The sequence below is a fragment of the Veillonella sp. AS16 genome, from assembly GCF_000517785.1.
Taxonomy (GTDB): Bacteria; Bacillota; Negativicutes; order Veillonellales; family Veillonellaceae; genus Veillonella; species Veillonella denticariosi.
Window position 1 is genome coordinate 115,344 of record NZ_AZYX01000019.1, and the last position, 57,671, is coordinate 173,014.

A 57,671-nucleotide genomic window follows, 5' to 3' on the forward strand; every position below is an offset into this window, starting at 1 on the left:
TACACCCTCAACGGACGGGAATTCCCACATGGACCGCAACAGCCCACGGTTCGGACGCTTGTGCAGTAAATAGTAATCCTCATATTGCAAAATGCCTACGAACACGGGAACATCGACGACCTTAGTTTTCTTGATGCGCACCGGCAGTTTGTCCGTATCCCCCTGCTGATAAGCATCGCAAAGATTTGCAATTGGACATTCACCGCAGCGTGGCGTCTTGGGAATGCATACGGCGGATCCGAAATCCATCAAGGCCTGATTAAAGTCGCCCGGCCTGTCGTGAGGCAAGGTTTCCTCCACGATGGCGGTGATCGTCTTCCGGCCCCTCGTGCTCAGGATATCCTCAAATATACGATACAACCGTGCGTAAATGCGCAATACATTGCCGTCGACGGCCGCCTCCGGCTCATTATAAGCCATGGACAGGATAGCCCCCGCCGTGTAAGAGCCTACGCCCTTTAAGGATTCCATCGTCTTTCTGTCATGAGGCACGACGCCGCCGTAATTTTCAACGACGTCCTGCACGCCGAGCCGCAGGTTGCGAGCCCGACTGTAATACCCGAGCCCCTGCCAGGCATGAACGACTTCATCCTCGGATGCATTCGCCAGGTCCTGCAAGGTCGGAAACAGACGCATCCAGTTGTCATAATACGGCTTCATCGCTTCGATGCGCGTCTGCTGACTCATCACTTCGGACACCCAGATTTTATACGGATCTCCGCAATCGCGCCACGGCAATTCACGCTTATGCACGTCATACCACGCCAATAACTGTGGTACCCACTTGGGGTTCTTCACCTCTGTCATACTACCTCTACTCATTAATGTATAAATCAATTCTGGCCAGATGTTCGCTTTCCATAACGGATTCCACCGCGGTCAAATCCATCTTGTCCACCGTACTGTTATCACGGCCGAACACGATAGGCCCTTTCAACTTTTTATTCTCCAGCAGCAGCGGCAACCAACGCCGATCGCCGTCCCACATATGCGCGTACGGCACATCCTCCGGCTTGAACCAGTGCGGTTCCATCTCATCCGTTTCCTCTACAATGCCTGTGAAAGTACGCAGAAAATAAACATAACTCACATGGGTTAAACTTTCATCAAAGGGAAACTGAAAGTCGAAAAGAGCCACGCATTCAAGATCCTCCTCACGGGATGAAAGGCCGGATTCCTCAAACAATTCACGAACGGCACAGGCGCGGAAGCTTTCACCGGCATTGAGCTTGCCACCGAAACCGTTATATTTATCGGCACCGAAGCCGCGTTTTTTACGTCCCAACAATATGCGATTGTCCTCATCGATGGGAAACACCAATGTTGTAGGTCTCATATATCCTCCCCGGCAATGAACTGACACGCTGATTTCTAATAAATTAAATATTGCATCAACTAAATGACTTGACGTACAACTATTTCAAACGATCATCATACGGCCATTTGATGACATTATATTATTATATCATTATTTTATGTACGAATGGACTAGTTGTGGTATGATTAAAAGTATAGATTTTGTGATAAGAAAGGAGGCGCACCATGAACAGACCGCTCATTTTTGACATCGCATTGGGCCGCACAAAGCCCGTCAATATGCGCAACGAACAAGTTCGGTGTCCCTTCTGCGACAGATCGCAATTAACGGATATTCTCGATACATCCGGCCATATCATCTGGCTCATGAATAAATATCCCGTGTTGCACGATACATGGCCTACGGTCATCATCGAAACGGAAACGGATGACGGCGAATTTTCCACGTTGCCCCTCGACGAAGCGACCCGCATCATGCAGTTCGGCCTCGATAAATGGCGTGAAACGATACATACAAACGAATTCGCGTCCATTTTATTTTTCAAGAATCACGGTCCCATGTCGGGCGGATCCATCCGCCATCCGCACAGTCAGATAATCGGGCTCAAAAACTACGATTACTGCGAAGATATCCCCGTAGAGAGCATGAACGGCTGGTTACTGCATGAAGATCAGGATGTGCGCATCACCCTGTCGACACAGCCGATCATCGGGTTCTTCGAATATAATATACGCTTTAAACCGAATGCTCCGGCACGCTCCGTGGCGCTTCGATTACAACAGATTTTACGCTATCTGTTACATACCATTGCCAACTTTACGCAGTCCTATAATTATTTCTTTTACGACTTAAAGGACGGCTACAATTACATAAAGGTTGTGGCAAGATATGTAACGACACCGCTGTACATCGGCTATAAAATTCCGCAAACCTGCGACGATGACAAAGCTGCCAAGATCATACAGAACATCGCGCCTTATCTGCAAGGGAACAAAAAATAATTTCATTTTTTGAACATCAGATCATCATAAAAATATTATTTCGGTAACAGTTAAATCAAAATAATGCTTAATGCCAGTCGCCCAATAATTGAAACAGGGCTTACAGCTATACCGAATTCAGTAAATATAATTAATCAGAAATATATAATTTGAAAGGAACTATATGAAAGTATTTGCCATCGGCGACCTCCATCTATCGGGCACACCTCCTGCAAAGCCGATGGATATTTTTGGGCCTCACTGGGCAAACCATTGGAATCGCATAAAAGAGGATTGGAATGCCAACGTCAGCGATGAGGACATCGTCTTTCTCGTAGGCGACATTAGTTGGGCCTTAAGACTTGACGAAGCGGCTCATGATTTACGGGGAATCGCCTCCATGCGGGGGAAAAAATATATGATTCGCGGCAATCACGATTACTGGTGGGCCTCTGCCAACAAAATGAAACAACTCATGGGCGATGCCATTACCTTTATTCAGGGTCACGGCACAGCGGAAATCATCGACACCGAAGGCGGTCCTCAAATCATAGCATTCGGCGGCACGCGCGGCTATCTCTGCCCGGGGGATTCCCACTTTGTACCCGATACGGACCAATCCATTTATAGCCGCGAACTGATGCGAACCGAATCGGCATTACAAGAAATGGATACAGCCATACAACAGCTACCCGATTTGCCGGTAACCAGGATATTACTGATCCATTACCCGCCGTTTAACGACAGCAATGAACCGTCCGGCTTTACGGAGCTGATGGCTCGATATGACGTCGATATATGCATATTCGGTCATTTACACGACCAGATTTCATTTAAACGGATTCCAAAGGAATTCGGCACTACAAAGCTGAAGCTCGTATCGGCGGACTACATGGAATTTACATTACAACGAATCCTGTAATATAAAAGATACTGTAAAAGACAATCTATAAATATCAAATAATACTAAACAATATAAATACAACACAAGTACTAACATACCTATAATCCATCAAGGAGACACGATGAGTCGCATTCACAAGGAACATTTACAAGCCGGCTATATCTTCGGCGACACCGTCAATAAAGAGTACATCTACTTGCCGTCCGGCGAAGTCGGCACGGATCATCCTCTGGCAGTCCTGGAAACGCCTACAAAACGCGAGGACCTCACACTGGATGAAGCGGTGCACATGATTGATACACTTTCATTAAAGCGCTGCACGCACCCTAAATTGGGCAAGAAATCATTTTAATTACATAGCTACGTGAGCAAAATAATAAAATAGCGGATCGTTGACTACAATCTGCACTCCAGAAAATCAACATGATTTCTGAAAGTGCAGATCAGTATATTAAATCAACTATCCGCTATTTTTATTTCAAAATTCAATTGCTTAAATGCGCCAAATGTTATCCCAGGAATCCGCCATGCCCCATACGGATGCAGTCTTCCTTGGTAATTTCATCGTCCGCAACGAGGCGCGGCACAATTTCATCAAATGCCGTAGGCTTACTGAACAGTACGCCGCCCGGTACGCCGAGAATCGGAGTGCCGTCCGCACAGTATGCGATGCATACCATGGACCCCGGCAACACAGGCAGACCATAGGTAACAACGCGGTCCGCATAGCGTTTAATCGCTCCCGGCGTGAGATCATCAGGGTCGACGCTCATACCGCCGGTACAGAAAATAATATCTGCACCCGCCGCTTTCACCTTATCGATGGCCGCCACGATATCATCGGTATTATCCGGCACAATCTCATGGGCAATTTTGGTGACGCCATATTCGGCACAACGTTCCTCAATGATCGGGGTGAAAGCATCCTTAATACGCCCTTCAAACACTTCGGATCCGGTCGTAACGATGCCCATCGTCTTACGCACAAACGGTTTTACATGTAAAAGCGGTTCATCCTTTGCAATATCCCGTGCCGCCTCAACCTGTTTTTCGTCCAGAAGCAGCGGAATGCATCGCATTCCCGCCAGTTTCTCGCCTGCTTTCACCGGGGTATTATTAAATTTCGTAACAATCGTCAGCTCTCCGATACTGTTAATAGCATGCAGACGTTCCACGTCCACCTTGAAGAGACCGTCCGCGTCCGCAATCGCCTCGATTTTCCCCTGCGCCATAGGTCCCGCATGCATATAGTTGCCGCCGGCCATATCATAAAGAGCACGAGCCACATCCTCTTCATGCAAGAAGCCCTCGTCCTCCGGCTCCATCACAAATACGTGTTCCTTGCCGAGATCCAGGAGTTTAGGAATATCCTTCTCCGTAATCACATGGCCACGGCGGAACGGCGTGTCTTTCACCTCACCGATGACAATTCTCACAAGATCGTGTAATAATGCATGCCCTACAGCATCTTGCGTTCTAATGGACTTCATATGTTCTCCTCAATTCAAATTATTCTCAATCTAAAATAAGCAATACAAATTATAGTATATACATACAACTTAAAATATGCGAGCCGCTACGAGGCCTATCCAGCACAGGATAAGACCGCCTATGACCTGCAATCCACCATACCAAAGCGCCTGTACATAGGATTCCGCCATCATGAGCTGCAGCATTTCAAAGGCAAATGTAGAAAATGTGGTGAAAGCCCCGAGGCCGCCCACAACGAGAAAAAATCGCAGCCATTGCGGAATGTCGGGTCTCTGCATATACAGCCCCAAAATGAGCCCTATAATCAAACAGCCGACGAGGTTCACTACAATGGTACCGTACGGAAACGACTCGACCTTCGCCATTATCCATTCACCTACGGCCAGGCGAAATAGCGCCCCTAAGGCTCCGCCGAGGGCCACCGCTATATATTTTTCCATAATGCCTCCATCCATTTGCTTTCACAATTCGTGTAATTATCGGTAATACCCGATAATTATCAAGTTTTCCGTATTAGTAATAGCCTGATAGTCTCAGTATACTATATTTAGAGAGCATGGAAAAGAAAAGGAGTCGTCATGAAAGCCAGCCCCGTTAAACTGACCGACCTAAAAATCAACAATTACGAGGATCCGTTTTTACAGCATCAATATGTATGTTTGGGTCATAAAATCGCTATCATCCGCCTGTCCATGAACATGTCTCAAAAAGAGCTGGCTCATCTGGTAGGAATCAGCCGCAGTTACCTAAGCAAACTCGAATGCGGCATCGGCATATCCGGTGTCTCCGTGGAAATCCTCTTCAAAATCGCCCAGTCCCTACAGATCAATATCGGAAAGCTGATGCATCTGCGCATAAAGGACTACAAAACGTGCAATGCGCACCTGACGGCGCATTATAAGAGGATGGAATTTCTTAATCGGCATAAGGGATAGGGCCTCAGAAATCTCTTATAAAAAGCCCCACAGTTCATCAACCGCGGGGCTCTTTCTATACTTCATTGATTTTTTTATCCTGTACTTCCGCATTCGCTTTTTTGAAGATGAATGCATTTGTTATATGTTTACGCATGGCTTCTTCCGCGGCCAGTTCATCATGGCGCTCGATAGCATCCACGATCTGATCGTGTTCGTCATCGCAGTCATGGGTTCTCACGGCATTAAAAGAACTCAAATACATATCGCGGTTAACCCGCTCCCGAAAGCTTTCCAAATATTCCACAACGCGTTCGTTGCCGGAGCATTGCGCAATCATGGAGTGAAAACGGCTGTTCACGTCAACCCGTTCGGTCGCATCTTCAATGGCATGCATTTCTTTGCATAAAGCCTTCAATTCTCTAACCTGCGCCATTGTCGCATTGCGTGCACAAAGGCGCGCCCCAAGGCCTTCCATAACCTCCCGGCATTGGTAGAGCGCTATGATTTCCTCCGGCGTATCGGATTTTACCGTAACACCCTTCCACGGAACGATAACAACGAGATTATCCTTTGCCAATTTACGGAACGCCTCGCGTACCGGCGTCGCACTGACCCGTAGCTGCGCCGCAATTTTCACTTCATTCAGCTTTTCCTCAGGCATCAGTTCTCCCGTTAAAATAGCCGTTTTCAGTGTTAAATATACCTGCTCGCTCAGCGGCAATCGCTCGATGGCGTCCACGGACGATAATTTATATTTCCCTTTTGATTCACTCTTGCCCATAGTCATCCCCTCACGCGTCCCTCAGCTTTCACACTTTCAAAGAACGCATAAAATGAGTATAATAAAGTATAAGACAAATTACTCTATAAAATAATTTGTATATATAATCGTTGTATACACTATAATTATAAAACTCGCTTATAAGCCTGTCAATTTAACAATAGCCAAGAGATTTATCATTTTTGAAAGTAAGGAAGTTACACCATGAGCCGTTGTCTGGTTATCATCAACCCCGTATCTGGGGGCGGTGCGGCACGCCGTTACGCCCTCGATTTACAATGGAAATTGAGTACCTTATTCGATACGATCGAAGTCAAATTCACCACCGGTGAAGGCGATGCCACCAGATTTGCAAAGAACGCCTGCGATCGCGGCTTCGACGCCGTATTCTGCATGGGTGGGGACGGAACGGTAAACGAAACCGTAAACGGCATAGCCCAGGGGGGCTTCACCTGTACGTTCGGATTCATCCCCGTAGGAACGGTCAACGACATGTCCCGCGCATTGGGCATGCCGCAAAATCCGATGCTGGCTATACGCCGTCTCGACATCAACCAGACGCGCAGCATCGATATCGGCCGTTGTAATGATAAATATTTTTGCAATAACATCGCCGCCGGTGTCATTCCGAAGGTTATCGAAGAGGTAACGCCGAAGGAAAAACGCATTTTAGGCCCTCTCGCCTACTTCTTGCGAGCCGGTCAGGCGCTCTTCACTACGAAGGACTACACATACCGCATCCGGACGGAGGATGACGACTTTATCTGTAAGTCGCCGCTCGTCCTGGCGTTGCTCACAAATGTAGTGTCTAGCTTTGAACGGTTCATGCCGGAAGCATCCGTCGACGACGGCTATATGCGCATTATCATATTCAAGGAATACTTCATCCTGGATATTCTAAGCGTATTACCGCTCATCTTAAGCGGTGCCATCTATAATTCACGGTATACGACGACGTTGACCGTAAAAAAGGCGCACATCGAACTCTTATCGCAAGTCGATAATTTACCGACGAATATGGACGGCGATCAAGGTCCATACATGCCGGTAGATATCGAGGTATTACCGCAGGTGCTCAAGGTGTTCGCACCGATCAAGCACAAAAAGAAAAAACCGTTACTGGCGAATATTCCCCGTATTTAACATATCGTAAGGATTTTTGCTTATACTAAAATTGCATCATGCAATCTGAAACTGTAAATATAACATGCTTTCACCGGCATATCGGTGAGCCGACAGAGGGCCTCTTTATAGAGGTCCATTTGTATTTTATAACGCTTTACGAGTTCATCTCCGGATGTAACGCGGTCCGTCTTGTAATCCACGAGGACCCACGCGCCGTCCTCTTCAAAGGCGGTATCGATAATCCCTTGAAGGAACAGATTCTCGCCCTCTTCAAGGGTGTCGTACACGCGTTTTCCTTCAAAGAGCATGCTGAACGGCAATTCCCGTTCCACGCGCTTTGACGCGATTAAACGCTTGCCCAGATCCGATATGAAGAACCGATACAGTCCCGAATCGTTCAGTAAATTTCGTTCTTCCGCCGTGAAAGTTCCCTTCAATACCAATTCATCCAATCGTTTTGACAAGGATGCCTGCGTATAGGTATCAATCGGCAGCCACTGCATGGCCTCGTGCATAAGGGTCCCCCATTGAGCCCCGGTCAACACGTCCTCTTCAGACTGTAAAGCCTGAGGCTTTCTGCCGAATACGGAGTTCGCTAATACATCGTCATCTACCGTAACAGAAGGCTGTAAGGCCACAATGGTATCGGTCTTGGATACCGCCTCAACATCAGAATCTATATCACCACCGTCAGCGTCCGCTCTGTCAGGCGCGGGCTGAACGACATATGAAACGCCGGCATTCTCAGACGCCCTGTCGACAGGTTCGGATTGCGGCAGAGAATCGATATTGCCCGCTTCTTCCTCCCGTTCCTGAAAGCGTCGCTTCAACTCGCTGACGGATATTTTAGCGGTTCTGCGACAGGCATCTTCGTAAGGATAGGTATAGTTGAACCGATCGACGATGACTTGCGGCAATGCGACCTCATTGACCGCCGCCAATTCGCGCACCTTGCTGATTGTCGTTTCGTCCACATCTGCTTTGTAATCCAAATCGCCATACATCGCACCGTCATGTATTTCAACCTTGATACGACATTGTTTATCCTTTAAATCAAAGCATGTGGAACCTTCATATTCGATGCCTGCACGCAACAGATTTCCTCCGTCCAGATGGCGCGCTGTTCCCATGAGGACCCAATCCAAGTAGGAATTCGCCTGTGTAATGAGGTCCTTCGGCAATGTCTGCGTATCTGCGGCGGCACCGGCTTTCACCAGTTTTCCCGCAGCGGTCAGGCCCTTTTCGCTCAACAGGCCTTTAATAAAGCCCGTTATGAAGAGTTTATCCCTAGCCCGCGTCAACGCAACATAGAGAATACGCTGTTCCTCGGCCTTGAGGGCCGCCTCTTTGACGTCTTTCACATAAAACCACGGCATGGTAGGGTATGTGACGCGTATATCCGGATAATAACCTTTGAGCCCGATGCCGGCATTCTTATCGATGAGCAGCGGCGACGTCAAATCGCGTTTATTGAACCGCTTTTGCATGCCCGACAGAAACACGACAGGAAATTCGAGGCCCTTACTCTTGTGAATCGTCATGAGGCGCACCACATCGTCCGCTTCGGTAACCACGTTGGCCACAGCCATATCCTGATTACTGTCACGCAAGCTTTCAACAAAGCGCAAAAATCTGAACAGGCCTCGGAATCCGGACGATTCAAAGCCCTTCGCTCTATCGTACAACGCCAGCACGTTAGCGCGGCGCACCAAACCGTTCGGCATGGCGCCCACGTAATTTACATAGTCCTGGGATTCGTAAATATCCCACAACAGATCAGCCACGCCGTGACGGCGGGACAATGTACGCCACCGCTCCATATGGGCGATAAACGACAGTAGCCGCTCATCCTGCATCTGCTCCGCATAGGCCGGCATGAGGGCCCACAAAGTCCCCTCTCCGGAAAGACGAAGCGCCCCCAGTTCATTCGCATCGAGGCCGACCAGCCCCGAATGAAGGACGGCCGCCATCGGCAAGTCCTGTTCCGGATTGTCGATAACGGATAACAGTGCTAAAAGCAGCTGAATCTCCTGGGCCTCAAAGTATCCGTCCCGCTCGTTCACGACCGCAGGAATCCCCGCCTGCCGCATAGCCTCCACGGCGCGGGTGCCCCAACCGGCAAGGGAACGGCGCAACACGGCAAAGTCCCGCCACTCGATCTGCCGGAATGTGCCGTCCGGATTCTGAACGCACTTTTTGGAGGCGTGAATCTCCTTGATTTTTTGAATTATAAAATCAAGTTCCCGTTCGTTATTCTCCGGCTCATCCCGGTCCTCTTCCACGTCTTTCACATAGGCGCCGAGCATATCGGGGCCCACATCGAGCAGTTGCAGTTCCACGTCGCCGCCGACCCAGTTATCCGGCGCATCCTCCACAATACGGCCCGGAATGAGGGATTCCCTCTCCGTGTAATCCAGTTCGGCCGCCTCGGCGGTCATAATCTGATAAAACAGAAAATTCGTCACCGCCAGAATATTTTCATGGGACCGGAAATTCTTCGCCAAATCGATACGGCGCTCCACCGCATCAGTTCCGCCGTACGTATTGTACTTGTCCATAAACAGGGAACTGTCCGCCATGCGGAAACTGTAAATGGCCTGCTTAACGTCGCCCACATAAAACCGATTATCCTCTTTGGAAATCAAGTTGATAATCGTCTCCTGCACCCCGTTCGTATCCTGATATTCGTCGACCATGATTTCCTTGAAAGTATCCTGCAGTTCCTTCGCCACATCGGACGGTTGAGGATCATCCTCCGTTCCGGGCTCCACGAGGAGCGCCAGGCACAGATGCTCAAGGTCGTTAAAGTCCATGATTCCCTGTTCCTTCTTCGCCTCCACATAGGCTTCGTGGAAGGCGATTGTAAGCTCCACAAGTCCCTCAATGACGGGATACTGAGATCTGAACTGCTCCTGCAATGTCGTTTCCGATACAGTGAATATACCGGATTGCATACTTTTCAAATCATCTTTATTCTGATTGGCCAATATTTTGAATTCTTCAACCAAAGCAGGATCCAGGGATGCGGCCTCTTTCGAGCCCAGTCGCAACTGATCTTTTAAAAACGTATCCAGATGCACACAGGCGGAGCCCATCGCATCCCACGTATGGGCCGAAACGAGGGTCATAAGGCCGGCCAACTGATTATCATAATTTTTCTGCCACTTTTGAGGACCTGCAGGTTCTAAAAGGATCTGCTCCATCCGCTGCAACCGTTCCCTGATGCGTTCAATGGACTCCATCTGCTTTTCCCACATGGATTGGCCCCACAAGGTCTCTACAGGCGATACATCCATCGCTTCCCTGTACGGCTCCAAAGCGTGGCGCAGCCATCCGTCGGGATTGCTGAGGGACATGGCGTAATTATATAGCGCCATCACCTTCTCCGATAAGCCCGCATCGGATTTATCATCGCTGAAGAAGTCCGCCAGTTCATAAATATTATAACTGCCGTCCTCGTAAGCCGCTTTCAGCAGATCCTCCAGCACCTCCTGCTGCAGAAGAGCCATTTCCGCCTCGTTTCCGATGCGTGCGGTCGGATTGATGTCGAGTTTATAAAAGTACGAACGGATCACCCACTGACAGAAGGAATGAAGCGTTGAAATATGGGCGGACGGCAACAGATTGAGCTGCCGTTCCAACCGCGCCTGCAGCTTCGGATCATCTGTGGATTCCATGGCCTTTGCCAACGCCAAACCGATACGGGAGCTCATCTCCTGTGCCGCCACCTTCGTGAAGGTTACGACCATCAGTTCCTGTACGGATAACGGATTATCCATATCCTTGAGGCGCGTAATGATGCGTTCCACGAGAACCGCCGTCTTACCGGAGCCCGCTGCGGCCGCCACCAGCAAGGTCTGAGCCGACAGAGCCGAATCCTTCGGTGCGATAATCGCCGATTCCTGTTCTGGCGTCCACTTAACAGCCATGGTCTTCACCTCCTTCATTCAATGCTTCTTTCATAGAGTTCAGCGCATCCTCTTCCGCCAGTCTGGATAAATAATTGTATTGATTGCGACTCGAATCGAAGCGGCACACGTTCTGATACTCACAATAGGTACACGGCCGCACGCCGTTCAGCTGATACGGCTTGATAGGAAACAATCCGTCCCCTATCTGCTGTCCCGCCCGGGCCATCACGTGACGAGTATACCGGCACATAACATCGAAGTCGCCGGAGCTCTTCACCTTCGGCTTGTCGCCTTTATGAATCTGCTGATCCTTACCGATGCGAAGCGGCACGTAAGGTCCTTTACCGGAGCCATAATTAAGCACCTGATTGTCGATGTGCATCAACAATTCCACATCATCCGCGAAATAGCCGCTGTTCTGCAAGGTGCTGTTCTTCTTAGCCAGCTCCGATGCATCATCATAGGATATAGGCGCATCCGACGATGTCTGCGGATTCTTAACGTACGTATATACGACCGCAGCCGGAGACATCGCATCGCCATGCGTTCTGCCGTATGCGGATTCCAATGCCAGTAAATATGTCATCAGCTGCAGCTTGAGTCCGTAATACACATCCTGAGCGCTCACCTTGGCACCGCCCGACTTGTAGTCGATGACCATGCCGTACGTTTGACCGTCCGCGGTATATTCATCGATTCTGTCAATCTGTCCCACAAGACGGAGGTAGCGATCAGCGCCGAGAGGCACATTAATCGGATCCCAGCCGCCTCCGAAACCGAAATTCTGCTCCAGATACTTCGTATTGAAATCGCTGCGCTTCGACCATTCCACGAGACGTCCTACGGTCGATTCCAATGTGCGCTTCACACGGCGTTCGATAGCCTCCTGATACGCTGAGCTTTCATCATCACTGAACTGATTATCTCTCACGATTTCATCGGCAACGGTGCTGCACATCTCGCGCTGCATCGACTCATCCAAATCGCGCCACTGCTGATTATGTTCCAACAGATAATTGCCGAGACGCTCCAGATTGGCGTGCAGGAAGGTACCGATTTCAGGCGCCCCGAAGGCACGCATCTTGCGCGGTTCCAGGCGCAATCCGTACTGTGCATAGAAGCGGAACGGACATTGCTGGTATTTTTCAAGACGTGTCACGGAGCCGGACATGTAGCCCTTTGACAGGAACAGACCGTTTACTAAATCCTGCGTAATGACCGGCACATCGTTATTATCGCGAATACCGCGCGACACCTCGGCCAGACGAGGTCGATAGGCTGCACTTTGACGAGCCCAGTTATAAAGGCCCCACCACACGGGACTCACGGGTTCGCCGCTAAGAAGCGCCCCCCATCGTTCCGACATAAGGGACAGGCTCTGATTCGGCCGCCATAAGTAGCGTTCTTCCGTATCGGGCATGATGGTAAGCGGTACATCGACGGCTTCATCCACATAGCCGAGCGATTCCAGACGCTTAATCACGAGGGACGGTTCAAGCCCCGCACCGTCCTCACCGGATCCGGCATAGGACAATGTCAACGAATCTCCGCCTCTTGTCATCGCCAGGTAGAGCAGGAAATTTTCATTGAACGCCTTCGGCAGCGCTCCTTCTGCAAGGGTAATGCCGGCCTCTGCCAATTCCTGACGCTCCCGGTCCTTGATGAGTCCTTCATCGCCCATGCTTTGCGGGAATACACCCTGATTGAGGCCCATCACGAAAACCTTCGGCCACCACTGACTGTATCCGCGCTCGATGGTGGTGATTACCACATGGTCGAGAGACGGCGGAATCATGGAATAATTAACGTCACTCAATCCTTCTTCGAGGAGCAGCATCATCTCATCCAATGTGAGGATTTCATCCTTCATCACCGACGATACTTCGTCAATGAAGGAAATGACCGCATTATACATCTGCTCATGGCTCGCCTTGGACTCCTGATCTCCGCTCGCCTCGGCGGCTTTAGCCCACTCATAAAGGCGCTGCGGCACCTGCAGCACCTCCAGGATGCGATACAGCTCAGCGCCCCATTCGCCGCCCGTATGGCCCTCCGCATTCGATGCAAAATCAAACCACGGCGACAGGATGTCCATGATAACCTGACGGGACCTATTGACACGCGCTCTGCGAGGCGCATCAAAATAGGTTTCCTCATCGTCCCGCCCCCTTTGAAAGCCCTGTAAATACGGCCAGCTTTCAGATTCCCATTTATAATGATCGATACCGAATTCGAGAACGTAATTCTCCAATTCATCGACGGCCTCGCGCGTAAGGGGCATTAAATCCGTTTTCAATAAACGGAACATGCTGTCACGGCTGTAGCTATGACGGACGATACCGAATAAATCCGTCAACAGTTCCCCTAAGGGATGATTTTTCATTGGCCGCTGACGATCGATAAAATGCGGAATGCCATAACGGGTAAAAACCTTTTCCAATGTATCCCCATAGGTTTCCGATTCGCGCAGCATGACGCACACATCTCGGTACCGCGCGCTTTCAGAGGATTCCACATAATCCAATATACGCCGTGCCACCGCATCGGCTTCGCGCTCCCTATTATATCCTCTGATGAGAGGGATCCTCTCATTTATAGAGTTCGCCCTTGCAGGACTGGTAAAGAAATCGGACTCTAACGCCTGTACCACCCGGGGACCTCGCTTGCCATCAAAGCCTATCCATTCGATTCGGCTACCATATCGGGCGACCAGTGTGTCATAGATTTCAAGGGGACGGCTGAAGAGATGCTCTCCGCGACGTGCAACATTGAGCGCTTTTGGAGCCACCGGCAAATCGACGGTAATAACCGCTTCCTTCGCCAGATCAAACAGGGTATAAATCAGTTCATAATGAGTCGGCGTAAACCAATGGAAACCGTCGATAAAGACATGGCAATTCTCCATCAACGGAGAGTACGGCAACGCCTCCACGATTTCCATGATCGGGTCTATATCGCGCTCGCCGTGACGGCTGATTTCTGCTTCGTATGCCTCCATGCACAGAGCAAGTTCACGCAACTTCTTCTGCAACACACCGTTCTTTACGGATTCAGCGCCGCGTTCCAGATCATCCGGCCCGATGCGAAACGCACGAAACTCGGAGAATAACTGTTGCAGTACCGACGAGAACTCAGAACGTTTTGTCGCCTGTTCCAAAAGCCCTAATTCCTGCTGTTTACGCTTCATCACAAGGCGCAGCAACATGGCGCGACCGAACGCTGTCAGTCCTGATTGATTATTCCCTTTGGAACCGATAGACTGGTACACTTGGTATCCGAGACGTCCAAAGCCTACAACCCGCACCGTCGTAAAGCCTTTTTGCGGCATAAACTCCGCCAGCTCCCGTTCCACCCGATAGGTGGCCGGTTCGGGCACGAGCAGAATAATCGGATCCCCCGGGCATTCTTTCATCACTTGTGCAATACGCGCGTAGACGGCCTGCGTCTTGCCGGATCCGGCGCGTCCGTAATATATACTGATACTCATGAGACCTCCCTGGTGAAAGCTTTCACCATCTCAATAGTAAATCGTCAAATCGTAAGAGGAGATACAAATATCTCCACCATCTTTATATTATACTATTATATACTATCGGGCCGGTTTATCGTATATTGCGGGGTATTTATATCCGTCATCATACAGTCTTTATACCCGTCAAGTCGTTCTCAGTTTATAGTTGGTAATTTATTTTATGTTTTATTTACAATTAATATTTTTTTCGATATAATATACTTTAAAGTATTTATTTTGTGGTATTTGTAAATTAAAACTAGGAGTGACTTTACATGAACAAAAAACATTTAGCTGCAGCATTCGCAGTATTTGCAGCAACATCTATATCTTTTTCCGCATTTGCTGCATCTGTAGATGCAAACGCACGCGCTTATGAACGCGCTGCTCAACAGCAAGCTCAATCCGGCTATTCCGATACGGAAGCCCGTAGGCCTATGGTACAAACAGGTTATACTGCAACTCCTCCACAAGTTGCTAAGAAAAACGTGGCTGCCGATCCATATGCAGCAGGCGATATGACACAACAAAGACCTGTATCTAAAGATTTAGGCGACCCTATCTTCGTTGCACCTCAAACAACAGCTATCGGTCTACAAATCATGGATCCGATCCCTACTACACAACAACCTGTACATCAGGAAACAGTGGCATCCTTGAACTATAACAATAACGGCAACTCTTATGTGAACCGTTACAAAGCAAACCAGTTGAACGCATTCGACGTTCTATTGAACGGTAAATCCTATACATACAACTTGCCTGCTTACACAAACGGCTATCAGGTAAAAACAGCAAGCTCTTATAATCACACAGGCAACGGCGTTGCTAACGTGTTCTCCACAAACGTGATTACAGAGGCTGTTGTCAACAATCAATCCTTGCGCATCACTGTTAACATGACTCAACCTACAGCAGTTGCGGCAGGTAAATTGATGTCCATGCAAAAATCCGGTAATCTTTCCGCTGCTGAAATAGCAACATTATTCGCTTATAATGAAAGCTATGATGGAGTAAAACAAGCGGCTTATTACGATGTATTCAACAATGCAGGCCGCTTCATCGTTGTGAAATCCGGTGCTGTTACAGTTCCAAACGGCGCTCAACATCCGTATGCAACGGCTATGTTTGCATTGACTGACGATACAGTAGCGGCTGTTACCGTATCCGGCAATACATCCGATGCTTATGAATTGGTAAAAGGCACTGCATACGCTATCGCACAATCCGCAAAGGTTGCAAACAATAACGCCGCATCCAAGGCAAAACGCTAATCAGGTGTTCGCACAAAAATAAAAGCTAATACATAACAAAAAGGGCTGTACCCAAATGTAAAATTGATTACATTTTGAGTGCAGTCCTTCTTTTTTCAATTCATGGGATTAAATTTGCAACACGTTTTGTCCTATAACCCTTAGATTAATAAATGTTTGTTGAGAATTATTTATAACAAGAAACTTTATTATATACGTCTCCATTATCTATACAATCTGGTTAAATAAGTGACGCTCAAAGTTACAATTATAGTACCTATAATTTCATTTATGGTAATATTATGATTCAATACGATTACATCTAAAACTAATGTTGAAATCGGTCCTAATGCACTAATTATTGCAGTTTGTGTTGCACTAATAGCTTTTACTCCATAAGATAAAAGATAGGAAGGGATTATAGAACACATTAAAGCCAATAATACTAAATAAACCATTACACTATCTTCAAACCAAAAACTCGGTGTAACATCTTTCGAAAAAACCATAAAAATTAAAACTAATGCTATAGTGCTTATACACATATAGGCACTGGTAAAAGCAGTTGCTCCAATCATTTGAACGGCATACTTACTATAAATAATAAATATAGCCCAAAAGATTGCAGATAACAGAACTAGCCCTCCACCGACCAGAGTATCTCTGATATTTCCGATTACAATTGGATTAAACATAAACATTAGTCCAATTACTGTCGAAAAAATTAAACCGATCTGAACGATTGTAATTTTAGAACTCTCTTTAGATAGTAGAAAAACATATATTGGAAAAGTAAACAAGATAGCACGTTCCAAAGATGCAGATATGAATAACAGTCCGATAAAATCCGCTATCGATGATGACAAATAAATAAAGGAGCCGATTACACCGTAAATCATTACCTGTTTAATGCCTGTATTCTTCCAATCCACTTTTAACAGTGGAACTAAGAAAAAGGGTAATGAAATAATAGCCCTATACATTAATATCATAATAGGAGTAATTTCATGTAGGTAAAGAAGTTTCGCAAAAATGGATTTCGTTGATAAAAAAATAGTTGCTAAAAATATTGCTAATAAACCTATATTTTTTACTGACGAACTCATTCTACATACCTCTTTCCAGAATTTCTAATATTTTAACACTCCCTCTTACCGAGCTGCAGAAACACCTTCAAAGCCGTTTGTGACATCAAGCGATACCCCAACTCATTGGGATGTACTTCGCCCGCAAATATGATCTGCCCATTACGGTCCGCTTCATTCAAAGTGCTGTAAAAATCGATGGTCTTATGATGGTGTTTTGCCGCATAGTCTTTTAACCGGTCGTTAACGGCTACGACTTCACGGTTGATGCCGTCCATATCACTATCTATCTGTGTTTCCAAGCCGATGATAACTCGTCCTTTTTCAGCGGCCTGTTCGATAGCTTTCACAAGAATACGAAATACATAGTCCGCATCACGTCCCTGCAGAATATCGTTGGTACCGCACATGAGGAAGATATAGCGATTTCGGTCGTAAGAGACGGCACTCGACCAGGCCTCCACACGATTGAACAGTCCCTGTACGGACAGTCCGTCTACGCCGTAATTGGTAAATTGCGTATGCGACATTGCCTCTGCGCACAATTCAACCCAACCGAGCCCGTACGGTACATCATAACCGCGCGTAATGCTGTCACCAAAGCAGACTATATGCATAACGAACCTCCTTCGCTACAGATGGTTTCTATTATTTCTATCACTTCGATATCAATAGTTTATACGATTTCGACACAAACAATTTCTGTTACTTTAATACAAATACTTTCCATCAAATCGGTTCTGTCAATTGCTCATCGGTATAAACACCTGAGCTTTCACCGATTAAGACGTACAAAGAACAAGGCACATGCTCCGATAGCAGGAGCGATAGCGATGGACATCAAGGACAGTTGGTAGCTGCCCGTCATGACGAGGACATTGCCTAAGAGAAGTGGCGCCAGGAGCGCACCGATTTGATTGAACAGATTCACGAAGCCCGCCGTAGTGCCGCGCAAGTGCGGCGCTGCCGACTGTACCACGAGGGCATTCGTCAAAGCGCTGTGCATAAAAGCACCGATTCCCAAGATCGGCCCCGTTACAAAGAGCATATCCGGATTATTCGTGCTGGCAAATAAAATCAGCGCAGGTGCAAACAGGAACATCACAAAAGCCGCCAGGTGATTCTTCTTAATCGGTAAAATATCCGATAAAATACCGATAGTCGGCTTTGCAATAAGAGCCGCCGTACCGAAAGCACTCATAACCTGCCCTGCATAGATAGCCGTTACGCCCAGCTGCTTAACCATGTACAAGTTCGCCCACTGAGTTACGCCCCAGGTCGTTCCCGTCGCGAAGAAGCCGGCGATAGCAAGGCAGCGAATATTTCGATTGGAAATAATATGCTTCAAATTTTCCTTTAAGGATGTTTGACCCATACCGAGTTTAGCCGCTGCTGCAGATGCTTCTGATTCGCGCTGAACCATGATCTCCGCACTCGGTTTACGGACCGTGAAATAACACAAAAGCCATACCGCTAACGGCAATGCGGCTGTCACGAGAAACGCGGTCTGCCAGCCGTAATGAGTCGCCACATACGGCGCATATAGGTTAACGGTTGTAATGCCGAAAGAGGTACAGCTCATAAAGAATCCTACCGCCACGCCTCGTTGATTCGGGCCGAAGTGATCGCCGATAGCACTCAGACAGGATGCCTGTACGGGACCAGACATAACGCCTAATAAAAACCGCAATACCCATGCATAGGTATAATCCGTAATGGTGCTCATCAAGGCTGTTACCGCAGCCATACCGATTAAGCTGCATAAAATAGTTCGGCGATAGCCGATCTTATCCGCCAGAATACCGCCGGGCAATACCGTGAGCGCATAACCGAAGTAAAATGCCGCAATATGCTGAGATCCCATCTTTGCCGTAAAATTGAGCGCATCATTGACGATGGGCATAACCGATGCCCAGGATAAACGCATGACAAAACTCAATAAAAACGTGAGCCATACGCTGACTAAAATTAAAATCTGTGACCGTGAAAACCTGATTCCCCCCATGGGACCTCCTCTATACAATAATCAAATTAATACATCGATAGCATACCATAGAGGATAAAGATTTTCTATAAAAACTATTCCCTCCGGCGCTAATTCTCATTTACTTTCACCTATGCTATACTGAAAGCAATATATTGATCAACATAATTTCATAATCATCTTATGCAAATCATTGCAGTTGTGAACACCTTCAAAACTGGTCGGCTCTTATGAGTAACCTTAAAAAATATTCAGTAGATATAATCAGATCTGACAAAACACTTCAATCTAAAGTATTAAAAATGCGTAAGCAATATAACGATACTGTCGCGGTAATTAACTATCTTGCTAACTTAAAATCTGAGAGTATTGCTGATATTGGACAAATTACAACTATTAGCAAACAACGTATTAAAGGACCTGTTCACACAACAGATATATTAACAAATGTTATTATCCCTGATGATTTACTAAAAAGGGCCTATTTTTTCTTAATAATTCCAACGTTCTCTACTCTAATAGAATTATCGGCTAGATGATACCCCCTAATAGGAGGTATCGGCGGCTTAGGCTTATAAGATAAAAAATAAAACCCTCCAGGTCACAACCTACAGGGTTTTAAAAATAATTATATAATTCTGAAAACATTATACTCTACTGTTTTCCGCTTTAAAATTATTATGGCGGAGAGGGTGGGATTCGAACCCACGGCCCCTTGCGGAGTCACTGGTTTTCAAGACCAGCTCCTTAAACCACTCGGACACCTCTCCATAATTTAGTATTATATCAGATAAACCATTGTTATCGCAACATAAGGACCTCTCGAATCTCGGGAGGTCCTTTTTCACTGCTGTTAACGACGATATCTCCATAATGAAATTAGAATAAATCTTTTTTCCACATGCCGATGATGGCAATGATGGAACACACCACGGAAATGCCTACCACTTCATAGAATCCGTTCGGATCGTCCTGGAACGGCAATGCCACATTCGTCCCCCACAGGCTGAATATAATCGTCGGCACCGCCAAGGTAATCGTAAGGGCCGCCAACATTTTCATCACCATATTGAGGTTATTTGAGATGATGGATGTGAAAGCGTTCATCATGTTCATCAGGATATTAGAGTACATCTCAACCATCTCGATGGCCTGTTTATTCTCGATAATAACGTCTTCCAGGAGGTCTTCGTCCTCTTCGTACATCTTGAGCAGATGTTTATAAGTCGTATGGCCGCGTAAACGCAACAGCCTCTCCATAACGGTACCGTTCGTACGCAAGGCGGACGTAAAGTATGTCATGGATTTCTGTAATTCCAACAACTGGAAAAAGTCCTTATTCTTCGTCGTATGACGCAACTGAACTTCGATATCGTCGGTACGGCGGTTGATCTGTTGCAAGTAACGCAGGAACAGCGTTGCCGTACGGTACAGGATCTGGAACAGGAACCGCGTCTTTTTATACGTATAAAACGTAGACAGTTGATTTGAAATGAACGGATACAATACCTCGGACTCTTCAAGGCATACGGTAATGAAGAAATCAGGCGTCAAAAAGATGCCGAGCGGCACCGTATCGTACATATCGTTACCACGAATCGCCGGAATGTTGATAACGACGAAAATATAATTATCCTCCAACTCCACGTGAGAACGTTCTTCCATATCGAGAGCGGTCTTTAATACATCCGTCGGAATTTCCGTCAAAATATTGATGAGGGATAACTCATCGGGGTCAGGGTTCACCAAATTTACCCAAGAACCTTTTGTGGCATCTGACACAGTGTAATCGGCAACTAATTCTTCTTCAATATGTTTGTACACCGTAATCATGCTATCCCTCCTTCCAACGAACGTACAATAATAATCATCTCTAAAATTATATACTATTTAAGGATGCTATTCAATTCAAGATGCTTAATTTTCTCCGTGAAAGTAAAAGAGACCGTCCAACGGACAGCCTCTTTCACCGGATTTATATGTCTATGAGAATACCATATATCTAGGAGAATGCCGATACCATGTATCGGCCGGTCTATGTTACCCCTGATGTTCCGATAATTACAACAACCCCAGAAGCAGATTGACCGCTTTCACAAAGGAAAGTCTATCTTAACCTTTACGGTTTAAGATTCGGATGGAGTTTAAGATACAGAGGATGGATACCCCTGTGTCGCCGAATACGGCCCACCACATGGACGCATAGCCCATGAGGCCCATCGCCATGATGATGATCTTGACGGCAATGGCGAATACTACATTTTGCCATGCCACACTCAATGTCGCCTTGGAAAGGTCGATAACATGAGCGATAGCTTTCAAAGAAGGACGCATGAATACGACATCGGCCGCTTCAATGGCCGCATCGGCACCACTGCCCATCGCACCGCCCACATCGGCACCGGCCAATACAGGGGCATCATTGATACCGTCCCCGACGAACATGGTCGGGCCATATTCGGAACGAACACCCTGCACGGCGGATAATTTATCTTGCGGCAACAATTGAGCACGCACGGCGCTCACGCCGGTCTGTTTCGCAATATAATCGGCACTGGCTTGCGCATCACCGGTCAACATGATGGTCTTGATATTCTGACGGTTAAGATCTTTAATCGCCTCCGCAGAATCAGGTCGAGGTTCATCGGCAATGATGATACGACCGATATACACATTACCTTCCGCAACAAGCACCTCTGTACCGTATTCCGCAGCATCGGTAGGATAGCCCTGCACCTCATAGCGTTCCATGAGTCGACGGTTGCCGACGAGAACCTGTTGACCGTTGGTCATGCCTACCATGCCTTCTCCGGCCAATTCCTGAACAAAGTCGGAAGCCTCGACCGTAACCCCCCGGTTCTTCGCTTCAGCGACGATACTCGTTGCAATCGGATGCGTGGATACAGCTTCAATAGCGGCAGCCATAGATAACAAATGAACCTCGCTCACATGTGAACCGACGGTTTCCACCGTATTAACCTTGAACTCACCGGATGTAATCGTGCCGGTTTTATCGAGTGCCACAGCTTTCACATTCGCAAGGGCCTCGATAACACGACCGCCCTTAAGCAAGATGCCGTGTTTCGACGCATTGCCGATCCCCGAAAAGAACGCCAACGGAACGCTGAGCACCAATGCGCATGGGCAGGAAATTACGAGGAATGTAAGGGCCGTATAAATCCATTTATTCCAGTCCCCCGTGATAAGAGACGGAATGATGGCGACGGCGATGGCCAACGCTACAACAATCGGTGTGTATACGCGGGCAAAGCGCGTGATGAAACGGTCGATTTTCGGCTTCGAGGATGCTGCATTTTCGACGGCATCCAAAATCTTAGTCACCATCGATTCTTCAAGAACCTTATCGACACGCATCGTAATGCGGCCGGATTCATTGATACAACCGGACATGAGTTGTGTACCCGCTACGGCACGTACGGGAACGGGTTCACCTGTTACAGGCGCCGTATTGACACGGGTCTCGCCTTCAAGGACGGTACCGTCCAACGGAATTAAATCGCCGGGACGTACTTCGACGGTCCAGCCCACCTCAACTTTTTCAGGGGCCATCACGACGATTTCGCCACCGCAGCATGTATCGACAACGCGTACCTCCTGAGGACGCATATCGACAGCATTCATAATCTCCGTACGGCTGCGGTCCGTCGCTTTATGTTCAAAGAACTCGCCGATACGGTAGAACAGGATAACGCCTACCGCTTCAGGCAATGCATCGATGGCGATGGCACCCAATGTCGCGATGGACATGAGGAAGTTTTCGTCGAATACTTCACCCTTCAGGATGTTACGGCCTGCGATACGCAACACAGGGAACGCAAGAATCACATACGCGATGTAATAAATCGGCTTTTCGATACTTTCAGGCATACCGATAGCAGGGTAAAACGCGGTCAACGCTTCATAGGCCATGAATAATAAGCCCGCCACGATAACGGCAATCGTAACGGCATCGCTACCGTGATCATGACTATGCCCGTGATCGTCCATAACCGCCTTGGATTTACGTTCGTAATCAGCCACGGTCACACCCTCTTCAATGGCATCGCAAATGTCCTGAATATCCTGTTTTAAAGCCTCCCGATCGGACCAAGAGCCGGTCAATTTCAATTGATGCGTAGCAATGGCGAAATTTGCCGTTTCGATACCGTCCATCTTGCGAATGCGGTCCTCAATCTTCGCTGCGCAATTAGCACAATTCAGATCCTGCAACAATAATGTTTCTTCCATGATGTCTCCTTATCGATATGTGAAAGCATATCTATCTTTACTTCGCCACAATATAACGAAAAAATAAACATATGAATGTCTGTTCATATGTTTATTCTAATAAAATATATTGTATCTGTCAAGAAGAATTATCAATAATAATATACACCAGAATTTCTGAAATCGACAAGCCCGATTACTCATATAAATTAAGCTCTTTAATGTCCTTAAAAGAAATGTCAGCGCCTTCAACAGATAATCTATGAGCCGACCGGTCTACAACCTCGACAGTGCCTACCGCCTCCGTATAACGATGACCTGTATAGTACAGCACTCGCACAAAATCCCCTTCCGCAAGCGACTGAATTGTGCGATTCAACTCCTCCAATTGATCTTCCGACAACTCTACACGGGCCTCTTTCGGCCGCGCTGCGGCGTCCAGCAATGCTTCAAAGCCCTTGAGTGCCGCAAAGGGCATAAACTGCTTAGCCCGCTGTAAACGGGACATACGTTGCTTCATGAATTTATACCTCTCCCCTGTTCTACTCTCCGTTATGGCCACCTATCAACGTGTTTCTGAAGCGCATGGTACCTTCGCTCTGCAGGCTCGATGCACGCAAAATGGCATTTTTGCCGAACTGCTCCTTAATAGATAACATCGCCTCCTGCACCTGTCGTTCCTTATTCTCCGTATTGATTGTGAAAGTACTGAACAGGTCCCCTTCCTGCGGTATGGCGGAGCGATTGGCCAAATCCTCGAAACTCACCCCTATACGGCGGATAAGCTCATCTTTATGACAATGCTGCTCATATAATTTGATGACCGCCGCCGTTAAAATCTGAAGTGAATCCGTATACCGCTTCAATTTCCTAGAGCCCCCGGTGGAACGAACCGCATCATCGGCGTAACCGATGTGAACGTGAATATGATCGGTCACACCTTTGATTTGTAACAGTTCTAATACTAAGGACTCCACCATCTCACGCATAGGCACATAAGCCTCTTCATAGGTATAATTCCGCAGTAGGATCTGGCTGCGCGACACTGAGTGCTTTACGGGGCGATATGCATGAATATCGGCAATCGTACACGGTTCACGCCCCCACGCATGGTCGATAATCAGCTCCGCATTAACGCCGAACTCTTTATACAACTTTGCCTCCGGAATCAATGTAACACCATGCAAATCAAAGGCACCGTACTTGTGTAACCGGTTCGCTATACCCCTGCCGATCTGCCATATATCGGTAAGAGGCTGATGATACCAAATCCGCTCTTTAAAGAGACTTTCATCAAGATACCCGATAAAATCAGGCGCATGTTTCGCGAGGATATCGAGGGCAATCTTGGCGAGGAACAGATTCGTACCGATGCCGACGGTGGCGTAAATACGAGTCGCCGCCAACACCGCATCGAGGAACATCTGCGCCAGCTGCCGCGGCGTCTTCTTATATAGCGGTAAATACGACGTTATGTCGATAAAGTACTCGTCGATTGAATACACATGCACATCCTCGGGCGCCACATACCGTAATAATGTACCGTAAATCTCGGCGGACACCTCCATATACCGTTTCATGTGCGGCTTGACCGTCAAATACTCGATATGGGGCGGAATCTGAAAGAGCCGACTGCGATTCTTGACACCCATCTGTTTTAAAGCCGGCGAAATCGCCAGCGTAATGGCGCCCTTTCCGCGCGAACCATCGGCCACCACAAGAGGCGTTGTAAACGGATTGAGCCCTAAATCGGCGCACTCAACAGACGCATAGAAACACTTCAGATCGATACACATATATACCCGATCCGTATCGGCCGAGCCCATACAAACACCTCCCTACCGCTAACCCTATACCTTTTACAAACCTTACCGTCGCAGTGATTACTATGATTAGTATAACAAAAACATACAATTATTTCAAACGTATGTTTGTTATTATAGGAGCATTATTGGTATCAGAATATTTTTTAGTATCAACAGCGCAACAATATAAAAAGAGCCCCTAACACCGGATATATCATCCGGCACTAGAGACTCTTATATGTTCAAATTCTATGAAATTTTGAGACTTTCACATGATGCATATCAGAATAATTCCGATAGCAATCCTAAAGAAAACAGAATCAATACATTTTATAGCAACTTATGCTCAACTAAAAACTCATGGGCCACATCGGTCGGCAATCGATGTTCTGTTTCAACGGCATAGTTCATTTTAGCCATATCCTGATCGGTGATGGTCCCGGTCAACGATTCCAAAATCGCTCTTAATTCAGGATGCGCCGCCAAGGCTTCCGTGCGCACCACATTACCGCACATGTACGAAGGATAGAGATGCTTATCATCCTGTAAGACGGTAATAGGGGCTCTGCTCAATTGTCCGTCCGTCGTAAATATAGGCATGGCATCGACTTCGCCGCGTTCAATCGCCTCGTATTTGAGTCCGATATCTATGTCTTTAGTGTTTTTGAACCTCATGCCATATACGCGTTGCAATCCTTCATAGCCGTCGGCGCGACCGAAGAAATCATATTCGCCGCCCAGCGTAAGTCGTGGCGCTATGCGCGCTAAGTCGGAATATGTTTTCAGATTGTATGTGCTTGCAAGTTCATTTCGCACCGCCAATCCATAGGTATTGTTGAATCCGTACATACCCACCCATTCGAAATCATATTTATCCTTATAGGCCTGTGAAAGCTCGTTAAATCGGCTTTCATCATAGGCGTCAGTATTTTTCAACACCGCATTCCAAGCGGTCCCCGTATATTCCGGATAGATATCGAACTGCCCCGATACCATGGCCGGGTGAATATTTGAGGTACCGCCGCCAACACCCTCGGTAAGTTCCACGGTCAAATCGGTTCGATTCTCAATCAATTCTTTCAGAATATTTCCCAAGATCAGCTGCTCCGTCATCGGCTTCGTCGCTATGCGGACAACCTTAGCCTTCGTCTGCGTCGCATAAATATGATTCTCGTAAATAGACCAGCCGCCTATACCGATGCCGACGGTCAGCAAAATGATACCGAGGGTATACACATAGCGACTATCAGCACCCCTGACGCGAATCAGCCTTTCATAAACGGAAAACAGGCAATCTACACCGATAGCCAGCAAAGCGATGAGAATACTGCCCGCAACGGTCAACGCCCCCTGGTTTGTGGTGATGCCTCTATAAATAGCCACGCCCAAACCGCCGGCGCCGATGAACGATGCGATACCGGTCAAGGCAATCGTCATGATGGACATCGTTCGTATGCCCGCTATAATGCTGGGCATCGCCAGAGGGATTTCTATGTTCCATAAACGCTGACATCGTGAAAGTCCCAATGCAATGCCGGCTTCGTGCATGCTTTTATCAATTTGTGAAAGTCCCACAAAGGTGCCGCGCACCATAGGCAGCAATGCATAAATGACCAGTGCGATAACAGCCGTCACATCGCCGACACCGGACACATATAACAGGAGGCCGAGCATCGATATGGAGGGAATGGTATACAGGAAGTTAACAACCATCATGACCGGTCCCGAAAAGCGACGGTATTCATAAATGAATACGCCCAGTAATCCGCCCAGTATGATAGCGATGATAGATGCTATGAACGCAATTTCTACATGTTCCCACAACAGGTTCAGAAAAAAGTCGTGGCGACTGATTAATAATGATATTACTTCATGCATAACATTCACCGCCTTTCTATCATAACCACTTTACAGGATTGTCGATATATTATTGTTCAGGCCCCATGTCTTTATAGGCCACATCGCGGAAGCGTGTCAATTCGCCGATGAATTGAAGTTCCACGGTGCCGACGGAGCCGTTACGATGTTTACGGATGAGGACCTCTGCATTATCACCCTTCTCGGAGTTTTCATCGTAATATTTATCACGATACAGGAAGATAACGATATCCGCATCCTGCTCAAGAGAACCGGATTCGCGAAGGTCTGAAAGCACGGGCCGTTTATCGGGACGGCTTTCAACGCTACGAGACAGCTGAGACAATGCGATGACAGGAACGTTGAACTCACGCGCGATGAGCTTGAGGTTACGGGAAATTTCCGATACCTCCTGCTGGCGGTTTTCACTGCCTTTACCCGCATTGCGGCCCTGCATAAGCTGAATATAGTCGACGATGACGAGGTCGAGGCCATGCTCAACCTTGAGTCTGCGCAATTTAGAGCGCATATCCTGCACGGTAAGCCCCGGTGTATCATCGATGTACAGTTTCGATTTACTCATCACATCGGCTGCAGAGATAACCTTGCCCCAATCGTCCTGCGTCATATCGGCACGGCGCAATTTTTCAGAACTCACCTCCGCCACGGAGGAAAGAATACGCCCTACCAGCTGTTCCTTGCCCATTTCGAGAGAGAAGAACGCTACGGTCTTGCCGGAAATCATGGACACATTCTGCGCGATATTCAAGGTAAACGCCGTCTTCCCCATGGCAGGACGCGCCGCTACGAGGATGAGATCCGACTTCTGCAATCCGTTAAATATATGATCCAAGTCCTTAAAGCCCGTCGGTATCCCCGTAAGAGCGCCTTCATGCTGTTGCAGCGCATTAAGCCTGTCCAGATTGGACAGTACGATGTCACCGATGGCGGAAAAGGATGATTCCGCCTGCGTTTGACCGCTCACATCGAGGACCATCTGCTCCGCCTTATTCAAAATGGCTGTCGGCTCCTCTTCACCGGCATAAGTCATGCCGACGATTTTATTACCCGCATCTATGAGACGGCGCAACTGCGCCTTTTCGCTGATAATACGCGCATGTTGCTCCACATTATACGACACGGACTCATTCGCCAAGGAGGTAATATACGCGAGCCCCCCTACAGCATCAAGTCGTTTACGGCGATCCAGTTCTTCCCCGACGGTGATAAAATCCGCCGTCTTATTTCCGTGGATAATCTCCAAAATCGCATCATAAATAATGCGATGAGCATCGCGGTAAAAGTCCTCTGCTTTCAGAATACTCGTCACCGTATCCACGACGGCGCTCGCATTGGAGCCGTTCGTCAGCAACGCCCCGAGGACGGCCTTCTCAGCATCTAAATTATGCGGTGGAATGCGTACATCCATGATAATCTCCCTTACTAACCTCTATAGATAAAAGAATTCACCATACTCTATGAGCATGGTGAAGCCCTATTATTCAGCCACTACATTAACCTTGATGGTCGTTGTAATTTCCGGATGTACGCGCACCAATACGTCATGCACACCTAATGTTTTCAACGGTTCTTTGATTTCGATTTTCTTTTTGTCGATGTCGACCTTGTATTGCGCCTTCGCCGCATCGGAAATATCCTTTGCCGTAACGGAGCCGAATACGCGACCTTCTTCACCCATGCGAACCTTAACGGTCACTTCCACCTTCGCCAGTTGAGCCGCTAAAATCTTTGCTTCATCATTGGCTACCGCTTTATTATGTTCGATAGACGCCTGTTTTTGTTTCGCATTGTTTACATTAGTCGTCGTGCCTTCGAGGCCAAGGCCTTTTTTGATGAGCACATTGCGGCCGTATGCATCACTGACCTCAACGATTTCACCTTTTTTACCGACTTTTTTTACATCTTCAAGCAATACTACTTTCATTCTTCTTCCTCCTCTGCTTCCGCGGAATGAAGAGCTTCAAGGGCTTTATCCAAGATAGTCTTCTTCGCTTCCTCTATGGTCATGCCCTGTAACTGCGCACCGGCCACCGTTCTGTGACCGCCGCCGCCCAAGGCTTCCATGACAACCTGTACGTTCACCTTGCCCTTGGAACGAGCGCTGACGCCGATACCGCCGTCATTTAGTGAATAGAGTACAAAGGCTGCTTCAATATCTTCATTGCTGATGAGCATGTCCGCACTTTGTGCCGCCAATGCCATCATGTCCATCATACCTTCCGGAGCGACGGAAATCGCAATACCTTCGGTACAACTGGCTTCCAACACTATTTTAGCACGCAACTGAATGGAATCGAAGGTTTCAATAAATAATTGTTTTACCATTTCGATGTCCGCACCGGCCCTGCGTAAGAACGCCGCCGCTTCAAACGTACGCGCCCCCGTCTGTTGGTAGAAATTCTTCGTATCCAATACGATACCCGCGTAAATGCCCGTAGCCTCCGCTTTTGAAAGTTTCACGAAGGTCCCCACGTATTGCACGAGTTCCGTTACGAGCTCACTCGTGGATGACGCGGCCGGTTCCAAATAGGTCAACAACGGATTTTCTATGAAATCCGCCGCCCGACGATGATGATCGATAACGATGCGGCGTTCGGAGATGTCCAATGCCTCAGGAACCGCCACCATTTCCGTACGATGTGTATCGCAGACGATGACAAGCGTATTCGGTTCCACCCAGTTTCTTGCAGCTTCAGCGGTGATAATATGTTCTTCCCAGAATTCATCTTCATCTAGGACATGCACCATTTTTTCAATGGCACTGAGTTCATCTGAAAGCGCCAGGCGCACCTCTTTACCGAGGGCTCTTGCGATAGCGACGATACCGATGGCACCGCCCAACGCATCATAGTCCTCGCGTTGATGGCCCATGACAAGAATCTTTTCGGAATCATTCATCAGTTCATGGATCGCCTGACCCACGACGCGGGCACGAACGCGCGTATTCTTCTCTACGCCCGCCGTATTACCGCCGAAGAAACGGGTACTTTCACCATCCATAATACAAACCTGGTCACCGCCGCGTCCCAAAGCGATATCGAGAGCCGCCCGGGCGCGCTCGGATACCTCTTTAGCGGTACCCACATTTTCACTGATACCGATGGAAATCGTCGCCGGAATCTGACGAGGAGACGGTAATTTGCGGATCTTTTCAAGAATCTTAAAGCCGTCTGACTCCATTTTCACGAGAGCGCCCCGGGAAATGGCGAAGGTATACATATCATCCTGGAAATTACGGATAAATCCGTCAAATCCGTCGATTTCAGCCACCACGATATTATTGATGTCCGCCCAGAGGTTGGTATAATCCCGATCGCTGAGCCCTTTCGTGAGTTCCTCGATGTTATCGATTTGAATCATGCCCCATACGGGTTGCGCCTCTTCCGCCTTGATACGGGCCTGCTCAAGGGTCGTAATATCCTTGAAATACAAGGCCATCACCGCATGATCAGCCAATTCATCATTACTATCCGTATCTGCTTTAGCGTCACGCGGGTCGATAAACTTATAAATAATTTGGAAATACTTGTCCTCGTATTGTTCCGTAATAAATCCGGATTTACCCCATATTTTATCGATGCGAAAACCCGGTATAAGCGTAGACATTTTCTGAAGTTTATTCCAATCCACCTCAACCCAGTCCGCAAAGACACTATTATTCCATACCAATGTACCCTGTTTATTCACGAGGGCAATCCCCATCGGTAGATTCTGCAAGGCAAAGTTCGATGCTTGCGTAACATTTTTCATCATCGCACTGAACTGTTCCCGAGCCAGACGCCGTCTATTATGAATGGTGTTATAGTTCACCAAATACGCCGCCACCACGATAATACCTGCCAAAATCGCTACGGCCCAGTTAAAATAAGCCAATAACGCTAATAACAACGCGAGGACAGCGATAACGGTAAGTTCCATAACTTCCCATCTCCGTTGAAAGGATTTCATAACGGCCTCCTTTCTATTATGGTAGGCGCTTGTTAAAGCGCGAACGCATATCTAAAAACATATCAAAAATACCATATATTACGAGTGAATAAGGACTCATCACATATAAAAAAAATATTATAGTGAACTGGAGAAAATTCCCTAATCCATAAGCTTTCATAATCGCTATTAAACAGGTAACCCCATTGACTAAACAAATAGCCGCACCGAATAGCCCCAAATTCATTCCAATATCGTTAAGCACAGTCTGTTCATAGCCTATATATGGCATCCCATAAACGAGGATAATACCGATAGCTAAAATACCTGCACCCCATATCGGCATACGCCATGTATCCATAGTCGGCAGCACACGATGAAGTGTATCGGTACGTCGAGCGATGTAAGAGACAAGCCTTGCCAAAATATATATCATCGATACACAAACACAGAATACAATGGCCAGCATAATTCGATCAGCCATTGCAAAGGTTCTATTGATTTGAGCAACCATCGTATCGATTTGTTCCTGTGGAACCGCCTGTTGACGTACAGCCTCAAGCATAGAGTTCTTCAGCTCAACGTTCATATTCTGACCTAAATTAACAAGATCAAAGGACCCAAATCCCTGAACCATCAACAGCTGTACAAACAACATAAGAAAAAGGGCTAGCGCAGGTACGATAATCAACTTTCTAAAAGACCAGTTCGACCTAAATGCTTCCCCTAGGAATATACTCGGCAACGAATATATTAAAATCGTATTAGCTGCTATCGGCACTCCTAGAAAAAGGGATACCATCATAAATGCCAGTACAGAAGCAATACAGCTGTAACGACTGCCCCAGCGGATCCCCGTAACCGAAATGCCAGCAGGTGCCACAATAGTGGCCAAGAATAACATAAAAGGAACAACTGCGCCGATTACCGTCAACATAACGACGATGGTCGATACGAATGCGGTTTCCACCATCGCTCTTGTATTTCTTTGATTCATAAATCACCATTCTTACATAAGAAGATATATTAACTGGTATCTTTTAATTATAACAGTTTAAAAGGGCAACTTCAAATACCCCATATGGTAGATAATTGCGATAGTAGTGCTATTTATAGTAGATTTTTAATCATTTTCTAAATGTCAAAGGTACCTTGCCACCTGGCAAGGTACCTTTATATATCTTATACAGTTATACGTCTTGAATAATCGGCAAGATCATAGGACGACGACGGGTCTTATCATAGAAGAATTTACCCAATGCATCGCGCACGTTTTGTTTAATGGTTGTCCAGTCTTTGATACGCTGTAATTCACAGTCTTCAAGGACCTGATCGACGCGACGTTCCGCCGCAAGCATGAGTTCTTCCGCGTCACGTACGTATACGAAGCCGCGAGACACGAGGTCCGGTCCGGCTACGATGGTACCAGATGCTTTATCCATAGCCATAACTACGATAACCATGCCTTCCTGTGCCAACTGCTGACGGTCGCGGATAACGATATTACCCACATCACCAACGCCAAGGCCATCGACGAAGATAGCACCGGCCTGTACACGGCCACCCTTACGGCCACCATTTTTATCAAATTCAAAAATCTGACCGTTGTCACCGATGAGAACCTTTTTAGGGTCTACGCCCATAGCCACACCGAGTTCACCATGACGGCGCAACATGCGGTATTCGCCATGAACCGGAATAAAGTATTCCGGACGCACCAGATTGAGCATCGTTTTGAGTTCTTCCTGGCTCGCATGACCGGATACGTGAATGCCGCGGTCTTTACCGTATACCACATTACAGCCCAAACGGAGCAAGTTATCTATCGTTCTGCCTACAGCACCTTCATTACCGGGAATCGGCGTAGCGGAGATGATAACGGTATCATTCGGCGCCAATTCTACGGTACGGTGATTGCTTGTCGCCATACGGGACAAGCCGGCCATCGGTTCGCCTTGAGAACCGGTAGTCAAAATCATGATTTGATCATCCGTGTAATTATGCATTACATCTACATCGATTATCGTATTTGGCGGTACGTTCAGATAACCGCGTTCTTGTGCGATTTCCGTTACGTTCACCATGCTGCGACCCATAATTACAACCTTGCGTTTGTAGAAAACGGCTGCATCGATAGCTTGTTGAATACGGGATACGTTGGATGCGAAAGTCGCCAATACGACACGGCCCTTCGCTTCACCGACAGCCTGTTTAATCGCAGGTCCTACGGAGCTTTCAGAACCGGTAGTACCCGGTTTTTCTACGTTCGTAGAATCCGATAACAAAGCCAGTACGCCTTTATTGCCGAGTTCAGCGAACTTGTGCATATCCATCAACCGTCCGTCAACCGGAGTCTGGTCGATTTTAAAGTCCCCTGTATGAAGAACCGTCCCGATCGGCGTATCAAAATATACAGCGCAGGAATCAGGGATGGAGTGATTGGTTTGGATGAAACCGACTTTCACCTGACCGATCTGAACCTCATCGCCGGCCGCAATCGTGCGGAGACATTTCGGAGATACCTTATGCTCTTTAAACTTGCCTTCGATTAAGCCGCAAACGAGATTTGTCGCATATACGGGGCAGCTGATTTCCTTCATGAGGTATGCCAAAGAGCCGATATGGTCCTCGTGACCATGCGTAATAACGACGGCTTTCACGCGATCCTTGTTCTCGATGATATAGCTCATATCAGGAATAACAATATCCACGCCAAGCATGTCTTCGCTAGGGAACGCAAGACCGGAGTCAAGAACGATGATTTCGTCCTCATATTGGAACACGGTCATATTTTTACCGATTTCACCAAGGCCCCCGAGCGGGATAATCTGGAATTTTCCCTTGTTCGCGCCATTTGGTGTACGGCCGATTAATTCAATCTGTTCACCTTGATCATGGTGATTGTTGCGATTTGCAGAGCGATTCGTCCGCTCGGAACGGTTCTGATTTTGACCGTTTCGCGTGCGATTAGTGCGCGTATTGCGCGTATTTTCTCCATGTTCACCGCGCGGAGCACGAGTTTGACGCGGTTTACGTTCCGTACCTTCACCGGATTCAGCATTGCGACGCGTATTTGTACGACGAGTCGCAGTACTGCCGCCATTGGTATTCGTACGATTATTTGCATTACGGCGAGGACGGTTTGTACTCTCACCGTCGTGATTCGCGCGACCTTCGCCGGCCGGACGACGCGTAGTAGTGCGGCGACGCGGTTGTTTTTGTTCACCCGTAGCCGATGCCGTATGCTCAACTGGTTCTGCAGTCACTTGTGCAGCAACCTGATTTTCTGTTGTATTCACAGTTCCTCCTAAAATTTTGTTCATTAGTTTGTTTAACATAGTTCTTCTCACCTATCACTTGAATTGATCTATGCCACGAGGAAATGCCACACAAATAAAAAGGCGCTATTATACTAGCGTCTCGTCAAATGTGCGCAAAAATTGCGCTATCCAATTTTGCCGTTCCTAGTTTGTGTGCCATTTGCCGCAGCAAATGAGTATAGTGCACTGTCAGATACATTATGCCGCAAAGGGCTCATGATTTCGTTCCTATCCGATATTCAGTACAATATAGTCCGATCGTTCTGATGAAAGCCTCGCTTTCACACGTTGTGCTCATTATAACATAAAAACAACATAAACAAAAGAGTTCTCCTCTCATTTCGCCAAAAATTAAACAAATATTAAAAAGGGCGGTTCAGATCACGAACCGCCCTAACTATTTTATTATTCTTCATTCGGCATGTTTTTATAAAACCCTTCAATATGCCATTCACCATTTTCTTCGATGAGGGATATGTAGCGTGTCATGTGAGTAGCCTCAACCGCACCATCTCCGGGTTTAGTGACTTGCAGATCCGCTTCGTAAATGATGCGTTTCATGCTGTTTATACGGCTGATACGACTCGTACCTAAAGACCCGACAACCACCTTCGGCGCCGACTTCATAGACTCCATCCATTTCTGTTTTTCTACGGGATTCGCCTTAGCCTGATCGGTAACATAGGTGAAAGCCTTATCATAGTTCTTCTCATTGACGGCGTCAAAATAATCGTGTACCACATCCCGTGCAGCTTCATCACTACCTTGACCGACAATGATATTCGTAAACCATCCGCCCGGATCCAGTTCATTTTCCGGTCCCATATAACGAGCCGAAATATTGCATACACAGACAGCACTCACCAGCAATGCAACGAGAATTCGAGTGGTGAAAGCGCTGCTCGTAGGCGATACTTTCATAATAGATGCCAACCGTTTGTCAATAGCGATGTTTCTCAACGCCTCACCATATTGATTGGCCTTCGGTTCACCTTTCTTACACAGCAGAACAAATAGAATAATCGGCCCGATGAAAGGTATTAAGATTAAAAATAGATGGTCACCGCTTTTACCTGTATCATGAAGGCGACGGATGCATAGAGATCCCAACGGAATCAGCGAGACAAGGCCGATGATTGTCAGTAACATCCATGCCAGCAGGATTAAATAAATACCCGTATGAAGCACCGCCGTAAGCCCATAAGAAAGGGCCAGAATTCCAGCGATAACTAAAAGCCACATCAAAAAGAACCGTAAAAATTCCCCTCTGGATGCACGGCCATCTGAATTCATAAATTTGCGGCCCACCACATGTAGAAATGTGTCCTTGTAACTCAACTGATAATGTGCCAACGGATAAATAACATCACCTTCCGGTGCGATCCGCTCAACCTCCACCGCGGTCGTATACTGCCCGCAATGAGGGCAGAACATAGCCGCCTCGTCACAATACTGACGGCAGGATTCACAATAACGTTTCATATGTAGTACCTTCTATCTCAAAATTCTCTCTACAGCTTCAGCAAAGCCTTCACGGTATAAATTAGTCCCACCGTTAGCCGGATGTCTAAGACCGACTGCAAAAAGGCCGAATCGCCCCATCGTGTCCGCCGATTTTTGACCGACAGCGAGCACGAGAGGCTCCGGTCCGCCTAATTCGGCATGCAATGCCAACAACCGTTTCGTATATGCCCAACCCAGCTGCTGCTCCGACTCGGTCGGCGTCCGATTAGTAAGCGGTTCACCCGCCCTATGAGGGTGAAAAGGGAATATATTCCACAGCAACGCATCGTACGGATTAATCCCCTGTTCGATGATGGCACTCCATACCACCGTATCCGTAGGCTCGTTAAAGCCTTGTTCCTGTTGGGTCCGTTTCAGCATAGAACTGGTAGATGAACTGGTCCGTTGTAACGTAACAGGCGTTATCTGATGCGCCCGAATCGCTTTATGTTTGTCCAGCAACATACGCTCACAGGTAATGGCAATGCCCGAAAAGCGTCCGCCTTGATACCCGACAGCCTCCGCCACCACAAAGATTTTGGAGCGTCCCAGCCGCGGCAGCAAATACGCCATCAAATTGTTACGGCGCACCTGCGCCGCATCAAAATCGGGCCGAACAATTTCGAGGTCAGGATTCACCTCACCCCACGGATTGTGAACAAGCTCTCCCCTATATTGACCGAGCCAATCTACAAACTGCTGTACTTTTGCTACCCGATCCACATCAAACGAGGCCATATATTCATCAAAAGACAGCGTTTTCTCTTTCTCTGGTGCAAATAAGGACATAGGATTTCCCCCAAATTTATACTACCGAACCATATAATTAATAATGCTGTATATCATGATTATCAATCCTTTATATACTGTATTTATACACTAAAACCTATAATAATACAATCCATATATTACGGTACCCAATCATGATATGTGATAATATATCCGATAATCACGCACTACATAAAATCTATGCTGTTACTGTATTCATAGTAGTACCGGTTTCTGAAAGTTTGATGTAAAATTAATACTCAAATATTTCTATATCTATACGCAACATCACATTTATATGTAAAACTCGATTTTGTCTTCTTTGGCAAGCTGGAATTGTTCAAATATATGGTTTCGAATATTTACGAAGGACGCCGAGGTCCTGTCCGTTCTATCGATAATATTGACAGGGATAATGGTTTGCACCCGTCCCGGATTGGCGGCGAGCACTACGACGCGGTCCGCAAGGACCACCGCCTCTTCGATATCATGCGTAACGAATACAACCGTTTTGCCCTCTTCACGGCAGATGCGGGAAATTTCATCCTGTAAATTGATGCGTGTCAACGCGTCGAGGGCCCCCAGCGGTTCATCCATGAAAATAATATCCGGATCGACCGCCAGCGCTCGCGCAATGGATACACGCTGCTGCATCCCGCCGGACAACTCCGCCGGATAACGATTGCGCGCATGGTCGAGCCCCACCATTTTCACGTATTTGTCGATGATAGCAGGTCGCTCTTCCTTAGGCACGTTCTTGCTTTCAAGGCCCAGTTCAATATTGCTTTCCACCGTTCGCCACGGTAGCAATCCGTAATTCTGAAAGACCGTTACATACCGCAGTTGAGGTGCTTTCACCTCTGCGCCGTCGATGGTAACGGAACCCGAGGTGACGAGCTCAAAGCCTGCCATAGCATTTAAAAGCGTACTTTTACCGGACCCGGAAGGCCCTAAAAGGCAAATGAACTCTCCTCGCTCAATGTCCAGATTAATATTTTCAAGGATGGTGAGCGGTTCTCCATCTTTCATAAATTCCTTATGTGCATTGCGCACCGAAATGTAACCCATGCGGCCACCTCCTATTTTTCAATGCCCCAACGTCTATAAATCCATTTCTCGATGAGGGACACGCCCCAATCAAGCAAAAGTCCCACAAAGCCGATTGTTAAAATCGCCACCATCAAGAGGTCGTTACGCAAATTGTTCCGCATGTCGATGATGAGAAATCCAAGCCCCGTCTGGGAGCCTACCATTTCCCCCGTCACCAGGAAAATCCACGCCGTGCCGAGCGCGATATGAAGGCCCGATGCGATACCGGGAAACACCGCGGGCAATACGATCTTAAATAACAGTTCCGGCTGCTTGATGCCAAAATTTCGAGCCACCTTGATGTATACGGGGTCGATGTTCTGAATCGCCGACACCGTGGATAACAGAACCGGAAAAAATGCCGCAATAAAGATGATGACGATCGCCGGCGCCTGTCCGATACCGAAAAAGAGGACGATAAACGGCAACCATGCTACCGGTGAAATGGGACGAATCACCTGAACGATAGGATTGATATAGTTCCAAATGCCCTTATACCATCCTAAAATGAGTCCCAGGAACACGCCGGCTACGACGGAAATGATATAGCCGATAAAAAAGCGCACCAAACTGTCAGCAATATCCTTGAACAACACGCCATCGCCGATGAGTTCTCCGAACCCGAGCAGTACCTTGTACGGCGTCGGCAACAAGGCTTCGTTAAATCCGCCGAGGCGGACAACCAGCTCCCAAATCAGCCAGGCCGCGATGAACGCGCCCGGCACATATGTGTATTTCTTCATGGTCTACCCCCTATGGCAACAACGATGTATCTACAAACTCCGCATAACTCGGCACCTTTTTAATCAGATCAACATGGGTCATATGATGCACGAGCGCATTATAACGATCCTCGGTGAGGGCCAAATCTCCAAACCCGATCACCTGCAAGGAACGCTCGATGACAGGATCCTTAAACTTCATGTATTTTAAGGCAATCTCCTTTTGCGCCTCCGAATGCTCATCTAAATATGTACCTGCATCGAGATAGGCTTTTGTGAAAGCCTTCGCCAAATCGTGGTGTTCATCGACGAATTGACCGTTGAACACGAGGGCGCAGCAGATATTGTCATGCCATAAGTGATCAGGGTCTTCAAAGACCTTCCCGGCTCCCATTTCTATAGCGAGAGAACCGAACGGCTCCGCCACGCTATACCCGGCGATTTGACCGACCGACAGTGCGGACGGCATTTCAGGAGGGCTCATCTCCACTATGTGTACGTCCTTCTCGCTAAGACCTGCCCGTTCAAGCATAAGATCTACAAGAATTTTTTGAGTCGATTGTTTATGAGGGATGGCAAAGGATTTGCCTTTCAAATCCTGTACAGAATTAATGTCGTTATTTACAACGATAATGTTACCTTCCGTATGACCTAATGCCGCTGCGCGCACATCAATCCCCTGTTCACGAGCCTTTACGCCGAGCTCAACGAGAACGGCTGCGGCGTCTACTTTACCCGTATTGAGCGCATCCATAAGTTCCGGCCAGGAACCGTATTTAACGAGTTCTACATGGACAGGACCATCTGCGGTCTCCAACTCCTTCGTAGCAAATACGGGCAGCGCATGAGTAATCGGTAAATACGCAACGCGCACGGTCTTCAGCTCCTGTGCTGACTTCGGTACCGTATGCTGATAATATGCATACGCCGCACCTCCGATAACGAGAAGCACAACAGCAATGATAAGATACCAGGTTTTCTTCATAATGTCCCCTCTTTCTACCTCACAACAAGGGGCGTTTCTGACTCATGTCACTTTTCGCATTTTTCTAAACCTTAGATCAAATAAGGCTTTAGATCACCTCGTCTTCTAAACTTAATATAACCTACTATAACAATATGTTTTATTTATGTCAATAACACATATTAGCATTATAGGCTTTATGTATCATATACCGCACTTCATATTTCAATACCATATGCTATATTTCACTTTCATATTTCTCTTTCATGTTTCATACACCATATATCGTATGTTATTTATCAATCACACCCCGATTGAGTGAATGTTTACGCATACATAATGGCGCACACAAAAACAGGCACCGCCATAAAGGCGATGCCTGCAATCTGCAATTAAACTTTAGCAAAATAGAGTCTAATTAAACTTTAGTGAAACAGAGTCTGTTTATTTAAAATATATACTTCGGAGGTTCCCGCTTCGCTGTATTCCGATACATATGGATAAATGGAAGACTGACGGAAGTGTTTAATTTCCCCTTTCGGCACGATCAGCATAAGCGGTTTGCCGGAGGAAAGGATCTTAATAAATTCCTTCTCCGATACTTGCTGCATAAGATATTTTTTCTGCCATTCAGCGCTGCGTCTTTTTAATTTACCTTGATCATCCCAACGGCTTTCATCACCATTGATTTTAACCACCTTGTGCCCCGTATAATATACAACAGCCGTGCTGTATCCGTTATAGTAATACACATCGCCGTCATACGAATCCACAACAGGCACCACATCGATGGAACTGCGCTGTTTAAATAAAGGCTCAACGCCCTCCATCAGAACAATCGAGGAGATCACCATCGTACCGAGAACAATAATGCTCACCAAACGGTATCGATGATGTGTATACCATGCATGCAGTACAAGCAGAACCGAAACAGCTACGACTACATACAATAAATAATAGAATCCCCACTGCGCAAAGAATGACGCCACTACATAAGAAAGCCACAGCAACAAGGTAGGTCCTATAATGATCCACGGAAGAACCCTTGATCGTCCGGCCCGAACTGCTTTCATCACGCCCATCGCACCGAAAGCGCTGAACGGAATAAGGCTCACGAATGTATACAGAGGATATTTGGTGGCCATCAACGTATAGAACAAAATCGTTCCCAAGCCCCATGCCAAACAGTATACATACGCCTTACGGCGTTGTTTATATCCGCTGATTATGCCATAAATGACAGCCCCGGTCCACGGCAAGGAAGCCCCCAAAAAGATGGCAATATAATACCACCATACATTGTCCTCCGGATGCTCGGACTGGGTAGCCCGCGTCACATTATGCAAGCCCAAAAATCCGTCGATAAAGGCCTGTCCGTGAACGAAGTACATATAGGCATACCAAGGCAAGGCAATCGCACAGAACACGAGAATACCGCGCCAATCAAAGATGCGTTTCAACATCGTACCGGAGCGATATATAGCGGCATAAATAAGCAGAATGATACCCGGTAATACGATAGCTACCGGCCCCTTTGTGAGAACACCTAACGCTGCAAACGCATAGGCCACGATCATCGCATTTCGGCGATTCAACACAAGGCCTTTATAGGCGTAAATCATGATCATCAACGTCGTATACAGCAATACCATATCCGTGACGACGCCATGCGCAACGGTCCAAAACATCAAGGACGAACCGAGCACGGACGCTGCAATAAGGCCCAATACCCAACGACCGCTCATCGAACGTATCGCCTGATACATGGTAGCCACCGATAAAGCCCCGAAGAGGGTGCTCGGCAGGCGCACCACCCAGTCGGCAATACCGAACAGCTTGAAGCCTAACGCGATAAGCCAATAAATCATAATCGGCTTATCATACCAATAGGTCCCGTAAATCTGAGGCGACAGCCAGTTTCCCGAAAGAACCATTTCCTTAGCGGTCAACGCATAATTCGACTCCACCGGATCGGTAACGGGCAGAATATTATTTCCCACCATGTAAAATACAAGCCACACGATAAACACGACCGGTGTCAATCTAGAGAGTTTCATACAATCCCCTCCTTATCGATGGTTGCGATAGTATCTGTAGCCTAGGACAGCTGCAACAATAGCAAATATGACAATCATGACAATTAAAAACTCATGATTGTATTCGATAAGATCTTTCCAGTTTTCACCGAGGACTTTACCCAAATAAACGAGCAAAATCGTCCACGGAATCGTACCGAGGACCGTCCAAATGATAAAATGCCACAAAGGATAACGAGCCATACCCGCCGGGAACGAAATAAACGTACGTACCCCCGGCAATAAACGGCCGAAAAATACCGCCGCGCCGCCGTATTTATTGAACATCTTTTCGGCAAGCTCAAATTTATGTTCATTAAAGAATATATATTTACCGTACTTCAACAACAACGGCCGTCCGCCGTATTCCCCCATCCAGTACGACAGAATAGACCCTATAATTCCGGCTAAAATGCCGACCACCATCGTCGTATGCAGGTCAAATACACCCTGCGCGATTAAATATCCCGCAAAACCCAGAACGATTTCACTGGGGATAGGTACATTGGCGTTTTCCAAGGTCATCGCAATAAACATGGCCGCATAGCCATACGTTTCCATAAATGAAATGATATATTCCACGTAATTTACCTCTTTATCAATACCCGTCTCGGGTTCTATAATGCGTTAACTCCAGCGCATCGTTTCGCTGACAGTTTCATACAACCATTTGGTATACCTTATATTTTACCATAATAAAGAGGCCCTCACCATAGGCGAGGGCCTTCATACTACATATGGAATATGCAATGTTAACAACAATCCCTTTGCTCCGGGATCAGCATGCTGCCAATCTATTTGAGTTCGGTAATCTGTGTTGTCACTTCACGAGCCGCTGTAAACGCAGCGAGCACTGCATCATGGGATCCAAGGATAACCTTATTCGCCACTAACGCATTAGCCGCTGTTTTAGCATCTTGTAAAGTAATTCCAGCGCGAGGTGCGCTAATTGTAATCGATGCGCTTTTACCATCGACCGTAGAAAACGTAAGATATACAACGCGTTTTTCCGCCATGTGGGCGCCTCCTTTCATAGTTCGTAAGCAAGTCATTCAAATTAATAAGGATGGGAATGCGTGGACTGAGCACGCGACATCAAAGGTTCGACATTGCCGATGATGCACTGTGCCAAACGTTAATGTCCTAGGGATATTTCGTTGATGCGGACCACATCGGACAAGCTGTGGTCATACAAGGCCGCCAATGCATCGCCGACAATTTTCATATTGTCATCGGATGCTTCTTCGGCAACACGCGTATAGGTGACGTTCTTATACTTCGGCATATCTTCGGTACCGACATTAAAACGCAACACCAGTTTCGTACGTTTAATCGTAGCCATCGTATCACCTCCTTTCACCGCCCTACATTCCCGAATTAAGGTCATGACAATGCCCTCCGCGATGTATGGCGTCATTTTTGTGAAAGTACGAAAATAACATCGGCTTACATATAGAAAATACCGACTACATGCAGAAACAGATACCGACTACATATAAAAACGGATACAACGCATATAAAGAACCGAACCGTCCGCACATAAAAATAAGACCTTTATCCTCGGTACTCGGCCTCCTTCGAGAGGGCCTTACAGTAGTCGACATAAAGGTCTACACAAAGCTCTATAATTATCTAACAATAAGCTATAACCCATATAACGGATATAACTCGTACAACAACAAAAAGAAATAAACTACAGAGCCATTTATTCAGTTTTTAACGCCATTATAAAATCATAAGCTTTCACGGCCGCCTCGGTATCCACAAAGTGGAACGGGTTAAGGAGTCGGCAGAATTTGAAGAGGTATTCATGCTTACGAAAGATGTCTTTAATATGTAAAATCGTATCGCGCGCCGTACATGCCGAACTATATCCGTTCATCATCGCATAGAGGTAATCCATCAACAGATTATCTTCACGTAAATAACTGTGCACAAAGATCAGTACGTCCCACCCCTGAGGGGTCAATTCAGGCCAGCGGCGGCTGTTTTCCCAGTCGAGCATCGTAATTTTATCCTTAGCGGGATCATACGTTATATCACGCATGGCGGGCCGCCCGTGAGACAAACCGTAATCATGCAGCTGTCCTAAGATTTTACCGAATATATAAAAGATATGTGTTACCATCTCTTTTAAATCGTTATCATCAGGATGCTGAGCAGTCAATTCACTATAATACGACAATGTGCGACCGCTGTATTCCGTAACGAAGTAGTGTTCCCGAAACCCGGCAATAACCGGAGCCACCGGCAGCTTTGTATTCACAAAGGATATTTTATAAAATTCATAGTCAAAAGATGCTCGCGGTGCGGGTTTAATCCAACTCGACCTATGATTGCTGATATCTTGTTTTACGTAATACTTTTTACCGTCAAAATCAACGGGGAATACACGATGGTCCGTTTCATTGACAATCATGCGATCTATATAATCTAATAACATATCATTCATACTGGCCCCCTCCGCACCAGTCCCTTTCGGTACTTATTACTATGCGCTCTTTTCTGAGTCTAAAAATATACATATACAATCAACATAAATATTATACTATAGCGCTCTTCGTTTATCAAAAGCGGACGCCTCTATCCTATATTTCGCAAAATATGGACCGGCCTTACAACGCACCATATATCAAAAGTAAAAACCCCCAGCCTAGGCTAGGGGTTTTTACTGGTAATTATGATAATAGGTTTGGATTTAGAGCTATATTATGGCCAACTGAGGCCTCGTCTAAATCAAACGAATTAACCTACGAATTTAGTCACTGCCGCAGTATCAGTCAAGTGACGTTTAGGCATGCCCATTTCAGCAGGGGAAATGCCAAGTGCAAGACCGATTAACTGGGACATGTGCAAGATTGGCATATCTTTGCCGCCGCCAACAACTTCTTTTGCTTCTTTCTGGAACATATCAAGTTGCATTTGGCAAAGCGGACAAGGAGTTACAACGCAATCCGCGCCTTCATTAGCTGCATCTTTGTTGATGGAGCCGGTCATCTGCATTACGGAATCATGTGCAGGATATACAGCATGGAAACCGCAGCAATCGAGCTTACGGGAGAAGTCGATTGGTGTAGCACCGATAGCGGAAATCAAATCTGCTAAGGATGTAGGCATTTGATAATCTTCGAAGCCCAATTCAGTTTGAGGGCGAAGAATATGACAGCCGTAGTATTCAGCTACACGTAAACCGGTTAACGGTTTAACAACTTTTTCTTTCAATTTGTCCAAACCGTAATCGCGGATCAATACCCACAAGAAGTGAGTTACATCAGTTGTGCCGCGGTATTGTTTACCGATTTGAGCCAATTTCTTGTTAACTTCGTTCTTTTCTTTTTCGTTGTTATCAAGTTCGTTTTTAGCTTCGCGAAGCATCAATGTGCAAGTATTACATACAGTCAAAAGGTTCAAACCTTTTTCTTCTGCCAATGCGATATTACGAGCATTTGTAGCAAGTGTAACTTCCGGAGCGATATCCTGAACGTGGGACGCGCCGCAGCAAGTCCAGCCGTCAAGTTCTTCCAACTCGATACCTAATTTTTTAGCCACAGCAACTGTTGCTAAGTAGTCTTCTTTGGCAGCGCTTTCAAGAACGCAACCAGGGAAAAATGCGTATTTCATTATTTACTTACCTCCTCAGCTGCTTTCATAAGTCTGCGAACACCATCAATACCGTTTACAGGTTTTTGAGGTACTACAAGTTCAAATGGATTGATTTTGCTGTGTTTCCACAAGCGCAATGCATAGAATGCCTGTTTAGCGGAATCAACAACACCATCGGATTTCAAGCTCATAGAAACTTCTTTCAAGCGACCGGTTTTGTAGAGATCGTCTTTGAAAGCAACCGCATGGCGAACGCCCTTGTTGTTAGTAAGGCCGGCTTTTGTAGCTTCCTTACGCAAATTGGAAATATCCATAGCAGGTTTTAAGTGTTTAGGGCAACGGGAGATACAATTCATGCAGTGAACGCATTTCCAAAGACCGTTGTCGAATGCAGGTTGAATGTGAGCCATAGGAGCATCATCACGGCTGTCCAACACGAAACGATTAGCTTTGGTGAATACATATGGTTCCAAGAAATCATCTTCACGAGCAGTCAATTTGTTACATTCGGATGCGCAGCAACCGCAAAGGATACATTCTGTACCGGCAACGAATTTTTTGAAGTCTGCCGGAGTTTGACGAACGATTTTGTCGCCTTCGTTAAATTCAGCTTTAAGGAAAATCCAAGGAGCGACTGTTTTCAAGCGATCAACTTTGGATTCCCAGTCAACAACCAAGTCACGGATAACGCGGAAGTTGCCGATCGGAGCGATTGTCAATTCGTCTGTGCCATAACGTTCTGTCAATTCATCGATTTTAGATTCACAACCGAGCATCGCTTCACCGTTTACACGGATGGAGCAAGCGCCGCAAACTGCGGAACGGCAAGCTGCCAAGAATGTCAATGTTGGATCCTGTGTATCTTTAATTTTTTGAAGGCCCCAGAGGATTGTACGGTCAGGTTCGTAATCGAATTTGAAAGTCTGTACAAACGCGCGACCTTGTTGGTAACGGTGAATATGGTAGGTGATTTGTCTCATCTTAGTACTTCCTTTCTTGTGGTTCGTATTTAGTGAACACTACGTCGCGTTCAGTTAATTCGTATTGACCGTCAGCGCCTAATTTGATCAAGGAATGTTTTAAATATCTTTCATCATTACGTTTAGGATGGTCTTCACGGATATGAGCACCACGGGATTCACGGCGGTGTAAAGCGCCCATAGCAATAGCTTTCGCTACTGTTAACATGGAGCCGATTTCACAATAGTTTACGAATGCCATGTTGTAAGTACGTTCAGGGTCACCTACATAACAAGTTTTATAATCTTCAATCAATTGTTCGATTTCTTTTAATGCTTCAGTAATACCTTCTTCATTACGGAAGATACCTACTTTATTCCACATTGCATCAGCCAATGCATCGCGGATTTCTACAACCGGACGACCGCCTTCACGGGATGTTACTTCTGTGAAACGATCTTCCCAAGCTTTTGCAGCTGCAGCAAGTTCCGCATCTACATTTGGTTGTTCATGGGATTCAGCATAATCAGCTGCGCCAGCACCGGATACTTTACCGAATACTACGCCGTCAGCCAAGGAGTTACCGCCCAAACGGTTAGCACCGTGGATGGAGATACAGGATGCTTCGCCGGAAGCGAACAGACCAGGCAATTCACATGCACAAGTTTTGTAATCCACTACGTCGATACCGCCCATTGTATAGTGACATGTAGGACGGATAGGTACCGGTTGAGTCAATGGATCGCAATGTTCGAAGCACATAGCCAAGTCGCGGATACCATGAAGTTTTTCGATAATAACTTCAGGTCCCAAGTGACGAAGATCGGCTACTACGTATGCGTTAAGGCCGGAACCGAAACCGCGACCTGCAGCGATTTCATCTTCGATTGCTTTCGCTACAACGTCACGAGATGCCAATTCCATTTTGTTAGGCGCATATTTTTTCATGAAACGTTCGCCTTCAGCGTTAAGAAGATAACCGCCTTCACCACGAACCGCTTCGGACATCAAGATACCGGTACGACCGAGACCTGTTGGATGGAATTGGATCATTTCCATATCTTTCAAACCGTTACCGGCGCGGAATGCTACCGCCATGCCATCGCCTGTGGAAAGGAACGGATTTGTAGTACGAGTCCAGAAAATACGACCTGCACCGCCTGTAGACAAGATAATAGCTTTTGCTTTAATCTGTTCTACTTTACCTTCTTTCATGTTCCACACAACAGCGCCACCGACGTGACCGTTTGCGTCTTTAACAAGATCTAAAAGGTACCATTCTTGTAAGAAGTGTACGCCTTCTTTCAAGCATTGTTCATAAGTAGTGTGCAAGATAACGTGACCTGTTTTATCCGCGGAGTAGCAAGTACGTGGATAGGATTGACCACCGAAGTTACGTTGCGCAATTTTATTTTCTTCTGTACGAGAGAATGGAGCGCCCATGTGGTCCATTTCAAGCACGCCTTCCGGACAGCGGGAGCAGAAGAATTCGATAGCGTCCTGGTCGCCAAGATAGTCGGAACCTTTTACTGTATCAAAAGTATGTGTTTCAACTGTATCTTCAGCTGCTACGTTATTCAAACATGCATTAACACCGCCTTGCGCCATTGCTGTTGCCGAACGGGTTGGGAAAATTTTAGTAATAAGAGCTACTTTTAAGCCTTTGCGACGACCAACTTCAAGAGCCGCACGCATACCAGCGCCACCGCTACCTACTACTAGAACATCAAACTGTTCCATAATGACCTCCTCATAACTACCATTTAATAAGAAAATTAGTTAGACTACCCAATTTCATAAAGCTCATAAAAAATTTTGATAACCTAATCATTTTTCTTTGCAAGAAAAAACCCGTACTTACGCGATTTTTCTTATAGCTTTGTCTTTAATTATAGAGAGCATTTCAGACCATGTCTAAACCCTATTATGCATAATTAATTTTGATGAATTTAATTGATAACTCATATCAATTACTGTTTCTCCAAGCAGTTTAAAGATAATCAAATTATTTAAATGAATATTTTTTATTCAAACTTTAGGATAATACGAAAGTAGTTCGGTTCCGAAATTTCTCTGTATTGTAATTTTCTAACCAATAAGAGCTATCCCCATAAAATCAACATTCATAACATATTCCGTAATTATAAATCGAAACAGACTCCTTAAATTCCTACTAAAAATACCTAGAATTTAGCCCGTAAAAGTACACAAAAAAAGCCAATTATAAACAACGATTATTTCTATGATAATTATTATCATAAGTTTTTCTTGTGATTTTCTTCACAACCCTGAAAATCAGAAAAAACAGGTCTAGCTATGCACATACGGCAATCTTCGATATACTTTCTTCGTCATTCATTAGTAGAATTCATTAAGATTCATGGATTCCGCTCATTTCGGCGACTTTCATATGAAGAAAAGCCTCATAACCTCGCTATTTCGTTCATGTTTTGCTCATTCCTATTGTATAAGGTATAATTATAGATAAATAAATTATATAATATTATATATAGGGTCTTATATAAGTCGCTTCTTTTATAAGAAAGCACGTATATAACAACTATATCAATGTAGTCTGAGAGCTAAGAGAGCTATATTTTTTTATCATACATAAGGAGAACTGAGAATGAAAATTTTACTTGTAGAAGACGAAGAAATGCTAAATGGTATTACAGCCAAATATTTACGCGCGGAAAATATGACGGTTGATACATGCTTCAACGGTCAGCAAGCTATTGATTATGTAAATACATCCAGTTACGACGTAATCGTTATGGATATTATGATGCCGGTTCTTGACGGTGTCAGCGCATTGGCACAGATCCGCAACGACGGCAATACGACACCTGTATTATTGCTTACGGCAAAAGACTCCCTGCAGGATAAGGTAACCGGTCTCAACACGGGTGCTGACGACTACCTTGTAAAACCGTTCGATCTCGAGGAATTAACTGCCCGCATTTACGCTTTGGCTCGACGCAATGCGCGCCACGCACAAAACGACATCCACGTAGGTCCGTTGACGATCAATGTCCCTCAACGTACTGTAAAACGCGACGGCGAAACGATTTCATTGACGGCGAAGGAATTCGACCTCTTGTTCTATTTAGCAAGTAATGAAAACATCGTATTATCTCGTCAACAAATTCTCGACCATGTATGGGAATACGATTATGAAAGCTATTCTAATCTAATCGACGTATATATTAAAGATTTGCGCAAAAAAGTCGATACTGATGAAAATGTAAAACTCATTCAGACAGTTCGCGGAGTAGGGTATGTCCTCAAAACAGAAAACTAATGATCCTCACCGAGACTTGGATACCATATCGGGGGCGGCCACTGATTTATTCAACCGCCTCCCCCTTACATTTAAAATCATGTCTTGGTACACCATCTTCCTGCTCATCATTTTGATGGTCGCATCCGCATGGATTTATACATATACTCACGAGTCGGATAACAAAGAGGTACGGGAACGCCTGCAGCAGCAAGCCATGATCATGGCTACGGATATTCGCAAGTTCAAACCGTATCAGGATAATACATTCTTCTTCGTATCCACGCAGGACGGGTATATCATCAAAGGGGCATTGCCTGACGGATTTCCTAATCAGACGGTGCTCTCCTTGGGGCAGGTAGGTGAAATTCAATCCGGTGAAGATACATTCTATTATTACGATACGCCTGTAAATGAACCGAATTACCGTGGTATTCTCAGAGCCGCCACAAAGGTAAAGACGGCGTCGAAAAAAACAGAAAATCTATTGTACAGCCTCTTGCTGGGTAATGTAATATTCTTACTCATTTCATCACTGGGGGGCTACCTTTTTATCAAAAAAGGCCTCAAACCTGTCCGAACCTTGACAAGAACGGCGAAGTTCATCGGCAAGAACAACGACTTGAGTCGGCGCATCGATATTCCGGCTCGAACGGCACGGGATGAAATTTATGAACTGACGGTCACATTTAACCGCATGATTTCAGGCTTGGAGGACTCATCCAACCGCGAAAAGCAGTTCAGTTCGGACGTTTCTCATGAATTGCGCACACCGATTTCCGTCATTCAGGCGGAAAGTGAGTACGCCTTAAAATACGCACGGTCCGAAGACGACCTGCGCGAAGGGCTCACCCATATTCAGGAGCAGGCGAAATTCATGTCAAGTCTCGTTTCCCAGCTATTGGATGTAGCACGCCTGGAGAAGGCTCACGATCTCAATGTGGCACCGCTCGACGTATCACAGATGCTGACGAATATGGTTCACGATTATACGCGATTATCCAGTGAAAGACATATTACCATTACGTCACGCATCGAACCGGGCTTACACATAACGGCTCACGAAGTGTCTTTGCGACGTGCTATCGCCAATCTGGTGGATAATGCGATGAAGTTCACCAAATCAAAAATCGATATTTCCGCCAGACGTGTCGGCGACGAACTGGTTATCGAAGTCACGGACAACGGTATCGGCATCGAAAAGGAAAATATCGAGCATATCTGGAACCGCATGTACCAGACGGAGCAATCCAGAAACAAAAAATCGAATCACGGTATCGGTCTCGGCCTGTACTTTGTGAACAAGGTTATCACCTTGCATCACGGCACGGTCAACGCGACGAGTACACCGAATGTATTTACGACCTTTACCATCCGCTTGCCATATTCGGAAACGGAAGAAGAGTAATTTCATACAAAAAGGACAGCCACGGTGTGAATGGTTCCTCCCTATTAGATGTAATCTCTAATATCGACGGGCATCACCCGATGTGGCTGTCCTTTTATGTTGTTATGACCCGGCAGTATTATAAACCTACCGTTATAAATCTACCGTTATAAACTTATCGTTAACTTATCATTATAATTCCTTTATTATAACTCATTGTTATAATCCTGACTGCTATGATCCTATCAGCTGTGCCCACAGAGGTGTGTACACATATTCCAGGAATATCCATGTCAGCAGCCCCGCCACGGCTCCTACGACGGCACCGTTAATGCGAATCCAGCTGAGATCGTCCTCCACCTTGGATTCGATGAAGTAAATAAACTTATCGGTGCTAAGACCGCCCAATACCTGACGAATAATGGTCTCGATCAAATCATAGCCCTGCTCCAGCACATATTGAGCGATGTCATGCATGGTTCGTTCAATACGGTTGCGCAGGTCCTCAGACCTGCCGTATACGTTCCACAGTTCAAGAGCGATGTTGACGAGCACCTGAGCCGGCGTTTCGCCGTTCTCATCCCCTACGAGGAGCAGTTCCTCAACATAAGGACACAGATGATTTTCGATAATCGATTCCCAGTCCTGCTCCCGAATCCAGCGTTCCCACGCTTCATCGAGGGCGGCACAGACCTCGCGATTATCCTCGATATTGCGAATCGGCGTCACCCATTGTCTTAACCACGCCGTCCGTTCCGGACTGTTCGGACGCTTCCATGTTTCAAGCATGGCGTAGACTTCCTGAATGATGGCCTCCGCCATTTCCTTATAGTTGATCACATCCGTCGCTTCCGATACGGATATAAAGAAATCCTGAAAGAACCCTTTGCGCTTTTTGCGATGCGCCTCTTCCGCCACAACAGAGGTAAGCCATGTCACCATCGCCGGATGATTCATGCGTTCCTGAACGACGCCGAGAACCTGAACGACCATGCTTTCATAGCGATTATGCTCACATAGATCGAGCAGAACGTGTTTCAAGGCGGGCACGAGGGATTGTTTTCTCAGCAATGTGCGAATGCGATTCGCCCCCCATGTGGCCCATTCCGCGGAAGATTGAGATTTCCACAACAGGTGCAGCCCTTGATGTATAACGAGCCGAGCCGCCCTCTGCCCTTCAGGGGACAGAAGGAATTGCTCAAAGAGCGGTACAAACTGTATATTCCCGACCAGAACAAGGCACCGATCCTTCGTGAGCATCTTCGTTTTCACCAGCTGAATGACACCATTGATGAGACGTTCCTTGTTGCGCGGGATCAACGCCGTATGGTATGGAAAGCCCAGAGGTTTGCGAAACAGAGCGGTCACTGCAAACCAGTCCGCCACACTGCCGATGAGCGCCGACTGAACCGCCCAATACAGCGGCTGATACCAGCTTTCACCGTCATAGAAAAATTGTCCTACGAAAACACAGCAATACAGGAGCGCCGTCAACGCGAAAATGCCGTTAGCACGCTGTTTCAACGTGAGTGACCTGATGTAATGAATCATCCTATCACCCCCTTGAAAAATACCGTAAGGCCGTGGAATACGCCGCCCAGCACGGCCCCCACGAGGGACCCGTTAATACGCACCATCTGAAGGTCGTAATACATTTTGCCGCGCACGATATGCGTGATTTCGTCCGGTGAATAGCGGGACAGTTCCTGCCCTACGACGCGATCGATGAGAGGATGCAGTTTCTGCAGCCACGGAATGCTGCGAAGGAGGAAAAATCGTTCGAAGGGCGCCTGTTTATCGGGATTCAGGAGAATTTCCGTACAGAGGATGTTAAATCGTTCCAGCACCATATCCATGAGGCGATGCCAGTCCAACGTGTCGCCGTCGATGAGCTTTTCCTCCCATTCTTCAAGAATCATGCGCACCCACTGGTCCTTATGTTCTTCGATGAAAGCCTGCCATTCCATGTTCGTTTCCAGATTGTTGAAAAACCTGATGGCCTGGCCCCATACATAGCGTCCCAAGGTGGAGTCGATGGACTCGTTTTCCTTGAGGAATGTAACCGCCTTTTTCTGCAACGTGTCTACCAGTCGCTCCGGTGAAAGCTCATGACCGCCAAAGGCGATGGCCAGCTCGCGGAAAAAGGAATTCTTCGTGTATCGCTTCATGATATCCAGCATGACACGATACAAGTATGGATATATCTGATTCGAGGAGATAACGCGCTGACAGGTACGATTGAAATAGAGCCAAAACACGCTCGCCGTATGGCGTTCCAACATGCATCGGCCGAATAAGATAACGAGCGGCGTCGCCTTCCAGTTGGACACGCCCTTATAAACGGCCTTATTGATTTCCTGGCGCATCGGCTCGATATCCATGTGCGCCAACACCTGATTGCCTATGCCGTACAGGAGATTGCGGATCTGGTTCTGCCCCTCTTCGCTTACCCCGTATTCGACGATACGCACCATAACGCGTTCCTTCTTGATGGCATAATACATCTGAGGAATCCGCAACAGTTCCTCACTGAGCATGGTGCGACCGATCTGAATCAAACGCTCCTTGCTGCGCGGTAAAATAGCCGTTTTAAAAGGAATTCCCAAAGGCTTCGTAAAAAGAGCCGTCACCGCATACCAGTCCGCGAGCCCACCGATCATGGCGGCCCCGGAAACATGCATCACAAAGGCCCAGAATGCATCATGACGTTGAGGATATGAAATTAAAAATATAATCGCCATGACGCTCAACAGTAAGGTCGCCATCGGTTTAGTTTTTATCATCACTTGATCCTAACTTTATAAAGTACGTATACGGACTCTCCCTATATAACGCAACAGTCCCTATTGATGGCCCAACCTTCGCCGCCACACACAATACGGTGAAAGTAGTATTTAAGCGATTGTACATTCGTCGCCATCCTTCTGCGGATGCCAAATCGCCACCTCCGGATAGAGGGCTTCAAAATAAATGGACGGATGCCATTGAGGTCCGTTCAAATGCATAGGAATGAGCATCTTATTGACCGTCACGCGGCGCAGGAACTCGATAACGCCCCACTCCTGAGCCGCTTCCAGGCGATTATCCACGGGGAACATGGCCACGTCGACGGAAAGGCCCTCCAGCTCCTTGAACTCACGCCAAGCCATGCGCTTTGCATCCGCATTGTTCTCCGGCGTATCGCCGAGCCAATGCCACCAGTTCAAATCGCCTGCATGGAAAATAGAGTCGGAGTCGATATTCGCCGTGTTCGTCTTCACGTAAAAGGATCCGCCTTCATCAGTGCTGCCGTACATATGAATGCCTACATCATCCATCGCCGCATCCTGACCGGGACGCATGGTGATGCATTTCTTAACCTTTTCCTCGAGAGGTACATCCTTATGACAGATATAACGCGTATTCGGCCCATCAAACTCCGTGATGGACGGATTAAAATGATCCTGATGAATATGGCTCACGAAGAACCAAAGCTCACGACCGCGCTTCGCCAGCTGCCATACGGTATTATTCGGATCCTTATAATAATCAAATACATAGCATCGCTTTCCGTCATCCACGAGAAAGCCGCTATGCGATAAAAATGTAATGTTCATCATCTATTATCATTACCTTTCAGTATATGAGAATATATATCAAGTATTTTTTATTATACCATATTTCTGTTTCAGAAATATAAAAAGCCGCAAAATACAAAATGATGTTATATAACCGCCTCTGTATTCCTCGTCATTTACATAGCAATTATATACGTCCTGATGCCTTCATATAATCAATATATTGATTGCCCCATGCTTCAAGGGATGCGAGAACAGTTTTAAAACCTGATCCCACCTCGGTGAGGCTGTATTCAACTTTCGGAGGAATGGAGCTGTACACCTCGCGATGTACGAGTCCGTCGTCCTCCATCTGACGCAATGCACGGGTCAAGGTCGCCTGCGTAATGGGATATAAGCGGCGTTCTAATTCGCGAAAACGTACGGGACCTTCAGATAATTCGTGCATGATCAATAGCGCCCATTTGCCACCCAATAACTTTTGACTCGTTGCATACGGACAACGACCCACTAAATCGTGAACATTTACCAAAGCTTCTGCCATAATGAAACTCCTTATTACTATTAACACACGTGCAATGTTGTCTTCTTGCAAATTAAACAACACGTTATATTATTATCGTATCATAGCCAGAAGAAATTTCAAGGATTTTATAGTATCTTTTTTATGGGTACAAAAATTTTTGTAAATTTTTTAATCAGTAATCATCATAATTCTATCACTTTTGATAGTACCTATCCAAAATAATTCTACTATTCAAAATATATGCACTCATCTATAATAAGGTCATCAGCTGAACACAACAGATTGTAGGGTAATAAATTTAGAAAACACTATCATATAGTGCTGCTACAAATTTACGAACTACAAACAGTATAGTAAAACCATAATCAATATCTCTTCACGAGAGATATGCTTTCAGGAAAAGGAGAATCATCATGAATATTTTAGTAATCGGTGCAAATGGTAACGCAGGTCGTCGTATTGTAGAAAAAGCCCTCAAAACAGGCCATAAGGTAACGGGTGTCATTCGTCGTGAAGGCGCTATCGAAGGTATTCCAACTATCGTAAAAGACGCATTACACTTAACAAAAGAAGAATTAACTCAATTCGATGTAGTAGTAAACGCTACAAGTGCTTTCACGCCGGATACATACCATTTACAAACGGATTTGACATTGTTATTGGTAAAAGCATTAGCTGACACAAATACTCGCCTCCTCGTTGTGGGCGGCGCCGGCAGCCTTTATATAGACGAAGATCACACTGTACAATTGTACGATACCCCGGATTTTCCTGCAGATTATTTAGGTCTTGCAAAAGCACAAGGCAATGCGATCGATATCTTGCGTAAATTCAGCAATGTAGACTGGACGTTCTTCAGCCCTGCACCAATCTTTGATGCAGAAGGTCCGGAATCTAACGACTATATCATCGGTAACGAGGAAGTCATCGTAAATAAAGATGGTAAGCCATATATTTCGTATGAAACTTTCACACAAATCCTGGTCGATGAGATCAACAACCACAAATTCGGTCGTCAACGTTTTACCGCAGTGCAAAACTAATATCTCAATACACATCCCCCTGCGTACGATATCATCGTACCGACAAAAATAATCTATACTAAAAACAACAAAGGCTATTGACCGCAGCATTAATACCACAGCCAATGGCCTTCGTTTATAATTAAAATCAAGACTTTAGGTAAAAAATAATCAGCATATTTATAGACAGAAGGTGATACAATGAAACGCATGCCAACTCTATTCGTAGGCCATGGCAGTCCCATGATGGCCTTAGAACATACTGAAACAACAAATACTTTCAAAAGTATAGGACAAAATATTATCAATAATTATGGTAAACCAAAAGCCATACTCGCCGTTTCCGCCCATTGGTACACAGATGGAACCTATATTCAAAGTGCCGAAAATCCGAAACAGATTTACGATATGTACGGATTTCCCAAAGAGTTATATGAGGTTGTATATTCCGCCAAGGGCGATAACGAACTGACACAAAAGGTTCAGCAGTTACTGGGTGACGCCGTTTCTATCGATGATACATGGGGCATCGACCACGGCATGTGGACCGTATTAGTTCACATGTTCCCTGATGCATCCATTCCCGTTGTGCAACTATCCATACATAAAAACCTGAACCCTAAAGAGGCTTATCAACTAGGTACAAAGCTCCAATCATTGCGCGACGAAGGCTATCTCATCATGGGCAGCGGTAATATCGTTCATAATCTCAGACGCCTGGAGTGGGATAGTCCATCCGGCACTCCTGCTACGATTGAATTCGATCGATACATTACCGATGCGGTCCTTGCGAACGATACGGATAAGGTCATCAATTATGAGCAGCATCCTCATGCAGACTACGCAGCACCTACACCAGATCACTATCTTCCTTTAATCTATATTATGGGCGCCGGTGAAGGTGCGAAACCCACTGTATTTAATCAAACCTATAATTCGGGATCCCTGTCGATGACGGGATTTATATTTGAAGATAGTATATAAAACGCAAGCCCTCCATTGAATTATGCATGAAAACCTGTACAATAAAGATAAGAATCATACATATCAAGGAGGGCTTATGGCAAATACAGAAACTACAATCAATGCAGTTGTCAATCCTCACACGAACGATGCGCCTATCGATATCGAAAAAACAATACAGGCCTTGGAGCGCAATAACTTCGTGGTCCGGTATTTCGAATCCGGTCACGAGGCGACCGCGTATCTGAAAGCCCGCATTCAGCACAAGCGCGTGGCTCTCGGCGATTCGCGTACCTTATTGGAGCTCGGTGCCTATGATGCACTCTGCGAGGTCAACGAGGATGTAACCGATATTCATCGACCTCTCCCCGGTGAAAGCTTCCGCGAAACGGCACTCCGCACGATGGGACGCGATGTATTCCTCACCTCCGTTAATGCCTTGGCGCAAACAGGTGAAATGGTCAATATTGACGGCACCGGTAATCGTATTGCCGCCTCGCTGTTCGGCTCTAAGGAAGTGTTTTTCGTATTGGGCCGCAACAAGATTACACCGGATTTAGCATCCGCCATCTACCGCGCCCGTAACACGGCGGCGCCGCTCAACAGCAAGAAAAACAAGAAAAGTTCGATTAATCCATGCGCAAAACTGGAAGAAAAATGCTACGACTGCATTTCTCCCGACCGCATCTGCAATGCATTGACCATCTACTATAAAAAGATGCGCAACATGCAGACAATGGAAGTCATCATAATCAATAAGGACTTGGGGTTCTAATATTATAACTACACCGGCAGAACCGGTGAATTTAATCCACACCACACACCGGCAAACATA

Annotated in this window: 49 protein-coding genes and 1 tRNA gene (1 of these 50 only partly in view); 12 read left to right on the plus strand and 38 right to left on the minus strand. The window is 46.4% G+C overall.

What is annotated here, in order from left to right:
* Nucleotides 1-807, minus strand: the 5' portion of a protein-coding gene (mutY, locus tag HMPREF1521_RS06580; RefSeq protein WP_038117326.1) for an A/G-specific adenine glycosylase. Its footprint begins 261 nt before the window's first position; 807 of the gene's 1,068 nt are visible here — the first part of the coding sequence; its start codon is at nt 805-807; the stop codon falls past the left edge of the window.
* A 7-nt stretch (nt 808-814) separates the two neighbouring features.
* Nucleotides 815-1,336: an 8-oxo-dGTP diphosphatase gene (locus HMPREF1521_RS06585; RefSeq protein WP_038117328.1), complete on the minus strand. Its 522-nt coding sequence runs from the start codon at nt 1,334-1,336 to the stop codon at nt 815-817.
* Nucleotides 1,337-1,542: 206 nt separating this feature from the next.
* On the opposite strand from HMPREF1521_RS06585, the gene HMPREF1521_RS06590 reads away from it, so the two are divergent.
* From HMPREF1521_RS06590 to HMPREF1521_RS06600, 3 genes are all read left to right on the plus strand, one after another.
* Nucleotides 1,543-2,319 carry a DUF4931 domain-containing protein gene (locus HMPREF1521_RS06590; protein WP_038117329.1) on the plus strand — a complete coding sequence of 259 codons (777 nt, stop codon included), beginning with the start codon at nt 1,543-1,545 and terminating at the stop codon, nt 2,317-2,319.
* A gap of 163 nt (nt 2,320-2,482) precedes the next feature.
* Entirely contained in the window at nt 2,483-3,220 is a 738-nt protein-coding gene (locus HMPREF1521_RS06595; RefSeq protein ID WP_038117331.1) for a metallophosphoesterase, read from the plus strand.
* A 103-nt stretch (nt 3,221-3,323) separates the two neighbouring features.
* The gene (locus tag HMPREF1521_RS06600) at nt 3,324-3,554 is read left to right on the plus strand and encodes a hypothetical protein (protein ID WP_038117333.1); all 231 of its coding nucleotides are present in this window, start codon (nt 3,324-3,326) and stop codon (nt 3,552-3,554) included.
* Nucleotides 3,555-3,711: 157 nt separating this feature from the next.
* On the opposite strand, the gene HMPREF1521_RS06605 is transcribed toward HMPREF1521_RS06600, so the two are convergent.
* Together HMPREF1521_RS06605 and crcB are read right to left on the minus strand one after the other, a co-directional pair.
* Nucleotides 3,712-4,692: a molybdopterin-binding protein gene (locus HMPREF1521_RS06605; RefSeq protein WP_038117334.1), complete on the minus strand. Its 981-nt coding sequence runs from the start codon at nt 4,690-4,692 to the stop codon at nt 3,712-3,714.
* Between the two features lie 69 nt (nt 4,693-4,761).
* Nucleotides 4,762-5,133, minus strand: coding sequence for a fluoride efflux transporter CrcB (crcB, locus tag HMPREF1521_RS06610; RefSeq protein ID WP_038117336.1), 372 nt, complete (start codon nt 5,131-5,133; stop codon nt 4,762-4,764).
* 138 nt (nt 5,134-5,271) lie between these two features.
* On the opposite strand from crcB, the gene HMPREF1521_RS06615 reads away from it, so the two are divergent.
* The gene (locus HMPREF1521_RS06615; protein ID WP_038117337.1) at nt 5,272-5,628 is read left to right on the plus strand and encodes a helix-turn-helix domain-containing protein; all 357 of its coding nucleotides are present in this window, start codon (nt 5,272-5,274) and stop codon (nt 5,626-5,628) included.
* Between the two features lie 55 nt (nt 5,629-5,683).
* Here the strand turns inward: HMPREF1521_RS06615 and HMPREF1521_RS06620 are convergent, their stop codons facing one another.
* Nucleotides 5,684-6,391, minus strand: coding sequence for a GntR family transcriptional regulator (locus HMPREF1521_RS06620; RefSeq protein WP_038117338.1), 708 nt, complete (start codon nt 6,389-6,391; stop codon nt 5,684-5,686).
* Between the two features lie 204 nt (nt 6,392-6,595).
* Here HMPREF1521_RS06620 and HMPREF1521_RS06625 point away from each other — a divergent pair, with 204 nt between their 5' ends.
* Nucleotides 6,596-7,534, plus strand: coding sequence for a diacylglycerol kinase family protein (locus HMPREF1521_RS06625; RefSeq protein WP_038117340.1), 939 nt, complete (start codon nt 6,596-6,598; stop codon nt 7,532-7,534).
* A 20-nt stretch (nt 7,535-7,554) separates the two neighbouring features.
* Here the strand turns inward: HMPREF1521_RS06625 and addA are convergent, their stop codons facing one another.
* Together addA and HMPREF1521_RS06635 are read right to left on the minus strand one after the other, a co-directional pair.
* Complete coding sequence (gene addA / locus HMPREF1521_RS06630; protein ID WP_038117341.1) at nt 7,555-11,445, minus strand: helicase-exonuclease AddAB subunit AddA; 3,891 nt, start codon at nt 11,443-11,445, stop codon at nt 7,555-7,557.
* Nucleotides 11,435-14,914, minus strand: a complete 3,480-nt coding sequence (locus tag HMPREF1521_RS06635; protein ID WP_038117342.1) for a PD-(D/E)XK nuclease family protein — start codon at nt 14,912-14,914, stop codon at nt 11,435-11,437. Before HMPREF1521_RS06635 ends, addA begins: the two co-directional genes overlap by 11 nt.
* 299 nt (nt 14,915-15,213) lie before the next feature.
* Between HMPREF1521_RS06635 and HMPREF1521_RS06640 the strand changes: the two genes are divergently transcribed.
* The gene (locus tag HMPREF1521_RS06640) at nt 15,214-16,212 is read left to right on the plus strand and encodes a hypothetical protein (RefSeq protein ID WP_038117350.1); all 999 of its coding nucleotides are present in this window, start codon (nt 15,214-15,216) and stop codon (nt 16,210-16,212) included.
* Between the two features lie 203 nt (nt 16,213-16,415).
* Here HMPREF1521_RS06640 and HMPREF1521_RS06645 read toward each other — a convergent pair whose 3' ends face one another.
* From HMPREF1521_RS06645 to HMPREF1521_RS06655, 3 genes are all read right to left on the minus strand, one after another.
* Complete coding sequence (locus HMPREF1521_RS06645) at nt 16,416-17,297, minus strand: DMT family transporter (protein WP_038117353.1); 882 nt, start codon at nt 17,295-17,297, stop codon at nt 16,416-16,418.
* Nucleotides 17,298-17,329: 32 nt separating this feature from the next.
* Nucleotides 17,330-17,893 carry a GDSL-type esterase/lipase family protein gene (locus HMPREF1521_RS06650; RefSeq protein ID WP_038117355.1) on the minus strand — a complete coding sequence of 188 codons (564 nt, stop codon included), beginning with the start codon at nt 17,891-17,893 and terminating at the stop codon, nt 17,330-17,332.
* A 158-nt stretch (nt 17,894-18,051) separates the two neighbouring features.
* Complete coding sequence (locus HMPREF1521_RS06655) at nt 18,052-19,281, minus strand: MFS transporter (RefSeq protein ID WP_038117357.1); 1,230 nt, start codon at nt 19,279-19,281, stop codon at nt 18,052-18,054.
* Between the two features lie 209 nt (nt 19,282-19,490).
* Here HMPREF1521_RS06655 and HMPREF1521_RS06660 point away from each other — a divergent pair, with 209 nt between their 5' ends.
* On the plus strand, nt 19,491-19,799 hold the full coding sequence (locus HMPREF1521_RS06660) for a hypothetical protein (RefSeq protein WP_038117358.1): 309 nt from the start codon (nt 19,491-19,493) through the stop codon (nt 19,797-19,799).
* A gap of 142 nt (nt 19,800-19,941) precedes the next feature.
* Here HMPREF1521_RS06660 and HMPREF1521_RS06665 read toward each other — a convergent pair.
* From HMPREF1521_RS06665 to HMPREF1521_RS06780, 24 genes are all read right to left on the minus strand, one after another.
* Nucleotides 19,942-20,030, minus strand: a tRNA-Ser gene (locus HMPREF1521_RS06665).
* A gap of 109 nt (nt 20,031-20,139) precedes the next feature.
* Nucleotides 20,140-21,093, minus strand: a complete 954-nt coding sequence (locus HMPREF1521_RS06670) for a magnesium transporter CorA family protein (RefSeq protein WP_038117360.1) — start codon at nt 21,091-21,093, stop codon at nt 20,140-20,142.
* A gap of 279 nt (nt 21,094-21,372) precedes the next feature.
* The gene (locus HMPREF1521_RS06675; RefSeq protein ID WP_038117361.1) at nt 21,373-23,508 is read right to left on the minus strand and encodes a cation-translocating P-type ATPase; all 2,136 of its coding nucleotides are present in this window, start codon (nt 23,506-23,508) and stop codon (nt 21,373-21,375) included.
* Nucleotides 23,509-23,683: 175 nt separating this feature from the next.
* Entirely contained in the window at nt 23,684-24,007 is a 324-nt protein-coding gene (locus tag HMPREF1521_RS06680) for a YolD-like family protein (protein WP_038117362.1), read from the minus strand.
* Nucleotides 24,008-24,029: 22 nt separating this feature from the next.
* The gene (locus HMPREF1521_RS06685; protein ID WP_038117363.1) at nt 24,030-25,313 is read right to left on the minus strand and encodes a DNA repair protein; all 1,284 of its coding nucleotides are present in this window, start codon (nt 25,311-25,313) and stop codon (nt 24,030-24,032) included.
* Between the two features lie 309 nt (nt 25,314-25,622).
* Nucleotides 25,623-27,170, minus strand: coding sequence for a glycine betaine ABC transporter substrate-binding protein (locus HMPREF1521_RS06690; protein WP_038117364.1), 1,548 nt, complete (start codon nt 27,168-27,170; stop codon nt 25,623-25,625).
* 49 nt (nt 27,171-27,219) lie between these two features.
* Nucleotides 27,220-28,578: a replicative DNA helicase gene (gene dnaB, locus HMPREF1521_RS06695; protein WP_038117365.1), complete on the minus strand. Its 1,359-nt coding sequence runs from the start codon at nt 28,576-28,578 to the stop codon at nt 27,220-27,222.
* A gap of 69 nt (nt 28,579-28,647) precedes the next feature.
* A complete protein-coding gene (rplI, locus tag HMPREF1521_RS06700; protein ID WP_038117366.1) occupies nt 28,648-29,094 on the minus strand; it encodes a 50S ribosomal protein L9 in 447 nt (148 codons plus the stop codon).
* A complete protein-coding gene (locus tag HMPREF1521_RS06705; RefSeq protein ID WP_038117367.1) occupies nt 29,091-31,118 on the minus strand; it encodes a DHH family phosphoesterase in 2,028 nt (675 codons plus the stop codon). The genes rplI and HMPREF1521_RS06705 overlap by 4 nt, the downstream gene beginning before the upstream one ends.
* A 16-nt stretch (nt 31,119-31,134) precedes the next feature.
* A complete protein-coding gene (locus HMPREF1521_RS06710; protein ID WP_038117369.1) occupies nt 31,135-32,094 on the minus strand; it encodes a DUF2232 domain-containing protein in 960 nt (319 codons plus the stop codon).
* Between the two features lie 193 nt (nt 32,095-32,287).
* The gene (locus HMPREF1521_RS06715; protein WP_084214638.1) at nt 32,288-34,435 is read right to left on the minus strand and encodes a ribonuclease J; all 2,148 of its coding nucleotides are present in this window, start codon (nt 34,433-34,435) and stop codon (nt 32,288-32,290) included.
* Nucleotides 34,436-34,822: 387 nt separating this feature from the next.
* A complete protein-coding gene (locus HMPREF1521_RS06720) occupies nt 34,823-35,899 on the minus strand; it encodes a DUF805 domain-containing protein (protein WP_038117370.1) in 1,077 nt (358 codons plus the stop codon).
* A gap of 12 nt (nt 35,900-35,911) precedes the next feature.
* Complete coding sequence (locus HMPREF1521_RS06725; RefSeq protein ID WP_038117371.1) at nt 35,912-36,709, minus strand: uracil-DNA glycosylase; 798 nt, start codon at nt 36,707-36,709, stop codon at nt 35,912-35,914.
* 273 nt (nt 36,710-36,982) lie between these two features.
* Nucleotides 36,983-37,756 carry an ABC transporter ATP-binding protein gene (locus HMPREF1521_RS06730; RefSeq protein WP_038117373.1) on the minus strand — a complete coding sequence of 258 codons (774 nt, stop codon included), beginning with the start codon at nt 37,754-37,756 and terminating at the stop codon, nt 36,983-36,985.
* An 11-nt stretch (nt 37,757-37,767) separates the two neighbouring features.
* Entirely contained in the window at nt 37,768-38,520 is a 753-nt protein-coding gene (locus tag HMPREF1521_RS06735; protein ID WP_038117374.1) for an ABC transporter permease, read from the minus strand.
* Between the two features lie 10 nt (nt 38,521-38,530).
* Nucleotides 38,531-39,484: an ABC transporter substrate-binding protein gene (locus HMPREF1521_RS06740; RefSeq protein ID WP_038117375.1), complete on the minus strand. Its 954-nt coding sequence runs from the start codon at nt 39,482-39,484 to the stop codon at nt 38,531-38,533.
* Nucleotides 39,485-39,888: 404 nt separating this feature from the next.
* Complete coding sequence (locus HMPREF1521_RS06745; protein WP_038117377.1) at nt 39,889-41,520, minus strand: glycosyltransferase family 39 protein; 1,632 nt, start codon at nt 41,518-41,520, stop codon at nt 39,889-39,891.
* 12 nt (nt 41,521-41,532) lie between these two features.
* Nucleotides 41,533-42,120, minus strand: a complete 588-nt coding sequence (locus HMPREF1521_RS06750) for a DedA family protein (RefSeq protein ID WP_038117379.1) — start codon at nt 42,118-42,120, stop codon at nt 41,533-41,535.
* A gap of 212 nt (nt 42,121-42,332) precedes the next feature.
* Nucleotides 42,333-42,554 carry a DUF2922 domain-containing protein gene (locus HMPREF1521_RS06755; protein ID WP_038117381.1) on the minus strand — a complete coding sequence of 74 codons (222 nt, stop codon included), beginning with the start codon at nt 42,552-42,554 and terminating at the stop codon, nt 42,333-42,335.
* Nucleotides 42,555-42,673: 119 nt separating this feature from the next.
* The gene (locus HMPREF1521_RS06760; protein WP_038117382.1) at nt 42,674-42,880 is read right to left on the minus strand and encodes a DUF1659 domain-containing protein; all 207 of its coding nucleotides are present in this window, start codon (nt 42,878-42,880) and stop codon (nt 42,674-42,676) included.
* A 363-nt stretch (nt 42,881-43,243) separates the two neighbouring features.
* On the minus strand, nt 43,244-43,990 hold the full coding sequence (locus tag HMPREF1521_RS06765) for a hypothetical protein (RefSeq protein WP_038117383.1): 747 nt from the start codon (nt 43,988-43,990) through the stop codon (nt 43,244-43,246).
* Nucleotides 43,991-44,283: 293 nt separating this feature from the next.
* A complete protein-coding gene (locus HMPREF1521_RS06770) occupies nt 44,284-45,159 on the minus strand; it encodes a CoB--CoM heterodisulfide reductase iron-sulfur subunit B family protein (RefSeq protein WP_038117385.1) in 876 nt (291 codons plus the stop codon).
* The gene (locus tag HMPREF1521_RS06775) at nt 45,159-46,121 is read right to left on the minus strand and encodes a succinate dehydrogenase/fumarate reductase iron-sulfur subunit (RefSeq protein ID WP_038117386.1); all 963 of its coding nucleotides are present in this window, start codon (nt 46,119-46,121) and stop codon (nt 45,159-45,161) included. Before HMPREF1521_RS06775 ends, HMPREF1521_RS06770 begins: the two co-directional genes overlap by 1 nt.
* Before the next feature lies 1 nt (nt 46,122).
* A complete protein-coding gene (locus HMPREF1521_RS06780) occupies nt 46,123-47,841 on the minus strand; it encodes an FAD-binding protein (protein ID WP_038117389.1) in 1,719 nt (572 codons plus the stop codon).
* 886 nt (nt 47,842-48,727) lie between these two features.
* Here HMPREF1521_RS06780 and HMPREF1521_RS06785 point away from each other — a divergent pair.
* Together HMPREF1521_RS06785 and HMPREF1521_RS06790 are read left to right on the plus strand one after the other, a co-directional pair.
* Nucleotides 48,728-49,402, plus strand: coding sequence for a response regulator transcription factor (locus HMPREF1521_RS06785; RefSeq protein WP_038117391.1), 675 nt, complete (start codon nt 48,728-48,730; stop codon nt 49,400-49,402).
* Entirely contained in the window at nt 49,380-50,789 is a 1,410-nt protein-coding gene (locus HMPREF1521_RS06790) for a cell wall metabolism sensor histidine kinase WalK (protein ID WP_038117400.1), read from the plus strand. Before HMPREF1521_RS06785 ends, HMPREF1521_RS06790 begins: the two co-directional genes overlap by 23 nt.
* A 213-nt stretch (nt 50,790-51,002) precedes the next feature.
* On the opposite strand, the gene HMPREF1521_RS06795 is transcribed toward HMPREF1521_RS06790, so the two are convergent.
* The 4 genes from HMPREF1521_RS06795 to HMPREF1521_RS06810 form a co-directional block, all read right to left on the minus strand.
* Nucleotides 51,003-52,319 carry a DUF445 domain-containing protein gene (locus tag HMPREF1521_RS06795; RefSeq protein WP_038117401.1) on the minus strand — a complete coding sequence of 439 codons (1,317 nt, stop codon included), beginning with the start codon at nt 52,317-52,319 and terminating at the stop codon, nt 51,003-51,005.
* The gene (locus HMPREF1521_RS06800) at nt 52,316-53,551 is read right to left on the minus strand and encodes a DUF445 family protein (protein WP_038117403.1); all 1,236 of its coding nucleotides are present in this window, start codon (nt 53,549-53,551) and stop codon (nt 52,316-52,318) included. The genes HMPREF1521_RS06795 and HMPREF1521_RS06800 overlap by 4 nt, the downstream gene beginning before the upstream one ends.
* A gap of 111 nt (nt 53,552-53,662) precedes the next feature.
* Complete coding sequence (locus HMPREF1521_RS06805) at nt 53,663-54,367, minus strand: MBL fold metallo-hydrolase (RefSeq protein WP_038117405.1); 705 nt, start codon at nt 54,365-54,367, stop codon at nt 53,663-53,665.
* Between the two features lie 145 nt (nt 54,368-54,512).
* Nucleotides 54,513-54,869, minus strand: a complete 357-nt coding sequence (locus HMPREF1521_RS06810) for a helix-turn-helix domain-containing protein (protein ID WP_038117407.1) — start codon at nt 54,867-54,869, stop codon at nt 54,513-54,515.
* A gap of 395 nt (nt 54,870-55,264) precedes the next feature.
* Between HMPREF1521_RS06810 and HMPREF1521_RS06815 the strand changes: the two genes are divergently transcribed.
* From HMPREF1521_RS06815 to HMPREF1521_RS06825, 3 genes are all read left to right on the plus strand, one after another.
* The gene (locus tag HMPREF1521_RS06815; protein ID WP_038117409.1) at nt 55,265-55,894 is read left to right on the plus strand and encodes an NAD(P)-dependent oxidoreductase; all 630 of its coding nucleotides are present in this window, start codon (nt 55,265-55,267) and stop codon (nt 55,892-55,894) included.
* A gap of 180 nt (nt 55,895-56,074) precedes the next feature.
* Complete coding sequence (ygiD, locus tag HMPREF1521_RS06820) at nt 56,075-56,857, plus strand: 4,5-DOPA dioxygenase extradiol (RefSeq protein WP_038117412.1); 783 nt, start codon at nt 56,075-56,077, stop codon at nt 56,855-56,857.
* A gap of 76 nt (nt 56,858-56,933) precedes the next feature.
* Nucleotides 56,934-57,611, plus strand: coding sequence for a lactate utilization protein (locus HMPREF1521_RS06825; RefSeq protein WP_038117416.1), 678 nt, complete (start codon nt 56,934-56,936; stop codon nt 57,609-57,611).
* The last annotated feature ends 60 nt before the right edge of the window (nt 57,612-57,671 follow it).

Excerpts from the sequence above, each read along its gene's own strand:
- HMPREF1521_RS06585 (WP_038117328.1), bottom strand. The coding sequence starts at position 1,336 with ATGAGACCTACAACATTGGTGTTTCCCATCGATGAGGACAATCGCATA.
- HMPREF1521_RS06590 (WP_038117329.1), top strand. The coding sequence starts at position 1,543 with ATGAACAGACCGCTCATTTTTGACATCGCATTGGGCCGCACAAAGCCC.
- HMPREF1521_RS06595 (WP_038117331.1), top strand. The coding sequence starts at position 2,483 with ATGAAAGTATTTGCCATCGGCGACCTCCATCTATCGGGCACACCTCCT.
- HMPREF1521_RS06600 (WP_038117333.1), top strand. The coding sequence starts at position 3,324 with ATGAGTCGCATTCACAAGGAACATTTACAAGCCGGCTATATCTTCGGC.
- HMPREF1521_RS06605 (WP_038117334.1), bottom strand. The coding sequence starts at position 4,692 with ATGAAGTCCATTAGAACGCAAGATGCTGTAGGGCATGCATTATTACAC.
- crcB (WP_038117336.1), bottom strand. The coding sequence starts at position 5,133 with ATGGAAAAATATATAGCGGTGGCCCTCGGCGGAGCCTTAGGGGCGCTA.
- HMPREF1521_RS06615 (WP_038117337.1), top strand. The coding sequence starts at position 5,272 with ATGAAAGCCAGCCCCGTTAAACTGACCGACCTAAAAATCAACAATTAC.
- HMPREF1521_RS06620 (WP_038117338.1), bottom strand. The coding sequence starts at position 6,391 with ATGGGCAAGAGTGAATCAAAAGGGAAATATAAATTATCGTCCGTGGAC.
- HMPREF1521_RS06625 (WP_038117340.1), top strand. The coding sequence starts at position 6,596 with ATGAGCCGTTGTCTGGTTATCATCAACCCCGTATCTGGGGGCGGTGCG.
- addA (WP_038117341.1), bottom strand. The coding sequence starts at position 11,445 with ATGGCTGTTAAGTGGACGCCAGAACAGGAATCGGCGATTATCGCACCG.
- HMPREF1521_RS06635 (WP_038117342.1), bottom strand. The coding sequence starts at position 14,914 with ATGAGTATCAGTATATATTACGGACGCGCCGGATCCGGCAAGACGCAG.
- HMPREF1521_RS06640 (WP_038117350.1), top strand. The coding sequence starts at position 15,214 with ATGAACAAAAAACATTTAGCTGCAGCATTCGCAGTATTTGCAGCAACA.
- HMPREF1521_RS06645 (WP_038117353.1), bottom strand. The coding sequence starts at position 17,297 with ATGAGTTCGTCAGTAAAAAATATAGGTTTATTAGCAATATTTTTAGCA.
- HMPREF1521_RS06650 (WP_038117355.1), bottom strand. The coding sequence starts at position 17,893 with ATGCATATAGTCTGCTTTGGTGACAGCATTACGCGCGGTTATGATGTA.
- HMPREF1521_RS06655 (WP_038117357.1), bottom strand. The coding sequence starts at position 19,281 with ATGGGGGGAATCAGGTTTTCACGGTCACAGATTTTAATTTTAGTCAGC.
- HMPREF1521_RS06660 (WP_038117358.1), top strand. The coding sequence starts at position 19,491 with ATGAGTAACCTTAAAAAATATTCAGTAGATATAATCAGATCTGACAAA.
- HMPREF1521_RS06670 (WP_038117360.1), bottom strand. The coding sequence starts at position 21,093 with ATGATTACGGTGTACAAACATATTGAAGAAGAATTAGTTGCCGATTAC.
- HMPREF1521_RS06675 (WP_038117361.1), bottom strand. The coding sequence starts at position 23,508 with ATGGAAGAAACATTATTGTTGCAGGATCTGAATTGTGCTAATTGCGCA.
- HMPREF1521_RS06680 (WP_038117362.1), bottom strand. The coding sequence starts at position 24,007 with ATGAAGCAACGTATGTCCCGTTTACAGCGGGCTAAGCAGTTTATGCCC.
- HMPREF1521_RS06685 (WP_038117363.1), bottom strand. The coding sequence starts at position 25,313 with ATGGGCTCGGCCGATACGGATCGGGTATATATGTGTATCGATCTGAAG.
- HMPREF1521_RS06690 (WP_038117364.1), bottom strand. The coding sequence starts at position 27,170 with ATGCATGAAGTAATATCATTATTAATCAGTCGCCACGACTTTTTTCTG.
- dnaB (WP_038117365.1), bottom strand. The coding sequence starts at position 28,578 with ATGGATGTACGCATTCCACCGCATAATTTAGATGCTGAGAAGGCCGTC.
- rplI (WP_038117366.1), bottom strand. The coding sequence starts at position 29,094 with ATGAAAGTAGTATTGCTTGAAGATGTAAAAAAAGTCGGTAAAAAAGGT.
- HMPREF1521_RS06705 (WP_038117367.1), bottom strand. The coding sequence starts at position 31,118 with ATGAAATCCTTTCAACGGAGATGGGAAGTTATGGAACTTACCGTTATC.
- HMPREF1521_RS06710 (WP_038117369.1), bottom strand. The coding sequence starts at position 32,094 with ATGAATCAAAGAAATACAAGAGCGATGGTGGAAACCGCATTCGTATCG.
- HMPREF1521_RS06715 (WP_084214638.1), bottom strand. The coding sequence starts at position 34,435 with ATGTTAAACAAACTAATGAACAAAATTTTAGGAGGAACTGTGAATACA.
- HMPREF1521_RS06720 (WP_038117370.1), bottom strand. The coding sequence starts at position 35,899 with ATGAAACGTTATTGTGAATCCTGCCGTCAGTATTGTGACGAGGCGGCT.
- HMPREF1521_RS06725 (WP_038117371.1), bottom strand. The coding sequence starts at position 36,709 with ATGTCCTTATTTGCACCAGAGAAAGAGAAAACGCTGTCTTTTGATGAA.
- HMPREF1521_RS06730 (WP_038117373.1), bottom strand. The coding sequence starts at position 37,756 with ATGGGTTACATTTCGGTGCGCAATGCACATAAGGAATTTATGAAAGAT.
- HMPREF1521_RS06735 (WP_038117374.1), bottom strand. The coding sequence starts at position 38,520 with ATGAAGAAATACACATATGTGCCGGGCGCGTTCATCGCGGCCTGGCTG.
- HMPREF1521_RS06740 (WP_038117375.1), bottom strand. The coding sequence starts at position 39,484 with ATGAAGAAAACCTGGTATCTTATCATTGCTGTTGTGCTTCTCGTTATC.
- HMPREF1521_RS06745 (WP_038117377.1), bottom strand. The coding sequence starts at position 41,520 with ATGAAACTCTCTAGATTGACACCGGTCGTGTTTATCGTGTGGCTTGTA.
- HMPREF1521_RS06755 (WP_038117381.1), bottom strand. The coding sequence starts at position 42,554 with ATGGCGGAAAAACGCGTTGTATATCTTACGTTTTCTACGGTCGATGGT.
- HMPREF1521_RS06760 (WP_038117382.1), bottom strand. The coding sequence starts at position 42,880 with ATGGCTACGATTAAACGTACGAAACTGGTGTTGCGTTTTAATGTCGGT.
- HMPREF1521_RS06765 (WP_038117383.1), bottom strand. The coding sequence starts at position 43,990 with ATGAATGATATGTTATTAGATTATATAGATCGCATGATTGTCAATGAA.
- HMPREF1521_RS06770 (WP_038117385.1), bottom strand. The coding sequence starts at position 45,159 with ATGAAATACGCATTTTTCCCTGGTTGCGTTCTTGAAAGCGCTGCCAAA.
- HMPREF1521_RS06775 (WP_038117386.1), bottom strand. The coding sequence starts at position 46,121 with ATGAGACAAATCACCTACCATATTCACCGTTACCAACAAGGTCGCGCG.
- HMPREF1521_RS06780 (WP_038117389.1), bottom strand. The coding sequence starts at position 47,841 with ATGGAACAGTTTGATGTTCTAGTAGTAGGTAGCGGTGGCGCTGGTATG.
- HMPREF1521_RS06785 (WP_038117391.1), top strand. The coding sequence starts at position 48,728 with ATGAAAATTTTACTTGTAGAAGACGAAGAAATGCTAAATGGTATTACA.
- HMPREF1521_RS06790 (WP_038117400.1), top strand. The coding sequence starts at position 49,380 with ATGTCCTCAAAACAGAAAACTAATGATCCTCACCGAGACTTGGATACC.
- HMPREF1521_RS06795 (WP_038117401.1), bottom strand. The coding sequence starts at position 52,319 with ATGATTCATTACATCAGGTCACTCACGTTGAAACAGCGTGCTAACGGC.
- HMPREF1521_RS06800 (WP_038117403.1), bottom strand. The coding sequence starts at position 53,551 with ATGATAAAAACTAAACCGATGGCGACCTTACTGTTGAGCGTCATGGCG.
- HMPREF1521_RS06805 (WP_038117405.1), bottom strand. The coding sequence starts at position 54,367 with ATGATGAACATTACATTTTTATCGCATAGCGGCTTTCTCGTGGATGAC.
- HMPREF1521_RS06810 (WP_038117407.1), bottom strand. The coding sequence starts at position 54,869 with ATGGCAGAAGCTTTGGTAAATGTTCACGATTTAGTGGGTCGTTGTCCG.
- HMPREF1521_RS06815 (WP_038117409.1), top strand. The coding sequence starts at position 55,265 with ATGAATATTTTAGTAATCGGTGCAAATGGTAACGCAGGTCGTCGTATT.
- ygiD (WP_038117412.1), top strand. The coding sequence starts at position 56,075 with ATGAAACGCATGCCAACTCTATTCGTAGGCCATGGCAGTCCCATGATG.
- HMPREF1521_RS06825 (WP_038117416.1), top strand. The coding sequence starts at position 56,934 with ATGGCAAATACAGAAACTACAATCAATGCAGTTGTCAATCCTCACACG.